This is a genomic window from Hymenobacter sp. (genome assembly GCF_036388155.1).
GTDB lineage: Bacteria > Bacteroidota > Bacteroidia > Cytophagales > Hymenobacteraceae > Hymenobacter.
Genome location: NZ_DASVSI010000114.1, coordinates 1 through 57671, shown reverse-complemented (window position 1 = coordinate 57671; position 57671 = coordinate 1). Strand labels below are relative to the sequence as shown.

Genomic DNA, 57671 nt, shown 5'->3' with positions numbered 1-57671 from the left:
CCTTGGCCGAGCAGAGCCGCATTGTACGTCTGCCCCTGAACCGCGTCGGTTCGCTGAACAAAATCAGCAAATCCTTCTCGGAACTGGAGCAGAAGTTCGAGCGTGAGCCTTCGCCAGAAGAAATTGCCGAGGTGCTTGAGTTGACCACTTCCGAAGTGGTAGACACCTTGAAAATCTCGGGCCGCCACGTATCAGTGGATGCTCCTTTCGTACAGGGCGAGGAAAACCGTTTGCTCGACGTACTCGAAAACGAGGACGAAGAGTCGCCGGACATGGCCCTGATGAACGACTCGCTCCGCAAGGAGGTGCAGCGCGCCCTGAGCACGCTCACCAAGCGCGAGGCCGACGTTATCACGCTGTACTTCGGCCTGAATGGTGAAGCGGCGCTGACGCTGGAAGAAATTGGCGAAAAGTTTAACCTGACCCGCGAGCGCGTGCGCCAGATTAAGGAGAAGGCCATTCGTCGTCTGCGGCACACGTCGCGTTCGAAAGCGCTGAAGCCTTATCTCGGCTAATCGATTAGTTTTGCAGAACGAAAAACCCCGACCATTAGGTTGGGGTTTTTTGTACGGTTTTGCGCTTGTTGGCGTCTACCGGGTTGCTCCATCTTGTGAGCAGGCGTTGACGTTGCCAATCGCCGCGCCGGCCATCTTAATTTATCGATGCGTGAAATGACGTTTCGCGCCACTTATTGAACATGTCTGAACACATCAAATGCCTGATTATAGGCTCCGGCCCCGCCGGTTACACTGCCGCCATTTACGCTGCCCGGGCTAACATGGCGCCGGTGATGTACATGGGTTTGCAGCCCGGTGGGCAGTTGACCATTACCAACGACGTGGAGAATTTCCCTGGTTACGCCGATGGCGTGAACGGTCCTCAGATGATGGAAGACCTCAAAAAGCAGGCTTCCCGCTTCGGCACGGACATTCGCTATGGCATCGCGACTTCAGTGGACTTTTCGGTGACGCCGCGTAAGGTGACCATCGACGAGACTATTGAACTGACTGCCGATGCTGTGATTATTGCTACGGGTGCTTCGGCCAAGTGGCTGGGGCTGCCTTCGGAGGCCAAATTGAACGGCTCGGGTGTATCGGCTTGCGCGGTGTGCGACGGGTTCTTCTACCGTGGGCAGGAAGTGGCCATTGTGGGTGCCGGTGACACGGCCGCCGAGGAAGCCACGTACTTGGCCAACCTGGCGAGCAAGGTGACCATGATTGTGCGCAAGAGCGAGATGAAAGCCTCGAAAATCATGCAAAAGCGCGTGCTCGATAACCCCAAGATTGAAGTGCTCTTCGACACGGTGACCGATGAAATCTTGGGTGAGCACAGCGTGGAAGGCGTGCGCGTGAAAAACCTGCTCACGCACGAGACTCGCGAAATTGCGCTGACAGGCTTCTTTGTGGCCATCGGGCACGAACCAAACTCCAAAATTTTCCAGCCCTACCTGCATCACGACGAGCAGGGCTACCTGAAAACCATCCCCGGCAGCAGCAAGACCAACATCGACGGCGTATTTGCCTGCGGCGATGTGCAAGACTACACCTACCGGCAAGCCGTGACGGCTGCGGGCTCCGGCTGCATGGCCGCCCTGGACGCCGAGCGCTACCTGGCTGCGCTGGGCATACACTAAATTTTACTTTATCGAGTTAGTGATGACGTGTTAGAAAAGACGAGCTTTGTGGTTCGTTTTTTCTAACACGCTTTGTTTAGACCAAACGGCACGTCGGCGCAGGGAATACCGCTGCGCCGATTGCCTTTTTCTATTTGCTTTTGACTTTCCTAAGAATAACTTTTTGGCGGCCGGCTCTGCTATTGCTGTCGCTACTGCTGCTATTGGCGGGGCTAAATCCGGCGTTGGCTCAGCGCCGCAAAGCGCCCCGTACCAAAGCCAAGGCGGGCTCCACCACCGGTAAATCGGACTTCTTTCGGGTGAAAACGCCCAAGATGCGCTACGTCCGGCCCGACACCACCACCGTAATCGAAACCCAGGAGCTGCCGGACGACAACTCCGACGCCGCGAAGTCCATCTTTTTCAATCCGGCCAAAAAGCTCAGCATTGTGAGCGAAGACACCTCCCGCCTGAACGAGGGCGGACAGGAGATTGTGGAGATGTCGGAGGAAGTGCTCATTGACTCGTCGTGGGTGAAAGTGGCGGGCTATTATTCCATCTGGGACACGCACAGCGTGAACCCGTACCGAGTGGACGGCCGCACTTACCGCGACTCGCTCAAGCTGAAGCTGGTGGACCCGCCGCGGCAGCGCTACGCCAAAATGCCGTTGGTGTCTACCCCCGTCACGTCAGGATTTGCTTTCCGCGGCTACCGCTGGCACTACGGCATGGACCTGGACTTGGAAACGGGCGACTCCGTGAAGTCGGCCTACGATGGCGTGGTGCGCATCAGCGCCTGGGACGGCGGCGGCTACGGCAACTACGTGCTCGTGCGCCACTACAATGGCCTGGAAACCATTTATGGCCACATGAGCAAGACCCTCGTAACCGTGGGGACCTTCGTGAAAGCTGGCCAAATTTTGGGCTACGGGGGCAGCACGGGCCGTAGCTCCGGCTCGCACCTGCACTTTGAAGTGCGCTACCAAGGCAACCCCATAAACCCGGCCCTGATGTACGACTTTCCGGGCTATAAGCTGCGGAAAGATAACTTCACCATCACTTCTCAACTGTTCAACTACTACAGTCGCGCCCTGAGCCGTAGCCGCAGCAGCGGGAGCCGAAGTAGCAGCCGAAGCAGCAGTAGCAAGAGCGCACCGTCGCGGGCCCGGCAAGTGGTGACGCACAAGGTGCGCTCGGGCGATACCCTGTCGGAAGTGGCCGAGAAGTACGGCGTTGGCTTGAGTACACTGAAAAAGCTTAACCCTGGCGTGAGAACCTTGCAACCCGGCAAGCGGCTGCGGATTAAGTAGTCGTTCTTGCCTATATCCCCATCATTCTGCTGAGAGGGGCGAAGGCCTCACACCTGCTGCATTTGTCATCCTGGGCTCGCGAAGCATCTTATCAAACCACCCCATTTTGTTCAGCGGCGATGAGATGCTTCGCGAGCTGAGTGTGACCGGATGCCAGGCAGCGATGCTGCGGCTGCGCTCGGCAGGACGTTTTTTCTGTTCCATATCATTACACCCGCCCCGCTATGAAACTTGATGTTCTCGCCCTTGGCGCCCACCCCGACGACGTAGAAATGTCCTGCACCGGCACGCTACTGGCCAGCATGGCGGCCGGCAAGAAGGTTGGCATTATCGACTTCACGCGGGGCGAGCTGGGCACCCGCGGCACGCCGGCCATTCGGGCCGCCGAAGCCGCGGCTTCCTGCAAGATTTTGGGCATTGATGTCCGCGAGAACCTGGGCTTGCCCGATGGCTTTTTCCGCAACGACCGGGAACGCCAATTGCCGCTCATTGCTGCGATTCGTCGCTACCAGCCCGACGTGGTACTGGCCAACGCCGTTTCGGACCGGCACCCCGACCACGGGCGAGCTGCTCAGTTGGCCATCGATGCCTGCTTTTTGGCGGGCCTGCGCATGATTGAAACCCTGGGACCCGACGGCAAGCTCCAGGCTGCCTGGCGCCCCAAAAACGTGTACCATTACATCCAGGACCGGCAGCTGCCGCCCGCCTTTGTGGTCGACATTACCCCGCATTGGGCCAAGAAGTGGGAGGCCATTCAGGCTTTCAAAACCCAGTTCTTCAATCCCGACCTCGACGCCCCGCAGACCTATCTGTCCAGCCAGGAGTTTGGCCGGTTTATGGAGGCTCGGGCCCGGGAGTTCGGTCACATTATCGGCGTTGAGTTCGGCGAGGGCTTCACGGTGGCGCGTCCGGTAGGCGTGCGTGAGGTAGGGGACTTGCTGTAGACGAGCCGTTAGGACTAACTGTAGACGAACCGTTAGGACTAACGTTGGCTTGGCCAGGGTTTTTTGGGCTTCCTCGCCTAGCGCCCTATTGAAGGCTGGCGTTCCCAGCGCGAAAAGAACCTGAAGCCAACCGCCAGCCGGAGGTAACTTACGGCTGAGGAGCCTGCTGCTCGTCTACCAGCCGCAGGGTGTAGCTGTAGCTGTACTGCTTGTCGAGCAGGCGGTACGGGTCGTGCGGGAGGGCGCCCCAGCTATTGTCGCCGCCCACGCCGCGCTGCTTCAGGTCGACGTTGAGGAACACCCGCTCGTGGCGCTTCACGTTGGTGGTGTGCTGCTGTTTTTTCGTGAGGCCGGGGTCTAGCTCCTCGGTGCGCACGTCGAGCGCGCTGAAGCTGAGGGGTTGCAGTCCTTCCACGCGCAGGCCCTGGCCGGTGGCGTTGGTCAGGGTGAGCCAGCGCACGTCGGTGTGGTAGCCGCTTTCCTGCGGCCTGATGTAGGTGTTGGCAAACTGGTTGCGCACCGTGTCACGGTACACGCCGAGGAAGGCCGCGGAGTTGCGGTCGGCGTAATTTTCCCAGGGCCCGCGGCCGTAGTAGCCGAGGAGTTGGTAGCGGCCGGACAGCTCCAGGCGCATGCCAAAGCGCGGCATTTCGGGCAGGGACTTGCCGGTCATGTCAATGGCGGCGGTCACTTGCACGGCTCCGTCGGGGGCAATGAGGTAGTCCACGGTGTAGGGCACGTCGATGTCGGTAAGCAGGTACTTGACCTTGATGGGCAGGCCGGCGGCCGATTCTTCGCCCACCGTGACTTGCTGCACCTTGCGGGACGCGTGCGCCGTGCGCCACACCCCCATTGTCTGGGGCATGTTGCTGCCGAAGTCGTTGTCGGTGGGGGCGCGCCAGAAGTAGGGCTCGGGGTATTGGTTGAACAGCCACTTGTCACGCATCTGGTAGCTGGTCAGCCGGCCTTGGGCGGTGTTGAATTCTCCCCGGACTTCGCCGGCCGAAAAGGTCAGCTTGTCGCCTTCGCGCTTCACTTGCAAGCGGCTGGTGGCCACGGCCGGCTTGCCAAAGTAGCTGCTGGCTGGGGTGAGCAGGAATTGCTCGCGGGCGACTTCGTGCTTGGCAGGCACCAGCGGCGCGGCGGTGTTGGTTTGGGCAAATACGTTGAGCACGTACTCGTTGCCCGGCGCCGGTGGCATGGTCGGTAGGGGAAGCTTTACCTCTTGCTGCTGGCGCGGCTTCAGCTTGCTGAGGGCAAAGGTGCCGGTTTTCACCGTTTGACCGTTTTTCTGGAGCTCCCAGTGGAAGGTGTAGCCGGCCAGGGTGTTGAACGTGAATCCGTTGTGCACCGTGATGCGGCCCGTGGCGGGTTGCGCTGCGCTGAAGCGGATGTCTTGGTAGCCTTTTTTCACTTCCCACAACCCCGGATGCGGGCGCCGGTCCGACGACACCAGGCCATCGGCGCAGCCGTTTTCGTCGTTCCAGCGGTTGTAGCCGCCCAGGTCGCCGCCGTAGGCAAAGTAGGGCAGGCCGTTGTCGGTAGCCGCTAAGCCTTGGTCGACCCAGTCCCAGATGAAGCCGCCCTGCATGTGCGGCTTGCTCCGAATCAGGTCCCAATACTCCGGGAAGTTGCCCTGGCCGTTGCCCATGGAGTGCGCGTATTCGCACATGATGTACGGCCGCTTCACGTTCTTGGCGTTGGCGTAGGCGCGCATCGAGCCCATGCCGGGGTACATGGGGCTCACGATGTCGGTGTTTTCCTGTTCGCCGGCCTGCTCAAACAGCACCGGGCGGCTGGGGTCGCGCTGCTTGAGCCACTTGTACGCTTGGTGGAACACGGGCCCATTGCCGCACTCGTTGCCCATGCTCCACAGGATGACGGAAGGGTGGTTTTTGTCGCGCTCCATCATCCGCTCGATGCGGTCTTGGTGCGCGGGCGCCCAGGCCGGCAGGTAGGCCACGTGGCGCAAGGTGTCGAAGCGGCCCTGCCACATGGCGCCCATGTGGTGGCTTTCGATGTTGGCCTCGTCGACCAGGTACATGCCGTACTCGTTGCAGAGCTGGTACCACCGCTCGTCGTTGGGGTAGTGGCTGGTGCGCACGGCGTTGATGTTGAACTTCTTCATCAGGGCCAGGTCCTGGCGCATGCCGGCCTCGGTTACCACCCGGCCGGTGGTGGGCTCCCACTCGTGGCGGTTCACCCCATGCACTTCGATGGGCTGGCCGTTTACCAGCAGCTGAGCGTTCTTGATTTCAACCTTGCGGAAGCCGATTTGGCAGCCCGTGATGGCCAACGGCTTGCCCTGCGGGTCGGCCAAGGTGAGGCGGCAGCGGTAAAGCACGGGAATTTCGGCGCTCCAGGCTTGCACGTTTTTCACCGTGCCGTGCAGGCTCACCACCTGGGTGCCGCTGGCCGGCAGCGCGCCCACGGGCTGCTGCTGGCGGAGCACGGTTTTGCCGCTGGGGTCCAGGACTTCCACGGTCAGGCGGCCGGGCTGGCCGGCAGCGGCCGCGAAGTTGCGCAGCGTGACGTCGGCGCTAAATTGGCCGTTTTTGTAGCTCGGGTCGAGGTCGGCGTGGGTGAAAAAGTCCCACACGGTTTGCTTGGGCAGGCTGTAGAGGTACACGTCGCGGTCGAGGCCCGACACCCGCCAGAAGTCCTGGTCTTCGAGGTAGCTGCCGTCGTGCCAGCGCATTACCTGCACGGCCAGCGTGTTTTCGCCCGGCTTGAGGTATTGGGTGATGTCGAACTCGGCGGGCGACTTGGCCACCTTGCTCATGCCCACGCGCTGGCCGTTGACGAACACAAACGCGCAGCCCGAGATGGAGCCAAAGTTGAGCAGCACCTCGCGCCCCGCCCAGCCGGCGGGCACGGTAAAGGTGCGCCGGTAGCTGCCCACCGGGTTGTCGCGCCCGTCGATGAAGGGCGGATTCTTGGGGAATGGGTAAACGATGTTGGTGTAAATCGGCGTGCCAAAGCCTTTTAGCTCCCAGTTGGAAGGAACGGCAATGGTTTGCCAGGCTTTGTCGTCGAAGCCCGGCTGCTGGAAATCCACCGGGCGCTGGGCAGGCCGAGCCACGTAGTTGAATTTCCAGGGGCCGTTGAGCGACTGGAAGTAAGGCGACTGCTGATAATTGTTGGCTAGGGCGTCGGCGGCGCGTTCGTACACCATGAAGCTGGCGTGCGGCTTCTCCTTGCGCTGCTCAAATACTTCCGGGTTTTCCCATTCGGAAGGGGTGGGCTGGGCCAGCAACGGGCCCGCTCCGAGGAGCGCGGCCAAAAAGCAGAAGGAACGTAATCGGAACATTGACACGGGCAGAAAAACGAGAAACGAAATCGAAAAAACTTTAGAAACCACCCAATTTAACCGTTCTGCCGAGCCCCGCTGAGGCCCCTCGCTAGCTCCGTTGAATCGAAGGTTAGCCAGCCAACGCATGGATTACCGCCACGTGCAAGATGCCTCGGCGGCGCTTGGCAGAACGCACTTTTTGTTGGGGCCCGGGTGTAACGCTTACCGCACGAAGCCCTTGTCGGCTAGTGCCCACCCGCCGCGCCGCCCGCAGCACCCGCAGCGCGCGACGTGCTTTTGGAAGGCGCGCTTTTGGAAGTTGTTTTGCCGGTGGGGGCGGCCTCCTGTTTTTTGCGCGCGTAGTACGCCTGCAAGGTGCCGAATGCTAACTTCTTGATGCCCCGCTCCGAAACGAGCCCCTTGCGGTTGTAAAAATCCTGCACGCCCGGCAAGGGCCGGCGGGCCGAGTGGAAATCCATCAGAATCCAGGGCGAGGCCCCGCGCAGAAACGGAATCTTGTCCATCATCGCCAGGTTGTTTTTGAACACCGCGTCCTGGTATTCCTCGGTCCAGCGCTCGTCGGCGGGGCCGTGGCGGCCTTGCAGGGCATCGCCGCCAAACTCGCTCAGTATCATGGGCTTGTTGTACACGGTTTTCCAGCGCACGTCGCCGCAGGATTCCGGCGCGCCGTAGTACCAGCCGCAGTAGTTGTTTACGCCCAGCACGTCCAGCTCCTGGCCCAGGGGGTCGTCCACGGTGCGCTCGCCGGCGGCCGAGGTGTGGATTTCCAGCGCGCCCGTAATCAGGCGGCTGGGGTCGAGGGCGCGGGCCGTGCGCACCAACGAAGTCAGGAAAGCCTGACGCGGGCCGCCGGGCGGCGTTTCGTTGGCCACCGACCAGAGCAGGATGGACGCCCGGTTGCGGTCGCGGGTAATCATTTCGGTGAGCTGCTGCTGGGCGTTGGCCAGCACGGCGGGGTTTTCCCACTCAATGGTCCAGTACACCGGAATTTCCGACCACACCAGGATGCCCAGGCGCTCGGCCTCGCGCACCATGTCCTCGTTGTGCGGGTAGTGGGCCAGGCGCACGAAGTTGCAGTTCAGCTCCTTGGCCCAGCGCAGCAAGGTGCGGCTCTCTTCCAGGGTGGTGATGCGGCCGCCCGTTTGGGGGGCCACTTCGTGGAGGCAGATGCCGCGCAGGTACACCGACTGGCCGTTGAGGAGGATGTCCGGGCCGCGGGTTTCGATGGTGCGGAAGCCAATGGAGTCCTGGTACACGTCGCGGCCGCTGCTCACGCGCACCAAGTAGCGGCGCGGGTGCTCGGGGGCCCAGCGCTCCAGCCGCTTCACCCGGCCGGTCACTTTGGCGTAGCCCTCGGCGTTGGGCGTCACGGTGGTCGAGAACCGGGCTTCCGGGATGGCCACCGTCACGGGCTGCCCGCGCTGGGGCCCGTCGAGCTGCACCCAGCCGTCGAGCTCGTCGGCGCTGCCTTTCTTGAGCTGCACCACGGCTTCGCGCACGAAGGTTTCGGGGGTTTCGACGAGCTTCACCGAGCGGGTGAGGCCGCCGAAGTTCCACCAGTCGCTGTTGTTGGTCGGGATGTCGGTGCGGTGGCGGGTGTTGTCCACCTTCACAATCACGAAGTTGTCGCCGTCCTTCACCTCGTCGGTCACGTCGAAGTTGAAGGGCGTGAACCCGCCCACGTGCCCGCCCAGCAGCTGGCCGTTGAGGTACACCTTGGCGTCGTAGTTGGCGGCGCCGAAGTACAGAAACTGCCGTTTCCTGGGCGTTTTCCGGGCAGTAAAATTCTTCTTGTACCAAATCGTGCCCTCGTAGAAAAACAGTTTTTCCTGCTGGGTGTTCCAGTCGCCGGGCACGCGCAGCTGCTCGGCCGTGTCGAAGTTGTACTCCACCAGCTCGCTCTTGTTCTGGGGCTGCTGGTTGCGGAAGTAGCCGTTGGGCGAGGGCACGTAGCGGTAGCTGTAGTACCCGTTTTCCATGGGGTCGATGATGCAGCGCCACGTCCCGTCCAGGCTTTGGGCCGCGCGGTTGGGCACGTTGGTGAGCAGCGGGTCGGGCGGGCGCACCGTCGGGTCGAAGCGCGAGCGGGCGTCCTGGGCGGCGGGCGGCGGGCTGGTCGGGGGCGTGGCCGACTGGGCCGCCGCGCAGAGGCTGGCCAGCCACAGGGCCGGCGCGGCGAGTCGAAGCAAGGTCATGGGTGGGAAGATAAATGGGACAGCACAGAAGCTGGTGGCTTGTTTGGCTCCGGCGGGAGCCACCCCGTGGGCACGGCGCCGCCGGAACATAGTCGTTTTTGCTTGTTTGTTTTCTACCGGCGGGGCGTTCGGCAGGAACCAAAGTACCGCGTAAAGCCCCGCAGCAACCCCGGTCCTTTCCAAACGCCGGTTGCAGGCAGGGTTGCCGCAAGGCATGGTCGCCTATCAGCGGCAAGAAGCAATTAATGCAAATGCCGTTTGACAGGCCGCTCCAACAATTGCTACTGAAAGGGCACCAGCCGCTTAAGAACGAGTCAATCCAGTGTCACTTGGCTGGGGCCTGGGCCCGCAACTCACAAACGCACAGCACCAGCCGGCCACCTGCCCGACATGTTCCCACCAGTACCGGACAAGAAAAACGCTTGTTATCAAAGCCCGGGCCGGCGCACTCACAACGCCGGGGAGCATAAAGCCACGTTTTCATTGGTTCGGCTGGCGCCGCACGTTCGTTATTTCATTGAGTTACCTAGTAGAGTAAGAGTGGATGGGCTCTTGGTTGCCGGAAACGGTTGCGGAAAGGCTCGCTTGGTTGTGAAAAAATTGAGTGTTAGCCCAAGCGAGCGTTTCGTTGCAGAATCGACGCAACCGAAAGCTGCTGTCTAATTGGGAATTTTTGATGAAGCAGCAGGCCAAAAGTACTGGGTGGGCAACCGCCCTCAGCAGGGCATTTTAAGCAAAAACAGGTGGCAAATTCTGAGTAAGCGCGGCTTTTACTGCCAAATCACCAATGGATGGGGCATGGAAATTTCCCTCAACCTGTTATTTTCGACGCTTCCCGCGGCGGCGGCCCAGCGCCTTGCTGCCAATTCGATTGTCCGGCGGAAGCCCCGCCGCTCCACCCAAGCCTCTGCTTTCCCACCCGTGCACTTGCTCCCTTCCCTGAAACGTATAATTACTCCCGCCGGGCTCCTGGGCCTGCTGCTGGCGCTGGCCGTGCCCCTGCGGGGCCCCGGCCAGGTGCTGGCGCCCCGGGATTTTCGGTTCGACCACCTGACCGTGGACCAGGGCCTCTCGCACAGCGACGCCATTGCGGTGGCCCAAGACCGGGCGGGTTTCATTTGGGTGGGCACCCACCGCGGCCTCGACCGCTACGACGGCTACGGCCTCAAACAGTACACCCTGCCCATCAACGCGCGCAACGGCATTTCCGGCAACCGCATCAAGACCTTGGCGGCCCTGCCCGACGGCCGCGTGTGGGTGGGCACCGAGCACACCGGGCTGGGCCTCTACGACCCCGCGGGGGACCGGCTGCTGACCTACGACGAAAGCCAGGTGGCGCCCCCTTTCCGCCCGCTGATGCGGCGCTTGGCGCTGTGCGAAATCTCGGCCCTTGCGTCCGACCGGACGGGCCGCCTTTGGGTGGGCACCGCGGAGGAGGGCCTCTTTGTGCTGGGCTTCGACGGCCAGGGCCGGCTGAGCAGCCTGCGCCAGGTGCCGCCGCCCGCCGAAGCCCCTGCCCAACACTACCGGGTCACGGCCCTGGCCGCCGACGCGGAAGGCAAAATATGGGTGGGCACCACCAACGCCGGCTTGCGCGTGATTCGGCCCGAAAGCCGGGACCTGACGGCCGAGGCCACCCCGCTCACGGCGCGCATCGCGCGGGTCCACGTGGACTGGCGCGGCGACTTGTGGATAGCCGCCGACCACCAGGTGCTGTGGGTGAGCGGCGCCAACCGCCGCACCGTGCGCGAGCTCGGCGCCCACCCGCTGCCGTACGTATTTCCGCAGCTGCAGGCGCTGCTGCTCGACTCTTTTGGCCGCTTGTGGGTGGGCAGCATGTTCGGGCTTTACGTGTGGGATGCCGGCACGTTGGCGGGCAATGCGGCCCCGCTGCGGGCGGCCCCGCCGGCGCTGCTCCTGCCGCAGGAGGGCGAGCAGCACAGCGTGAACTCCGAGCGCATTCACCAGCTGCTGGAAGACCGCAACCACATCGTGTGGGTGGGCACCACGGCCGGCGGGCTCAACAAAGTCGACCTGTACCAGAAGCCCTTTGGGCAGCTGCGCCGCCAGCTTTCGGCCGGGGCCACCCTGCCCAACAACTACGTCAACTCCGTGTACCGGGAAGAAGGCACCAACCTGCTGTGGATGGGCACGCGCAACGGCATCGCCGCGTACGACCTGGTCCGCAAAACGTACCGCAACTATTTCAGCCAGAACGGCGCCGGCAACACCGAGGCCGTGGACGTGGCCCCCATCCTCAAGGCCAGCAACGGGACGCTGTGGTTCGGCGCCCGCGGGCCCGGCCTGATAAGCCTGACCCGGCGCGGGGGGCGCGACGTCCTCGTGACCCACGACACGCTGGCGGGCGGCGTGTCCCTGGCCCACACCAACATCGAAAGCCTGGCCGAAGACCGGTTTGGCAGCCTCTGGGTGGGCACCATGTACTCCGGCCGCGGGCTGGTTCGCCTCAGCCCGGACGGCAAGCTGCTGCGCAACTACCGCACCACCAACAGCAACCTGCCCACCAACAACTTCACGTTTCTGCTGTACGACAAGCGGCAGGACGTGCTCTGGGCCAGCACCATGGACCAGGGCCTGCTGAAGCTACGCGTCACGGCCGACTCGCTGGTGCTGCTCAAGCAGTTCCGGCACACCGCCGGGCGGCAGGGCCTGCGCGTGAACTACGTGTGGCCCTTGCTGCTCGACCGCCAGGGCACCCTCTGGATTGGCACCATCGGGGGCGGCCTGCACCAGCTCACCACCGATGCCCGCGGCCAGGAAGTGGTGCGCAGCTACGCCCAGTACCTGCCCGAGAGCGACGTGGAGAGCATTTTGGGCGACGACGAGGGCAACCTGTGGATAGGCGGGTCGGGGCTGTACCGCTTCACGCCCGCCAGCCGCCACTACCTGCGCTACGACGTGGCCGACGGGCTGCAAAGCAACTCGTTTAAGATTGCCTCGGCGGCCCGCGCGCAGGACGGCACGCTGTATTTCGGGGGCATCAACGGCGTTAGCTACTTCCAGCCGCACGCCATTCAGCCCAACCGGTTTGCGCCGGTGGTGCAGATTACCGGCCTGCGCATTGCCAACCAGCCCGTGGCCGTGGGCAAGCCCTTCAACGGCCGCATCTTGCTGCCCAAGCCCTTGTCGGAACCCCAAACCGTGACCATTGAGGCTTCGCAGAACGATTTTTCGGTGGAGTTCGTGGCGCTGAACTACGCTAACTCCCAGAAAAACCGCTACGCTTACCGGTTGGAGGGCTACAACAACGACTGGGTGTACCCGCCGGCGGGCCAGCGCACGGCCAACTTTGCCAACCTGGCGCCCGGCCGCTACGCCTTTTTGGTGAAAGCGAGCAACGGCGAAGGAAAATGGTCGGAAGAGGTGCGCTCGCTGCAGTTCGACGTGCGGGCGCCCTGGTGGAAAACCGGCTGGGCCTACCTGCTCTACGGGGCCATTGCCCTGGCCGGCGTGGCCGTGTACCGGCGCGTGGAAATGTCGCAGCAGGAGCTGCGGAACAAGCTGCATTTGGAGCAGTACCAGACCGAAAAAGAAAAGGAGCTGACCAACCTCAAGCTGGGCTTCTTCACCAACGTTTCGCACGAGTTGCGCACGCCGCTCACGCTGATACTCGGGCCGATGGAGGAAATCATGAGCAGCCCGGGGCCCGTGGCCAACCTGCGCGACAAGGTGCAGCTCATGCACAAGCAAACGCGCAAGCTGCTCGACTTGGTAAACGAGCTGCTGGACTTCCGCAAGGTGGAAACGGGCAACGTGCCCCTGCGCGCCGCCCGCGCCGACGTGGTGGAATTCCTGCGCGACACGCACGCCATGTTCCGGCACAAGGCCGAGGAGCGGCAGGTGGAGTACCAACTCGACTTGCCCGCCGAGCCGGTGCGGCTGTACTTCGACCGCAGCAAGCTGGAAATCATTCTCACCAACCTGCTGGCCAACGCTTTCAAATACACCCGCCACAAAGGGCGGGTGGCCTTCACGGCCACCGTGGTGGGCAACCCCGGCGGCGAGGCCGAGTACGGCGAGGACAACAAGCTGGTGGGCAACTACCTGAAAGTGTACATCAGTGACACGGGCGTGGGCATCAAACCCCAGGAGCTGGACCACATTTTCGACCCGTATTACCAGGCTTCGCACACCAATACCTTGCGCATGACGGGCACGGGCATTGGCCTCTCGCTGGCCAAGCAGTTCGCCGAGCGGCACGGGGGGCGCCTGACCGTGGCCTCGGCCGAAGGGCGCGGCACCACCTTTGAGCTGCGCCTGCCCTTTGGCCGCCAGCACCTGCGCCCCGGCGACCTGTACGAGCCCGAACCCGACGAGCAATCGGCCCCGCCGGAGCCGGAAACGGCGTTGGAGGAAAGCGCGTTGCTGCCGCTGGCCGGCGCCGCGGCGGCCGCGGCCCGGGCGCCGCGCTTGCTGCTGGTGGAAGACAACGACGAGGTGCGCCAGTACCTGGAGCAGCTCTTCGCGGCCGACTACGAGGTGGTCACGGCCGAGGACGGCCTGGCGGGCTGGGACGCGGCCCTGCGCCAGTTGCCGGACCTGATACTGAGCGACGTGATGATGCCGCGCAGCGACGGCCTGGAGCTGTGCCAGCGCCTGAAGCAGCACCCCAACACGGCGCACATCCCCGTGCTGCTGCTCACGGCCCGCACCGCCGAAACCCACGAGCTGGAAGGGCTGGGCATGGGCGCCGACGAGTACGTGAGCAAGCCCTTCAACCCCATTTTGCTGCAAGCCAAGGTGGCTGCGCTGCTGCGCAACCGGCGCAAGCTGCACGAGTTTTACCAGCGCCAGATTCTGCTCGAACCCACCGACATCGTCGTGGCCGACGCCGACCGCGAATTCCTGGCCCGCGCCATGGCCGTGGTGGAGCAGCACCTCGACCACCCGGATTTCAACGTGCAGGTGCTGGTGAAGGAAATGGCCATGAGCCAAGCGGGTTTCTATCGGCGCATCAAAAGCATTAGCGGCCAGACGGCCGTCGAGTTCATCCGCGACGTGCGCATGAAACGCGCCGCCCAGCTGCTGGCCCAAACCCAGATGCGCGTCTCGGAAGTGGCCATGGAAGTGGGCATCAAAGACGATAATTACTTCCGCAAAGCCTTCCACAAAATTTACAACGTCTCGCCGTCGGAATACGCCAAGCAGCACCGCCATACCCGGGAAACCGCGGCGTCGGCCGCAACAGCGGAGTAGCTTGGCGGTGGTGGTGGGGCGGCGTGCGGGGGTGCGGCCCGTCAGCCTAGCGCCTACGGCTCGGGGCTTTCTCCAGCGGAGGCAGGAGCCCCAGCACAAGCAAGAGCCCTTATAAACAGAAAGCCCCACTGCGACCAGCAGTGGGGCTTTCTGTTTCGGTTGATTTCAGCGCAGTCTTTTTTGCCTGAGTGAGGCGCCTTGCTCGGCAGGGGTGAAGGTGGCCGCGCCGAACCTTATTCCTGCAAAAACGCTGTCTTAACGCGCCTTGTCAGCGGTGAGCTTGAGCGTGGCCGGCTTGAGGCCGGGCGCGGTGGCCGTGAGCGTGAGCGTGCCCGAAGCGCCGGTGGTTTGCACCAGCACCTGGGCCAGGCCGTTGAACGCCTTGCGGTGCCAGGCCGCGGCGGGGGTCACGATTTGCAGCAGGCCGGGGTCGGTGTTGAAGCTTTCCCAGCTGTGCTTTTTCACAAAGGGCGTGGCCATCACCATCAGCTCGTTGCGGCCCACTTTGAGAACCTTCTTGTCGAGCACAAAAGAGTCGGCCTTGTTGCTGACTGCCAAGTTCCTGGCCAGCGGCTGGCCGTTGAGGTACAGCGCCTGCTCGGGGCCGAGGCTGCGGTAGAAAAACGTGACGGTCGCGGCCGGGTCGAGCGCGGGCACTTCAAAGCTGCCGCGGTATACGTAGGCCTTGGGCTGCGGCGCGGTGGGCATCACGTCGGGCGGGCGGGTGCTGTAGGCGGGCGCCCAGGTTCCCACCGAAGCCGTCAGGTTTTCGGGGGCCAGGTTCTCGGCCGGCCGCTCTTCCAGCTTGCTGATGCGCACCGTCTGAATGGTTTCCAGAAACTTATCGGCTTCCAGGGAAGTAGGGTCGCCGTTGCCCACGCCAATGATTTTACCGGGCCCGCTGAGGGCAAAGCTGACGTCGTTGCCCGCGGTGGGCATCAACAGCTGGTTTTTGTCCTGCAGGCGCACGGTCACCACGCTCACGTCCTGGCGGTTGGCGCTCAGCGTGGTGCGGTCGGCCGCCAGGGCCAGCGCAGTGGCGGGGCCGGTGGTGCGCACCACGTCGGTCAGGGTTTTCTGGCCCGCGCGGTAGCCCACGGCTTCCAGCGTGCCGGGAGTGTACGGCACCTGCCAGCTCAGGTGGCCGTTGCGGGGCATGGGCTGGCGGCCCAGGCTTTTCTTGTTTAGGTAGAGCTCTACTTCGTCGCAATTGCCGTAGGCCACCACTTCCACGGGCTGGCCTTCGCGGCCGGGCCAGTTCCAGTGGGGCAGCAGGTGCAGAATGGGCTCGGTGCCCCACCAGGCGCGCAGGTAGTAGGCGTTGTCTTTGGGGAAGCCGCACAGGTCCAGCATGCCGAACGACGACACGTTGGCCGGCCATTGGAAGGGCGACGGCTCGCCCCGGTAGTCGAAGCCCGTCCAGATGAACATGCCCGCCAGGTAGGGCCGCGCCGCGTAGTGCTGCCAGCCTTCTTGCAGGGTGCTGCCCAGGCCCTTGCGGTCGTAGGCCACGGCGTAGCTCTGCCCGGGTGCCACCTGGTAGATGCCGCGGGTGGCGTGGGTGGCGCCTTCTTCGGTGCCCATGCCGGCCTGGTTGGGGAACTTGGCGTGCTGGGCGTCGGTGCTGCCGTGCACGATGTAATTGTAGCCCATCACGTCGACCACCGTCGAGATGCCATTGCCCCAGCCGCCGCTGATGGCCACCGTGACGGCGCGCGTCGAGTCCAGGGTTTTGGCGTGGCGCTGGGCGGCGGCGGCCAGGCGGGCGCCGGTTTCGTTGCCTTCCACGCTCCACTCCTCGTTGCCCATCGACCAGGCGATGACGCTGGGGTGGTTGCGGTCGCGCTCCATCAGGCGGCGGGCATCGGCCAGGTGCAGGGCCGAGGACCCCAGCAGGCGCACTTCGTCCAGCACCAGCATGCCCAGCCGGTCGCAGGCTTCCAGCAGCTCGGGCGTGGGCGGGTTGTGCGAGCAGCGGTAGGCATTCACGCCCATGGCTTTGAGGGTGCGAATGCGGAAGTCCTGCAGGGCATCGGGGAGGGCGGCGCCCACGCCGGCGTGGTCCTGGTGGTTGTTGGTGCCGTGCAGCGCAACGCGCTGGCCGTTCAGGAAAAAGCCCTGGTTGGCATCGAAGCGCACGGTGCGCACGCCGAACATGGTGTCGTAGCGGTCGGCTACTTGCCCGCCCTGTTTCACCCGGGTGCGCAGCTGGTAGCGGTAGGGGTCGTCCAGCGACCACAGCCGCGCCTGCGGCAGGGCCACGGTGGTGCTCAACTCCTGGCGGGCCAGGGCGCGCAGGCTCACGCGCTGCGCGGGGCTGCTGGCCACGGTCTTGCCGCTGGCGTCCACTATTTCCTGGGTTACCTCCACGGTTTGGGCCGTGGAGCCGTCGTTGACAAGGGTGGTGCGGGCGGTTACGGCGGCCCCGGCCCCGGCGGGCGCGGTGCTCACGAAGGTACCGTTGTAGGCCACGTGCACGGGCGCGGTTTTGCTCAGCCACACGTGCCGGTAGATGCCAGCGCCTTCATAAAACCACCCTTCTTCCATGGTGGCGTCCACGCGCACGGCCACCACGTTGTCGCCGCCGTAGTTGAGGTAGTCCGAGATGTCGTACTGAAATCCGTTGTAGCCGCTGGGCTCAGTGCCCAGGTGGTGGCCGTTTATCCAGACCTGGGAGTTGCGAAACACGCCATCGAATTCCAGCGCCAGGCGCCGGCCCAGGTCAGTGGCCGGCACCTTGAAGGACTTGCGGTACCAGCCCACGCTGCTCTCGGGGAAGGGCCGGCCAATGGCCTTGAAGCCGTGGCTCAGGCTGGCTTTGGGGCTGAAGCCCACCTCCACGGCCCAGTCGTGGGGCAGGTCGAGCTGCCGCCAGCTGCGGTCGTCGAAGCCGGGCGCGGCGGCGCCGTCGCCGTAGCCGGTTTTGGCATAGTAGGAGAAAGAGCCCGTGCCGTGGTTGAAGTCCAGCTGGGGGTCGAAGGCGTGGCCGTAAGCGAAGCGCCAGTCAAAGTCCATCAGCAGGCGCTCGCGGCCGGGGGCCTGCGCCGCCGCGCCACGGCCCAGCAACAGGCACACGGCCAGCAGGTAAAATAGTTTTTTCATAGGGAAATGGAGAGTTAAGCAAGTCAGCCGCGTTGTTCTGCAGAAAGCGGCCAGGCCTTCAATAAGACGGCTGACTTCTCTCGCCGCGTGGCCTCTGACGAAGCCACGTGGGTACTGGAAGTCAGCCGTAGTACTGCTCTGTTTCAGAGCGGAATCACTGGCGGCAGGGAGCCGCGTGGTCGCGCCCGGAGGGCTTCGCCATCCTCACTCCGAACTGCTTCAGTTGATGATTTTTACCACCCGGATGTTGTCGATGGCAATGTCGAGCTTGGCAAGCGGGGTGTTCGTGTCGTTCACGTACATGAACTTAATCACCTCGTTGATGCCTCCCAGCAAGTCATTGACCGTGGCGGCGCCGGCGCCGGTGCCATCGGCCCCGTTGGCTTTTAGCCTGAACTGGTTGAAGGGCACAGTAACGGTGGTCCACCCCGTGGTCTTGAAATTGGGCGTGGTTTTCCAAGGCTCGTAGCGGTACATGTAATTCCAGGTGCCGCCGGGAGGCGGGCCAATGAAGATGACCCCGGTGCTCAGCGGCTCTTTCGTGAAAATCTCGAACTTCATCGCGTAGTTGGCCGCCGGCTCGCTCATGGCGCTGGCGGGCAGCCAGTCGAAGGCTCCCGAGAAGATGGACCTTTTGCCATCCGAGTACCCCCAGTTATTGCCCGAGATGTTGTCGCCGGTCAGGCGGGCGTAGTTGCCCCGGGCGCCGGGGTAGGCCACGGCGTCGTTGCTGATGGTAGAGCCCGTGGCCGTGCCGCCCACGCCGTCGAAGTTGAGCAAGGTGCCGGCCGCATCGTTCAGGCGGAAGACGGACGCGGTGGTGCCGAACTGGGTTTGCACCGTGACGGGGCCGGGCTGCGCGCCCTGCGGCACTTTAATCCGCAGCTCGGTGCCGGCGTCGTTGCCCGTGAAGTCGGTGACTTCCACGTTGTTGCTCCCGACCGTTACCTTCTTAATCAGGTAAAGGAAGTTACCCGCGACGGTGATGTCCTGGCCGGGACTGGGGTACTCGTACGAGGCACTGGTGAGCGCCGGCGCGGGCGCCAGCACCGGGAAGTCGTACACCAGCTCGCCGCCGGCCGTTATCACCTGAATTTTGTTGAAGAGTTCGGGTTTCACTTTGGCGAACGGGAGGTCGGCTGGGATGTTGACGACGATGCTCTCGTCGGAAAACAACGCGCTGTTGAACGTGCCGGGCACGCCGTCGAACAGCACCGCTTTGGTGCTGCGCAGCTTGCTGCCCTGGATGACGATGGCCGTGCCCGGCCGCACTCGGGTCAGGACGGAATCGTTGGGCGCCGCCAGGTAGGCCCGAATGCCGCTGATGGTGGGAGGGCCGTCGGGATTAAACTCGGCGTCTTCCTTCTCGCAGGAGGTCTGCGTGAAGGCCAGGCCGGTGAAGAGCATCAGAAGGGTAGCCTTCGGAAAAATGCCAAATGTCTTTTTCATGATAATTAAAAGCGTTGAGGGGAAAGCTTAAGACTGGTTCTTAAGGCTATTTGTAGTAGGGAACCGGCTCCTCGCTCAACTTCGGGTTGGTCTGGCGCTCCACCAAGGGGTAGGGCAGCTTGAAGCTGTTGGCCGTGGGCGTTACCGTGACGATGTTGGCGGGCTCCGTTACTTTCACCGCCGCGGCCGGCGTGTAGTTGAAGGTGTTGCGGTGCTGCTTGCTGACGTAGGCAATGGCGGCGCTGGGGTTGTAGTCGTTGAGGCGAAGCAAATCGAACCAGAACTGCCCTTCCATGCCAAACTCGGAGCGGCGCTCCCGCAACATGGACATCTGGTCGATGGACGTAGCCGCTGTCAGGCCAGCGCGCGTCCGCACCTTGTTGAACGAGGCCAGGGCCGCGGCGTCGGTGGTCGAGGCGTTGTTGCCCAGAATGGCCTCCGCGTGCGTCAGGTACACGTCGGACAAGCGCAGGATGTAGGTGTTGATGTCCGTGTTCAGGGAACCTACCTGGCCGTCGTTGCCGGGGGCGGTGGGGCCGCCAATCACGTACTTCTTAAACGCCGGCTGCGTGGCCGTCATGGTGTAGCCGTTGGGCAGCGCGGGGGTGGTGAGCTCGGGGTAGACGTCCGCGTTCAGGAACATGGTGGCCTTGCGGCGCACGTTGTCGCCGTTGGCCTCGAAGTTCTGGTATAGGTCGTAGGTAGGCGAGATGTTGTTCCAGCCGTCGCCCAGGCCCGTCACGCGGGAGTCGGGGGCCAGGTACGACTGCATGTTGTTCTGCGAGCCCCAGCCGCCGTTGTACACCCACTGCAGGGCAAACAGGCTCTCCGGGTTGTTCTCGTTTTTGCGCAGAAACAAGTCGTAATAGTTGGGCATCAGCGTCAGCTTGCTGTTGTTCACCACGTCGGCGGCCATGTCGCGGGCCTTGTCCAGGTCGGCTTGCAGGCGGGTTCCGTTTTGGGCGATGCCCGCGCGGGTGAGGTAGACTTTGGACAGCATGCCCTTGGCGCCCCAGCTGGTCACGCGGCCCGGCGTGTCGGTGGCGGGCAGGTTCTCGGCGGCGTAGGTCAGGTCCTCAATGATGAACCGGTAAACGTCGGTCACGGTGTTGCGTGGCACCATGGGATTCTCCAGCAGCGCGCTGTTGTCGGTGATGATGGGCACGGCGCCCCAGATGCGCACCAGGTAGAAGTACGCCGTGGCGCGCATGAACCGGGCTTCGGCCACGGCGCCGTTCTTGATGGCGGCCGGCACCGTAGCGGGCGTGAAGCGCGCCACGTTGTTGACCACCGTGTTGGAGTGCGCCACGACGTTGAACAGGCCGCTCCAGCCGTACTGGATGCCGCCCTCGCCTTCGGGCACCGTCAGGTTCACGTAGCCGAAGCGCGGGTTGAAGCTGGCGAAGGCATTGCCGCTCATGGTTTCGCCCACGTCCACGATGAAAGGGTAGTTGAATTCAAACCAGGGCCGGCAGTACAAGCCGGCCGTGACGATGCGCAGTTCCGCCGGAGTCTTGTAGAACTCCTCGATGACGATTTGCCCCTGGGGCGGACGGTCCAGAAAGTCCTTGGAGCAGCTGCTGGCCAGCAAGGTTGCCGCCAAAAGCGAGGCTGTGGTGAGCGTGTTAAATTTCATGGTTGGTGGGTTTTAGAAGTGGTTAAAAACCGATGTTGATGCCGGCGGTGTAAATGCGCTGCATGGGGTAGCGCGCCCAGTCGAAGCCAAAGAGCAGGGGCTCACCCGGGCGGATGGAAGCGCCCACTTCCGGGTCGTAGCCCGTGTAGTTGGTGATGGTGAACAGGTTCTGAACGTTGGTGTACACCCGCAGCGTGCCCACGTGCAGCCGGGTGGCCACGTCGGCGGGCAGGGTGTAGCCGAGCACCACGTTCTTCATGCGCAGGTAGGAGCCGTCCTCCACGAAGCGGGTCGACACCCGGTTGTTGAGGTTGGGGTTGGCGGCGGGGTTGATGCGCGGGATGGTGGTGCCTTCGTTGATGACGTACACGTTGTTGATGTCCGTGGCCGGCTTGGTGGGGTCAATCAGGCCAATGCGCGCAAAGTCGTTGGTGGTGGCCAGCAGGTTGGTGAAGTTGGCGTTCGGGTCTTCGTGCTTCACGCGGGTGTAGTTGAAGATTTTATTCCCGTAGTTGCCGTTCACGAACACCGTCAGGTCGAAACCCTTGTAAGTAACGGTGTTGGTGAAGCCGTACTGAAACTTGGGGATGGGCGAGCCCAGCGTCGTCATGTCCCGCTCTGTGATGACCCCGTCGCCGTCGACGTCCTTGTACTTCAGGTCGCCTACCCAGACGCCGGAGCGCGGGTCCACCGTGAGCCCGGCGGGCAGGGCCGCGCCCTCAAAATCGGAGGCCTTGTTGAACATGCCTTCCACGATGTACCCGTAGAATTCCCCAATGGGCCGCCCCACGCGGGTGTTGGAAATGAGGGTAGAACCGTTGTCTACTTTTGACTGCAGGGAAGCCGTCTCCGAATAAAGGGACAACAGCTTGTTGCGGTTCAGCGAGAACGTGAGGCCCGAGGTCCAGGTAAAGCCCTTTGCCTCAAGGTTGCGGGTGTTCAGGCCGAACTCAAACCCTTGGTTCTGAATCGAGCCAATGTTGAAAAACGGCGACGAGAGGCTGCCGTTGCCCGTGGTGCCGGCAAACGCCGGCAGCGGCAAGCGGATGAGCAGGTTGTTGGTCTTGCGGCGGTACACGTCCGCCGTCAACTGAATGCGGTTGTTGAACAAGCCCACGTCCAGGCCGGCGTTGTAGCTGGTCGTCGTTTCCCACTGCGCCTTCCGGTTGGGGATGTTGGCCACCAGGCCGCCCTGGCCGATGCCCGTTGATGACAGGTTGATAGCGGCCCCGTACACGTAGCTGCCCACGTTCTGGTTGGCCAACAGGCCGTAGCCCAAACGGACTTTCAGGTCACTGATTTGGCTGATGTTCTTAAAGAATTCCTCGTTGCCCAGCTTCCAGGCCAGGGCGTAAGAGTGGGTCGTGACCCAGCGGTTCTCGGGCGCGAAATTGGCGGAGCCGTCGCGACGAAAGTTGCTGGTGAGTATGTATTTGTCAAAAAACCCCAGCGTGACGCGCCCGAAGTACGACTCCAGGGCCCAGTCGCCCCGGCCGCCGCTGTTGGTGTCGGTGGTTTCGTCGCCGGCGCTTATCGTGGTTATCGTGTTGGACGGGAACGCCCGGCGGCCCGCCGCCAGGCTCTGGAACCGACCCGAGCTGGCCTCGTGGCCGAACATGGCATTAACGTTGTGATATTTTTTAAACTTCCTGTTGTATGTCAAGTAGTTACGCACCGTCCAGCTCAGATTCCTGGTCGCGCTTTCGTACGCCGAATTGGGTTGGCTGGGGATGCCGTTCAACTCGTAGCTGGGAAAGAACTGCTGATAGTTAGCCATGTCGAAGTTGAGCGAGGCTTCGTTGCGCAGGGTGAAATCTTTGAGGAAATAAATCTCCCCGTAGACGTTGCCGAACACCTGGTTCCGGTCCGACTTGTTGGTGTTTAGCGTGGCCGCGAACACCGGGTTCGGGTTGTAGGTATTGCCCACGGCAAGGCCCGTGGGGCCGCCAAAGCTGCCGTCCGGGTTGCGCACCGCGATGTCGGGCGTTTGCGTGATGGCCGACTTTACCAGGTCGTAGTTGGTGGAGTTGAGGTTCTCGTTGGTGTTGGACAGCTGCAGGCTGGTGCCGATTTTCAGGAACTTGGTCGTCTTGTTGTCCAGGTTGAGGCGGGCCGAAGCCCGCCGGAAATCGGAACCCAGCGCAATGCCCTCCTGCTTGAAATACGAGCCCGACAGCAGGTACTGCGTGCGGTCGTCCCCGCCGCTGATGCGGGCGGTCGCGCTGTACATGGGCGCGGTGCGGAACAGCTCCTCCTGCCAGTCGGTGCCCTTGCCCAGGTACGCGGAGTTCAGCAGTTCCGGCTTGGTGGTGCCGCCCGTCGCGGCCTGCTTGGCCAGGGTGTAGTCCGTGAACTGCCGCAGGTCCATCAGGTCCAGCTTGCTGGGAATTTGCTGCAAGCCGTAGTAGGTTTCCACGGCCAGCTTGGGCGCCCCCGCCTTGCCCCGCTTGGTGGTAATAACCACCACGCCGTTGGAGGCCTGCGAGCCGTAGATGGACGTGGACGAAGCGTCTTTCAAAATGTCGATGCTCTCGATTTCGTTGGGGTTGAGGCTGGACAGCGGGTTGCTGCCCGTGCCCACTTCGCCCCGGCCCGCGTAGGTCTGCGAGCGCGAATCCCGCATGACCGGTGGAATCAGCACCCCGTCGATGACGTAGAGCGGCTCCTGGTCGCCATTGAGGGTGCCCAGGCCGCGAATCTGCACCGACACGCCGCCGCCGGGCTGGGCCGTGTTCTGGTTGACCACCACGCCGGGCACGCGGCCCTGCAACGCCTGGTCGACGGTGGTGGCCACGGTTTGCGAGATTTCCTTGGCCGACACCGACGAGATGGCGCCCGTCACGTCTTCGCGGCGCTGGGTGCCGTAGCCCACCACCACCACGTCGTTGAGTTGCTTCACGTCCACGCGCAGCACCACGTTGAGGGTGGTCGTTTGCTCCGAAACGGCAATTTCCTGCCCCATGAACCCCACGGAAGAAATCACCAGGGTGCCCGAGTTGCTGGGCAGGTTGAGGGAAAAAGCGCCCGACTCGGAGGTGGAAACGCCGATGGTGGAGCCTTTCAGCACCACCGTGACGCCGGGAATGCCGGCGCCTTTTTCGTCGGCAACGCGCCCCGACACGGTGATGCCGGGCGCAGCTTGCGTGGGCGCCGCAACGGCCGAATGAGCCGCGGCGGGCGACGCGCCGCACAACAAGGCCGCCGGCAGCAGGGCACTGGCTGCGGCTACGCGCAGGTGCCGAAGCGGTCCGGGAATGATTATACTTTTTTTCATAGGAACGTAAAGGGTGGGGTTGATGAGAAGAAATGATGTGTCTGGCTGACTGGCTTCGGCGGTGGGCCGTGACTCCGGTGTGCTGCGTACATTTTTTTAAAGATAACGATTTAACTGTGACATGCTTTACAATTGGAGCACCTGCTGAAACTGGACGTGGCTGGCCGAGGAGCCCACCATCAGGTTGAGCGCGTCTTTTTCCAGCTCGAAGCGCTGCAGGCCTTCGTGCCAGTAGCGCAGGTCGGCGGCCCGCAGCGGGAGGCGCACCGTGCGCTTTTCGCGGGGCTGCAGGGTGAGGCGTTGGAAGCCCTTGAGCTCTTTGCGGGGCCGGGCCACCACCGAGCGCAAGTGGCTGACGTAGAGCTGCACCACCTCGTCGCCGGGGCGGGCGCCGGTGTTTTGCACGTCCACGCTCACCGTGAGCTCGCCGGCCTTGTTGAACTGGCGGCTGCTGAGTCGGAAGTTGGAGTATTGGAACGTGGGGTAGCTCAGGCCAAACCCGAAGGGGTAGAGCGGTTCGCCCTGGAAATATTGGTAGGTGCGGCCGTTGCGGATGTTGTAGTCCAGCATGGGCGGCAGCTGGTCCAGGGAGCGGGGCCAGGTTTGCGTAAGGCGGCCGCCGGGGTTGTAGTCGCCAAACAGCACGTCGGCCAGGGCGTTGCCCAGTTCTTCGCTGTTCTGGGCCAGGTGCACGATGGCCGGCACGTTCTGCTGCGTCCAGGTGATGGCGTAGGGAAAGCTCGACACCAGCGCCACCACGGTGTTGGGGTTGGCGCGGCGCACCTGCTTGATGAGCAGCTCGTCGGTGAGGGTGAGGCTTTTACGGTCCACGGACTCCTTGCCTTCCGAGGCGTCGGGGCAGGTGGCCCAGCCGGCGTTGCAGGTGGGGTGGTTGCCCACCACCACGATGACCACGTCGGCGGCCCGGGCGGCGTTCACGGCGCGGTTGTCCTGGTTGGTTTCCTCGTAGATGATTTTCACGCCTTCGCCCACCTTGGCCCGGATGCCGGCCAGCGGGCTCACCGTGTAGGGCGGCGTGCCGCTGTACCAGTCCAGCAGCACCTGGTCGGCGCGCGGGCCGATGACGGCCAGCGTTTTGAGCTTGCCTTTGTCCAGGGGCAGCAGGTTGCCCTCGTTTTTCAGCAGCACGATGGATTTCTGGGTGACTTTGCGGGCAATGGCCTTGTGCGCCTCCGAGAGCCAGGGCTCCGGCCCGTCCTTGATGGCGGCGTACTTGTTGGCCCCGGCCGGGTCGAGCAGGCCCAGCTTCAGCATCACCCGGAAATCGCCCCGAATGACCCGGTCGATGTCCTTTTCCGTGAGCAGCTTCTCCTTCAGCGCGCCGCGAATCGGGCCGGTGTAGTCGTCCAGAAACTGGTTGATGCCCATCTTGACGGCCGTGGCGGCGGCCCACACGCTGTCGGGTAAGTACTTGTGTTCTTTGTAGAGCAGCTTCAGCGCGCCGCCGTCGGTGCAGATGATGCCGTTCTGGCCCCACTGGTTCACGGTGACGTCGCGCAGCACCGGGCTCACCATCATCGGAATGCCGTTCCAGGCGTTGTAGGAGGCCATGTAGGCGCGGGAGCCGGCTTCCACGCCCATGCGAAACGGCAGGGCGTAGTACTCGTGAAACAGGCGCTCGTCGAAGTTGGAGCTGGTGCGCTCGCGGCCCACCTCGTTGCTGTTGGCCAGGAAGTGCTTCATCAGGGCGGCGGTCTGCCAGTAGGTGGGGTCGTCGCCCTGCAGGCCCTTTATCATGCCCGCCGCCATGGTGCCGTTGAAGAAGGGGTCTTCGCCGTAGCACTCTTCGGTACGGCCCCAGCGCGGGTCGCGGCCCAGGTCGGCGTTGGGCGCCCGGATGACGAGGTTGCCGGTGGCGTACTTGGGGTTTTGCAGCACGTAGCGGGCCTCGTAGCCCTCCACAGCGCCCACTTGCCGCATCATCTCGGGGTCCCAGGTTTCGCCCAGGCCGTAGCCCTGCGGAAACTGGGTGGTGGGCACGTTTTTGCGGCGGTTCCAGTTGGCTGGGCCACCCAGCGCCAGCCCGTGCAGGCCTTCGGAGTGCCCGGTGCCCACGATGCCCAGGCGCGGAATGCTGGGGTTGGTGCCCAGGCAAATGATTTTTTCGTCCAGCGTCAGTAGCGACAGGATGTTGTCGATGCGCTGCTCGGCGGGCAGCCGGGGGTTCTGGAACGGGTACTGAAACTGAGCGGCCGCGCGCAGCAAGCCCAGCGTGAGCAACAGCGCGCTGGTCGTGAACAGGTGGCGGAGCGTTTTCATCAGGTCAGTGGGGTGGGGTAATGGAGTTAAAAGTTGAGAGTTAAAAGTGAAAACCGGACGACTGCCTTCTAACTTTTAACCAGCGCAAGGCCGGTGCCCCCGGCCGCGCGTCGAACATTGTGTTTCTCGCACCACCACCGAGCCGGCGGCGCGGCGGTACTGGTGTTCGCATGGAAGGACTAGGCGATTTGGGTATTCGGTTTGGGTATTGGTTATGGGGTTGTTACTCCGTTGGAAGGCGCTGCTCCACTGCCGCCGAAGTCAAACCACAGGCTGCCGCTGACGGGCGTGTAGTTCAGCATGAAGTTTTTCTGGCTTTGCGGCCCCAGCGAGGCCGGCGCCTGGAACTTGGTGCCGATGGGGGCAATGGCGTTCAGGAAGCTGAGGTTGCCCTCGGGGAAAGCGGAGGAGGTGTTCTCATTTTTGGCCCCCTCCGGGCGGGTGGGCTTGAGCATTTGCAGGTACACGTTCCGGTCGTCGGCGTACACCGTGAAGGGCGACTCCTTGTTCTCCACCACCACCCAGTACAGGTCGGCGTGGTAGCCGCTGAACTCCGGGTACTGCCATTTCTCGCCGGTGATGGCTTGGTTGTAGTCCTTGTGCCACACGCCGAACTGCTGGCCCTTGAGGCGGTTTTTCCAGACCCGGTAGGGGCCGCGGCCCAGCCACTTCATGCCCGTAATCTTGTCCTCGGGGTAGTTGAAGCTGATGCCCATGAAGTCGGCCTCGCCCTTCTGCGAGTACTGGTACTCCAGCCGGGCCGGCTTGCCGGGCGCAAACGTCCACTTCACGTTGAAGTATCCGTTGCCGTCGTAGTTGGCCTCCACCACGTGCGTGGTCCCCGCCTGTGAGTGGCGGAAGTTCTTCAGGGTTTGCTTCACCCCGGCCAGCACCGGCCCGCCGGCCAGCGAAATGTCGCCCTTGCCGTTGTTCACCTTCTGCAGGTAGCCGGTAGCCTTGTCGAAGCTGTAGCGGATGCCGTCGGCGCTAATCTGCAGGCCGTTGCCTTCCTCGGTGGCTTGCACTGCGCCGGCTGCGGAGGTCACTGGCCGTTTTTTGGCGCTGCTCTGGGGCGCGGCAACGGGCAGGGTCCAGGTGTAGACCTCGCGCTTGTCCGGGCCGTAGGCCGTGAGGTAGAGCGCGTCGCTGCGGCGCCAGGTGGCGGGCAGGGCCAGCGGGAGCACGCCCTTGCTGCCGGGACCCAGGGCCGGGGCTGCCGCCGTGCCCGTTGCGTCGGTTTTGGAGGCCACTGTTGGCTCGCCCGGACCGGGGAACGACACCAGCTTCCAGGTGAAGCGGCACTGGCTGAGGTTGGTGAAGTCGTAACGGTTCTCAACTTCGAGGCGGCCATCAAAGCCGGGGGCCAGGAACTTCTGGTTCACCACCACCGGCGACCACAGCTCCTTGATGGTGTAGAAGCTGGCCTCCTTCTCGCGGTGCGGGCCCAGAATGCCGTCGGGCCCGGAGTTGCCGGCGGCGTCGAGCTTGCCGTTCTGGTCGGTGCGCACCGCGGCCTCGTCGTGAAAGGCCCACAAGAAGCCCCCTCCGAAGTAGGGATGCTGGCGCATGGCAGTCCAGAAATCCTCTAGGCCGGCGCCGTGCCCGCCGTCGTAGAGGCCGTGCATAAACTCGGTGGGGAAGAATACCTCTTTGCCATACAGCACTGAATTCGTGATGTAGTTGAAGTCCGGGTAGTGCTTGGTGTCGGTGCCGTTGAACCGCTCCCAGGGGTGAATCACGGGGCGTTTCTGGGGGTCGTACTGCGGGTAGTCGCCGTCGAGGCCGCGGTTGAAGCCGCCCTCGTTCCCGTTGGCCCAGAAGATGATGCTCGGGTGGTTCACGTCGCGCACCACCAGCTCGCGGGTCAGCTTGTGGCCCACAATGGTGTCGTACTGGGCCTGCCAACCGGTCAGCTCGTCGATGACGTAGAGGCCCAGCGAGTCGCACACGTCCAGGAAGTGCGCGTCGGGCGGGTAGTGCGACATGCGCACGGCGTTCATGTTCATCTCCTTCATCAGCCCCACGTCCAGCAGGCTGAGTTGCTTGCTCAGCGTGCGGCCCGACTCCGGCCACTGGCTGTGCCGGTTCACGCCCTTCAGAATGGTGCGCTTGCCGTTCACGTAAATGCCGTCCTGGGCCCGCAGCTCCATGGTGCGGAAGCCGAAGCGCTGCTTCACGCGGTGCACCGCGCCTTGACCATCGGCCAGGGTCACTACCAGGTTGTAGAGCTTGGGCACTTCCGCGTTCCAGGCCTGGACGCCGCTGAGCTGGGTGCGCAGGGTGGTTTTCTCCTGCTCAGCGCCGGCTTTCACGGCGAAGGGCTTGCCCACTGGCTTGCCGTTGAGCTCCTGCACCTGCGCCGTGACGGTGTGGCTGGCGGTCGCGTTCACGGGGAAGGCGTCGAGCCGCAGGGCGCCGTTGGCGCGGGCGTCCAGCGCAATGCGGTCGAGGTAGGTAGGGGGCACAATTTCCAGGTACACCGGCCGGAAAATGCCGCCGAACAGCCAGAAATCAGCCTTGCGCTCGGCTTGGTTCACGGAGGCATTGGCCGAGCGTTTGCTCACCTTCACTTCCAGCAGGTTGTCCTGGCCGGCGGGCTTGAGCTTGTCGGTGATGTCGTACTTAAAGCGGTAGAAGCCGCCCTGGTGCACGGGCCCGGCCAGCTGGCCGTTCACCTTCACTTCGGTGTCGGTCATCGACGCTTCAAACACGATAAACACGTGCTTGCCCTTGCCCGCCGCCGGCACCCGAAACGAGTGCCGGTAGAGGCCCTGCTCGTCGGGGTTCACCTGGTCCTGGTAGTAGTTGTAGGTGCCAAAGCCCTGCTGCTCCCAGTTGGAAGGCACGGCTATTTTGGCCCATTTGCCGCTTCGCTGGCCTGTGGTGCACATAAAATCCCACTGCACCGTGTGGTCCTTGTCGGTACCGGAGAGGTACTGCACCACGGTGGGTTGGGCAACGGCCAGCGCGGGCGCCAAGCCAAGCAACACCAGGAAGAAGCGAAGGAAACTGTTTTTGGGGAGCACCATGTAAGTGGGCTAAAACCGAAAGCCGGCAATGCTGAAATAGCTGCGCAAACCGTGTAAACTGCGCATGTGTGAGGGAAGCCCGAACGGCTGTGCTGCTTAGGGCAGCACAGCCGTTCTCAATGAGTTCAGTCAGGCATGCGGGGTGGGCGTTCCACTCGCCCGGGTACCCGAAGCCTGCTTGCTTACCAGTTGCTGTCCTGCGTGATGTTGGGGTTGTTGTTAATCTCGCTTTGCGGGATGGGGAAGTAGGCGTGCTTGGCCAGGTTGAAGAACTCCTTGCCCTCCTTGTCGCTGTTCTTGATTTCCTGCTCCAGAATGCCCCAACGGCGCAAATCATAGAAGCGCTGCCCTTCGCGGAAGAACTCAATCATGCGCTGGTGCTGAATCTCTGCCATCATCTGCGCGGCACTGAAACCTGGAGCCAACGGCGCTAGCCTCGCCCGGGTCCGAATGCGGTCGACCAGCGGGTAGGCTTCAGCCGGGCGGCCCAGCTTGGTCAGGGTTTCGGCGTAGAGGAGCAGCACGTCGGCGTAACGCAGGGCCTTCTCGTTGATGTCGGAAATCATGGCGCTGACCAGGCCAGTGCTAATCTCGTTTACCTGGGTGTAGTTCTGGTACTTCTTCACTCGGGACGACTTGCCAAATGGGTTGGGGAAGTTGGCCGCAGTGTAGGGCTTGCGGTAGAACATGGCGCCCGGGTACTCCCACACCAGCGTGGCGTACATGCGGGGGTCGAGCTCGTTGGTCGTGGTTTTCTCTTTCTGAAACTCGTTAAACACCTTTTGGGTGGGGTAGCCCTGGTACCAGCCGCCGGCCTCGGACGGTGCCATGGCCTGGGCTGTGGTCGAGCCCTGGGTTTCGTTGGGTGTGCCGTTTTCGTTGCCGCCCAGGTCATTGCCGCCCACGTTCTGCATCTGAATCTCAAACAACGATTCCGGAATTCGACCGTCGGATTGGCCGTTGGCAATGGTTTCCTGAAAGTTGTCATTTTCCTTCAGAAAATTATCCTCGTAATTGGGTAATAATCGGTATTTAAAAGGGGCTTGCACCTGGCCAGAGGGTTGCGACAGCAGCTTGAATTCGGCTTCCGCTGCGGCCCATTTCTCCTGGTAGACGTACGCCTTTGCCAGAAAGCCAATGGCGGCTCCCCTCGTGGCGCGGCCCACCCAGTTGAGTGGCCACTCAAGGGGCAGGTTTGCTTTGGCGTCCTTGAAATCGGCCTCAATCTGCGCCCACACGTCGGCGGCCGGCGCCTTGGGGTTGGCGTACTGCGCCCGGTCCAGGGGCACGGTCAGGATGAGGGGCACCTCCCGGAAGTTGATGATGAGGTAGTAGTAGTTGAGGGCGCGCAGAAACTTGGCTTCTGCGGTGTAGCGGGCCCTCATTTCCTCGGCCATGGGCACGGCCGCAACCCTCTCCAGCACTTGGTTGGCCCGGAAGATGCCGCGGTAGCAGCCGCTCCACAGCGCGTCGGCCTGCCCGGTGGTGGCCGTGTTGGTGAACGTGGTGGACTGGTACATGTCGCGCGAGTCGTTCCGGATGAAGAAGTCGTCGCCGCGGCCGTTCACCAGCTGCACGCCCTTGTAGCCAAAGTAGCCGTTGAAGGGCGATTTGAGGGTCTTGTAGGTGCCCGCCAGGCCGCCCACAATGTCGGCCTCCGTCTTCCAGTAGGTTTCGGCGGTCAGCTTGTTCGGGTCGAGCTGGGTCAGCTTGTCGGAGCAGGAAAACGTCAGGCTGCCGAGGAGCACAAAGCAAACGATGCGTTTCATGATGGGGTATTGTTAAGTTAAATCAGAAAGAAAGCTGGACGCCGGCCACCGCGGTGCGCGACAGCGGGTAGATGCCGTAGCCGCGGTCCACGCCCCGGTTCAGGATTTCCAGGTTGTCGTTGGACTGCCGGCCCAAGTCCGGGTCGTAGCCGCTGTAATCGGTGAGGGTGAACAGGTTATCGGCGCTTACGTACACCCGCAGCGAGCTTACCTTCAGCGCGCTCACCGCCGCGCTCGGGATGGTGTAGCCCAGCTGCAGGGTGCGGAGGCGCAGGTAGGAGCCGCTCTCCAGAAAGCGGCTCGACGTCTGGGCGTTGCCGTTCGGGTCGTTGATGACCGCGCGGGGCACGTCGGTGTTGCGGTTCTCCGGCGTCCAGGCGTTGAGCGTGGCGGCGCCGTAGTTCTGCTCCAGGTTCATGCCTTCCAGGTCCTGGCGCACGCCGTTGTAGATTTTGTTGCCGTAGGTGCCCTGGAAGTAGAAGCTCAGGTCGAGGCCCTTCCAGGCCAGGTTGCTGCCGAAGCCGTAGGAGAACTTCGGCGTGGGGTCGCCGAGCAGCTGCCGGTCGGCCGCGCTGATTTGTCCGTCCCCGTTGTAGTCCACAAAGCGGATGTCGCCGGGCTTGGCATTGGGCTGGATTTTGACGCCGTTTTTGTTGTGGGCGTCCACCTCTTCCTGCGACTGAAAGATGCCGTTGGCTTTAATCAGGTAAAACGCGCCCAGCGGCAGGCCCGCCTGGCCCACCGTGGCCGGTGCGCTCTGGAAGGTGGGCGAGCTGGCGGTGAGCTGCTGGGAACCCGAAGACAGCTTGTCGACCTTGCTGCGGATGGCGGTGGCGGTGCCCAGCAAGGTGTAGGTGAAGTCGCCGTGGGTGTTGGTGTAGTTCAGCGCGGCCTCAAACCCGTGGTTGGAGATGGTGCCCGCGTTGACCGGAGGGTTGTTGATGGAGCCGAGCGAGCCAGGAAGCGGCACTGGGATGATGGCGTCCTTGCTGCTGCGCACAAAGTAGTCGGTGCTGAGCGTGAGCTTGTTGTTAAAAAAGCCCCAGTCGATGCCCACGTTGGACGTGCGGGTTTCTTCCCACTTGATGTCCGGGTTGACCAGGCTGTTTTGGATGGCGCCGCCCCACAACGTTTGCCCGGTGCCGATTACGTAGTTGGTGTTGGGCACGATGGTGGCGTAGTAGAGGTAATTTTGAAAGTTCTGATTGCCCAGCACGCCGTAGCTGCCCCGCACTTTCAGGTTGGACACCACTTCCTGCAGGGGTTGGAAAAACGGCTCGTTGATGGCGTTCCAGGCCAGGGCCACCGACGGGAAATTGCCCTGCCGGTAGTCGCGCCCGAACTTGGAAGAACCGTCGCGCCGGAAGGTGCCGGTGAACACGTACCGGTCGTTGAAAGAGTACACCAAGCGGCCCAGGTAGGAAATGGTAGCGCTTTCGTTGGCGTTACCGGTGGCCACGGGGTTGAGGCTGCCGACGTCGAGCACCGCCAGTCCCGCCGGGAGGTTGCTTTTCGACGCCCCCAGTCCGCGGTACTTATTGTTTTGAAAGGTGTAGCCCGCCAGCACGTTGAAGTTGTGCTTGCCGAAGGTTTTGGCGTAAGTGAGCGTGTTCTCGTGCAGCCAGTTATTCGACTGGCTCCGGCTTTCGTTGAGGTCTGCGTCGAGGTTGTTGAACAGCGAGCCCACCGAGTAGGGCGAGGTGTACTGGTAGTAAGCCCCAAAGCCGGGGGTGTAGCCCATGTTGTATTTGTACTTCAGGCCTTCAATCAAGCTTACTTCGGCGTAGGCGTTGATGATGGCGTTGTAGCTGCGATTTTCCGGCACTTCGAGGTAGAGCATGGCCACAGGGTTGGCCACGTTCACCACCGGGCCGGTGGCTCCGCCGTAGCCGCCCACCGCGTCCGGGTTGTAGATGGGAAACGCCGGAATCATCTTTAGGGCCGAGCCGCTGGGGTTGCCGCCCTGGCCGCCCCAGCCGCCAGCCGTGTAGCGCCAGTATTCCTGGCTCATGATGATGCTCTCGCCCACCTTGAGCCGGCCCTTGGTGAAGTCCGACTTGATGCGCAGGTTCAGGCGGTTGTAGTTGGTTTCCTTCACGATGCCCTGCTGGCCGAAGTAGCCGCCCGAGATGCTGAAGTTGTAATTGTCGCCGCCGCCGCTGGCTCCCAGGGTGTAGTTCTGCACGGGTGCCACCCGGTAGATTTCCTTCTGCCAGTCCACGCCGGCGCCCAGTGCGGCCGGGTCTTTGGCAATGGCTAAGGGGGTTACGTTGGCGTTCACGTGGGCTGCGTTGCTTACCCGGGCCCACTCCTCGGCGTTGAGTACGTCGAGCATCTTCGTGATTTTCTGCGCGCCGTAGTAGCCGCTGGCGTCCAGCTTGATGGGGCCTTTTTTGCCCGACTTTGTGGTGATGAGCACCACGCCGTTGGCACCCTGCGCCCCGTAGATGGAAGCGGCCGAAGCATCCTTCAGCACATCGATGCTGGCAATGTCGGAGGGTTGCAGGTAGTTGATGTCGCCCACCCACACGCCGTCCACCACATACAGGGGGCTGGTGCCGTTGAACGAACCCGCCCCGCGCACCAGCACCCGCAGACCCGCGCCGGGCGCGCCGGTGTTGCTCTCAATCTGCACGCCGGCCACGCGGCCCTGCAGCGAGCGGGTGAGCGTGTTGGTGCCCTCCGTGCGAATGTCCTGGGCTTTCACCGACGAGATGGCCCCGGTCACGTCCTCGCGGCGCAGCGTGCCGTAGCCCACCACCACCACTTCGTCCAGCGCTTTGGCGTCGGTGGCTAGCGCTACCGCAATCGTTTGTGCGTTGTTGACGGAAATTTCCTGCGTGGCGTAGCCAATGAAGGAAATGACCAGCGTGGCGTTGCCGTCGGGCGCCTCCACGCTAAAGTTGCCGTCCACGTCGGTGCTGCTGCCCACGTTGGTCCCTTTCACCAGCACGGTCACGCCGGGCAGGCCCTGGCCAGTGCTTTTGTCCGTCACGCGTCCCTTTACCGGGAAGCCGGCGGGGGCTACCAAGCTGCTGGCGGCTTCGTAGGCAGCGTTGAGCGGGGCGAGCCGGAGTTCAGCCTCGGCTGGGTGGGCCGCCGCGATTTGGGCGCACAGCGAAAATGCCGGCACCTGCAGCAGCAAGAGCTTCATGGAACCCTGAAAAAGCGGGGATTTGTGTAGTCTGTTTTTCATCATCTGGGCAAAAGATTGGAAGGTTAACAATGACTCAGGCCTTGGAGTGGGTTTGTGTTATTTTTTCATAGGCAATGAGCACTAAATCGTCAGCGGGGAATTCTTTTGAGAGCAGTTACTGGCCCTTGCGGCCAATGCGGTGAAAAACGATTTGAGAATTGGCGCCAGGCAGCAGGAGGGGTGGCCGGCGCACCGGCGCGCTATCCTACTCCATCTTCACCGTGATGGCGGTGCCTGAGTAAGCCACCGTTTTGGCGGGGGCCGCGTCGGGGTCGAAGGCGGTGGGCCGGTCCTTGCTCACCCACACCACGCGGAAATTCCGTTGGGCGGGCATGCCCGGAAAGGTGCCTTTGCGCTCCCCGATGGTGAGGGTTTTGGTGCGCTCGTCGTAGGAGGTCGGGATGGTGGCGAAGGCGCCTTTTTCGTAGTTGTAGTTCACGCCCTCGTCTTCGTAGAGCGAGAACTGTGCGTCGCGGCCCGTGTACACGTACAGCGTAATCGGGTCGGTGGCCTTCTCGCCGGTGTATTGGATTTCGGGGCCGAAGGGGAGGATGGACCCTTCGCGCACAAACAGCGGCATGCGCTCCAGCGGGGCCGCCACGGCCAGCTTCTTGCCGCCGGCCTGGTACTGGCCGGTGTAGAAATCGAACCAGCCGGTGGCGGCGGGCAGGTACACTTCGCGGCTGCGGGCCTTGTAGTCGGTCACGGGCGCCACCAGCAGGCTGGGGCCGAACAGGAACTCATCGCCGATGTTGCGCACCGCGGCGTCGGCACCAAAATCCATCATCAGCCCGCGCATGATGGTGGCGTTCTGGTGGTGGGCCTGGCCGGCCAGCGAGTAGATGTAGGGCATTAGCCGGTAGCGCAGCTTGTTGTAGTAGAGCATGCTCTGGTAAGCCGGGCTGCCCTCGGGAGCGATGTTGTATATCTCCCGGAACGGAAACTGCCCGTGCACCCGGAACAGGGGGCAAAACGCGCCGTACTGGTACCAGCGGGTGTTCAGCTCGCGCCACTCGTCCTGGTCTTTGGGCTCCATCTTGGCCCGCTCGTAGCGCTTCTCCACGGCAAAGCCGCCGATGTCGGTGGTCCAATACGGGATGCCCGACATGGAGAAGTTCAGGCCGGCCGGAATCTGGTTTTTGAAGTCTTCCCAGCGCGAGGCAATGTCGCCGCTCCAGATGGCCGCCGCGTAGCGCTGCGAGCCCGCGTAGCCCGAGCGGGTGAGCAGAAACACGCGCTTATCGGGGGCCGTGGAGCGCTGGCCCTCGTAAATGCCCTTGGCGTTTTGCAGCGGGAAAGCGTTGAAATACTGCGTGCTCGAACCCAGGAACGTGGGGTTCATCAGCTCCTTGCGGGTCTGCACGTTGGTGTTGGAGTGGATGTCGGGCTCCGAAGCGTCCATCCACCAGGCGTCCACGCCTTTGGTGAAAAGCTTGGTGTTCATCAGGTTCCAGAAAGCGGTGCGGGCCTGCGGGTTGAAGGCGTCGTAGAACGTGGACGTGTAGCCCGGCGCAATCCAGTCCTTGGTGCGGTTGGCAATGTTGCGGGGGTAGAGGTAGCCTTTGGCCTTGAAGTCGTTATAGACCGGGATGCCCTCGTAAATCTTGGCCCACACCGAAATCATGAAGTGCAGGTTGTCGCGCTCGTGCAGGGTCTTAATCAGGCCGTTGGGGTCGGGGAAGCGGCTGGGGTCGAACTCCTGGCTGCCCCACTCGGCGGGCTTCCAGTAAGACCAGTCGAGCACGATGTTGTCGATGGGAATGCGGCGCTTGCGGAACTCGGCGCCCACTTCCAGCATCTCCTGCTGGGTTTTGTACCGCTCGCGGCTCTGCCAGAACCCCAGCGCCCACTTGGGCATGATGGGTGCCGGGCCCGTGAGCTGCCGGTAGCCGCTGATGACTTCGTCGGCGGTGTTGCCGTGCACGAAGTAGTAGTTCAAGTCGGGCCCGGCCTCCGAGCGGAAGCCGTACTCCTGCGTGGCCTGACCCACTTGCGGCCCCAGCCAGCGCAGGCCCAGGTAGGACTCGCCGCCGTCCGGGTCCCACTCCAGGCGGATGGGATACTTGCGGCCCTTTTCCATCGGCACGGCCACCACCGAAGTGCCGGGGTTCCAGGCCTGCCGCCACTTGTCCACCACCAGCTTGCCGTCGATGTAGAGCTTGGCGTAGCCGGCGTTTTTCAGCAGGAAGTGGTGCAGCCCCGGCGTGGCCGACTCCACCGCGCCCTCCCAGGTAGCCACCGTCTCGCCGAGCTTGACCGTGGCCGGGAAGTTCTTCATGTCCTCCAGGTACTCGTAGTTGAGCGCCGACTCGGGGCGCCGCGCCACCAGTACTTCGGGGTTGGATTTTGAAGCGTAAGACGCCGTGAGCCAGCCCGGCGTGCCCTCCTTGGAGTAGAGCTTCAGGGTGCTCAGCGGCTGGTAGTCGCGGGTGTCGCCCACCTTCGTGATGGAGTAGTTGTCCCACAGGATGCCGTAGTTCTTGCTGGAAAGCAGGAAGGGCACGGCCACGTCGGTGTTGTTCTGGGCCAGCTCCACTTGCTGGCCTCGGTAGTTCATGGTGCCGTTCTGGTGCTGGCCCAGGCCGTAGATTCCCTCATTGGCGGGCGAGGCGAAGGCCTGCTCCACCTGGTAGAGCGGCTGGCCGTCTACGGATGCGGGCGTGAAGGTTTTGCCGCCGTTTTTCCGCTCCTGCAGAATGGTCCGGCCCTTGGCATCGGCGAAGGTGATTTCGCCCGTCGTGAGCGAAACCAACGCCTGCAGAGCGCCGGTGCTCAGCACGCCTTGGTCTCGCTTGGTTTTGAAGTCCCACTTTACCGGCGCGGTTGGTTGCGGCACCACCATCAGGCTGGCCAAGCTCGACACCGTGTCGAGCGGGCTGGCCTGCACGTGGATTATTTTGTCGGAAACTACCTGCAGGCGCAACGTGCGCGTGGCCATGGAGTTGGCCTGGGGCAAGTGGATGGTGACGCCATTCGCCTGCTTCTCCACGGAAGCTTTCTGGGCCTGGGCCTCAAAAGCAACCGTGGAAATACAAGCAAAGCCGAGCAGGAAAAAGCGGCTGTGGCGGGGTGAGTATAACATTGAGGACTGATGTAGCGCGGACTTTCAGTCCGCGCCTTAGTGAGTAATGCATGGGGCAAGTGCCGGGACACGCGGACTAAAAGTCCCTCCGGGTGCGACCACGCTACAGCGTCACGTTGCCGGTGAGGCGGATGTCGCGGGAGGAGCTGCCCACCAGCACATCAAACTTGCCGGGCTCCAGCACCCACTGCTTTTTGGCTTCGCTGTAGAATTGGAAGGCGTTGGTATTCAAGGCCACGGTCACGGTTTTGGATTCGCCGGGCTGAAGGAAGACTTTCTCGAAGCCTTTGAGCTCCTTCTCCGGGCGCTTCACCGAGGCTTGCTGGTCGTGCACGTATACCTGCACCACCTCGGCCCCGGCGGTCTTGCCGGTGTTGGTCACCTTTAGCTTCACGGTGGCGCTTTTGCTGCCCGGCGTCACATTTAGCTGGTCGTACTTGAAAGTGGTGTAGCTCAGGCCGTGGCCGAAGGCGAACTGCGGGGCCACCTTGTAGGTGTCGAAGTAGCGGTAGCCCACGTAGATGTCGTCCTTGTAGGTCTGTTTCAGCGGGTTGCCGGGGGTGCTGGGGTATTCGCCCAGCTTGTGCGCGGGCGAGTCTTCCAGCTTCACCGGGAAAGTCACGGGCAGCTTGCCCGAGGGGTTCACGTCGCCGAACAGGATGTTGGCCAGCGCGTGGCCGCCTTCCATGCCGGGGTACCAGGCTTCCAAAATCCCCCTGGCTTGTCCGGCCCAGGCCGACACGTCGATGGGGCCGCCGCCCATCAGCACCACCACGGTGTTGGGGTTGGCGGCCAGCACGGCCTGCACCAGCTCGTCCTGGCCGAAGGGCAGTTGAAGGTCGGGTTTGTCAACTCCTTCGGCGTCGTAGGCGTTGTCGCCCCAGCTGCGGTAGTCGTAGCCGTGGAAGGAGCCGCCCACGTACACCACCACGTCGGCCGCTTTGGCCGCGGCTACGGCTTCGGCAATCAGCTGCGGGTCGGCCTTTTGGTCGCGGGCAATTTTGTAGCCCGGCGCGAAGGTGACCGTGGCCGAAGTGCCCAGCTCGTCCTTGATGCCCTGCAGCGCCGTGATTTCGTACTTGGGCTTCACCTGGGCGCTGCCGCCGCCGCCGCCGGTTTCGCGGGTGGCATTGGCCCCGATGACGGCCACGGTTTTTACGGTCTTTTTCAGGGGCAGCAGGCCGTCGTTCTTCAGCAGCACGATGCCCTCTTCGGCTACTTTGCGGGCGGTGGCCTGGTGCTCGGGCGTGTTGTAGGCGCCGGGCTTGCGCTTGGCGCCGTCCATCATGTTGGTGGCGTACATCACGCGCAGCACGCGGCGCACTTTGTCGTCAATGAGCGGCACCAGCTTGGGGTCTTTGCGGGCCGCGTCGAGGGCCGCGTCGGCCAGGTAAAACCGGTCGTACACGTTCTTGACGGTGGCCAGCGGCACGGTGCTCGCGCTGGCCGACTGGTCCACGGTGCCGCGGCTCAGCACCAGGTCGGTGCCCATTTCCAGGTCGGTGCCGTTGCGCAGGGCGTCCATGGTGTTGTGCACCGAACCCCAGTCGCTCATCACCAAACCTTTAAACCCCCATTCGCCCTTGAGGACGTCGTTCATCAGGTAGGCGTTTTCGGTGGCGTACTGCCCGCGGAACTTGTTGTAGGAACCCATGAGCGTGTGCACGCCGCCCTGCTGCACGGCCGCCTGGAAACCCGGCAGGTAGATTTCGCGCAGCGCCCGCTCGCTCATGTTCACGTCGATGTCGCCGCGGTGCACTTCCTGGTTATTGGCTGCGAAGTGCTTCACGCAAGCCGACACGCCCTGGTCCTGCACGCCCTTGATGTAGCCCACCACCAGCTGCGAAATCAGAAACGGGTCTTCGCTCAGGTACTCGAAGTTGCGCCCGTTGAGCGGCGCGCGGATGATATTGATGCCGGGGCCGAGGATGATGTCCTTGCCGCGAGCGTTGGCCTCGCGGCCCAATACGGCGCCGTACTCGTAGCCCAGGGCGCGGTTCCAGGTCGAGGCCAGGGTGTTGTTGGTCGGCAGGTAGGTGCCGGCGTCGTTGGCGTCTTTCACGCCCTTCCAGTCGCGGCCCTGCTCGGGGCGCACGCCGTGGGGGCCGTCGGAAGTCCCAATTTCGGGGATGCCCAGGCGGGGAATGCCGCCGGCGGCAAAGGCGGAGTTGGCGTGAATCATCTTCACTTTCTCCTCCAGCGTCATTTTCTTCAGGAGGGCCTCAATCTTAGAGTCGTTGACCGTCAGGGCGGCCTGCTTGTTGGCGGGCGTGGGGGCGCCTTTGGGGAGAGAGGAGGCCACTTTGGTCTGGGCTAGGCTGTAGCCGGCCACGGCACAGCATAAGGTGGTGCCAAGTAAGGTTGCTAAACGGGGGAACTGCTTAGGCATGTTTGTTATTCAGGAGCGAAAAAAGAAGCGGCGATGCCGGGTGGTAACTTATTGTTTGATAAGACGAACGGTGGCTTCCTCGCCGCCGCCGCTGGCCCGCACGATGTACAGGCCGGCCGGCAGGCGGCTGAGGTCCAGGGTATGGTTGGCTTGCGGGGCCGGCTCGGTGCGCACCACGGCTCCCACGGCGTTAACCAGCGAGAGCGTGCCGCCCACCAGGGCCGCGGGCAGCTTTAGTGCCACGCGCCCGGTGGCTGGGTTGGGGTAGGCCACCAAGGCACTCGCGGCGCGCTTTGCCGCCGAGCCAACGGCCAAGGGCGTGGCGCTGGGCGTGCCGTAGACCACGCCGCGGCCGGCCGTGCTCATGTACACGCGGCCGTACACGTTCATGTCGCCCACCACAAACTGGCCGTTGGCGGGGCCGCCGTACTCGTGGGCGTCGTCGTTCACGCGCACCCAGGTGGCGCCCTCGTCGGTGGAGCGGTGCACCCCCAGCACCCCGCCCACGGTGCCGTAGATGTAAATGGTTTCGTAGGCCGCGCCGGGCGCCGCCTTGCCGTAGCCCACCGCGCCGCAGTAGGTCACGTTGGTCAGTCGGGTGAACGCGGCGCCCGAGTTCACCGAGCGGGTGAGGCCGCTGCCGTAGCGGGCCACCCACAGGTGCCCTTCGCGGCCAGGAATGGCCCGGATGATTTTGGAGCCGCCGCCCCCGCCCACGTTGCCGGCCACCGCAAACGAGGCGCCCCCGTCGGTACTCACCAGCATGTCGCCGTTGGTCGTGTTGTGGATGTAAAACTTGTTGGCGTTCACCGCATCAGCCACCGGCCGGTGACTGGTGAAGGTGGTCGGGATGCCGGTGGCGGCGGTCCAGGTGGCGCCGTTGTCCGTCGAGCGGTAAGTGTACGCGTTATTGGCCGGCGCCGGGAAACTGGTGGAAGTACCGTTGGAAGGACTGTGCAGCAGCACCGCGCCATCGGCCGAGAGCGCCACTTGGCCGCCCGAGCCGTTCATGGTGGCCGTGCGGGTCCAGGTCAGGCCCGTGTCGGTGGAGTACAGCAGCACCGACGTCGCGGTGGCGTTGTTGCGGTTGCCGACCCGCACGAACTTGCTGGGGTTGAGCTTGGCATAGTCTAGGCCGGTGGTGCTGCCGATGCGGGGCTGGTGAATGGGCGCGTACTGCGCCGGGTCGGTGTGCCGGAAGCCGTCGTAGTCGCTGATGACGCTGACGAGCGGGCCGCCCGGAAGGCTCACGATGCTTTGCGGCACCACTTCCTCCAGCCCTTTCACGAAGAACCGCCACACCCCCGCCGGGGCCGTGATGTCGTCGTTAACGAAGATGCCGTTGCCCGAGGTCACCAGCACGCGGTTGGGTACGAAGGGGTCGAACTCGATGCAGCCGGCCCAGTGAATGGAGGAGTTGAGCACCCAGGTCACGCCGTCGGCGTCGGTGCTGAAGCCGCGCTGCACCACGTCGGTCCAGGTGGTGCCGCCGTCGGTGCTGTAGAGAAACCGGTCGCCGTAGGGGCTGCTGGAAGTAGGGCCCTGCTGTTGGTAGCTGTTGGTGGTGGAAAGGATGAGGCGGTTGGGGTTGTTGCGGTCCACGCTGAGGCCGCCATAGGCCCGGTTCACGCCCGTGGTCGGGGTGATGTTGGTCCAGGTGCCGGCCGCGATGTTGTATTTCCACACCTGGCCCGCGTCGTAAGGCTCAGATGAAGCTGGCAGGGTACCCGTGGCGGCGTAGGTATTGCCGTGGGGCCCGGCGCCGTTGCCGTAATTGATGTAGAGGTCGCCGCCGGCCTGCACGGCGCGCTGCGGCATCATGCTGGCCCCCAGGCCCGGGTTGCTCACGGCCGTGAAGGTGGCCCCGGCGTCGTCGCTGCGGTAAAAGTTGGCCCCCACGCCGCTGCTGCGCGAAATGCCGGCAAACACGCGCTGCGTGGCGCCACCTGCGACGCTGCTATTATCCAGCAGCACGAAGCTCACGCCGTTGCCGTTGGGCGTGGCGGTTACCGGCAAGCCCGTCAGATTGGTCCAGGTAGTGCCGGAGTTGGTGCTCTTCCACAGGCCGTTGTTGCGGCTGCCGCAGTAGAGCACGGTGCTGTTGCTGGGGTCTACCTGCAGCTTCTCGCCGTTGCCGCGGCCCATGCCGTTGCCGTGGGCTTTGAACTGCGCAGTCACGTCAATGGTCGTAAACGAGGCCCCGTAGTTAGTAGAACGCAGGATGAACGAGCGGCCGCTGTTGAAGTAGCTGATGCCGCAGTAGGCGTACACCGTGGCCGGGTTCTGCGGGTCCAGGGCCATCGACTCCACGCCGAACATGCCCTGCTCCTGGTCCGAGGCGAAGTCCATGAGCGGAATCCACTTATTGGCGGCCACGTCCCAACGGTAGGCACCGCCCACGTCGGTGCGGGCGTACATCAGGCCCGCCTGCGTTTTGCTGGTGATGATGCCCGACACGAACCCGCCCCCACCAATGGCCATGCTGTTCCAGGTATAGGGCTCCGAGGTCTGCGCCAAGCAGGGCGTGGCTGAGCCGGCCAAGAACAGCCCGAGGCCGACGGAGGCTAGGACGCGCTTGTAGAGCTGCCGCCGATTTCCTGGATTAATTGTAATTGTTGCGGCCATAATTGGTGGCGGTAGGTGAGGTAAAAACAAACGATTGTGGAGGCTTGCGCGAAAGGAAGAAATGAAACGTTGTAAACCATGAGTGTTGAACCACTCACCGGCGGCTAGTCAGGCTGTGGCCGAAAAAGCCAGCCGGTGATTGTCGAAACCGGGCCGTAGGAGTGAAGCGTGAAACTGGCCTCGGCGAGCAGTCGAAACCGATTGCGTAGCTCAGAACCGTAAAGCCCCGCAGGACTCATGCTGACACCGCTCGATGAACCAAAATTACCTTATTGGGGAGGCCGTAGCCCATGCCATTCTAATCAAAAACCACGGGTGAATTCCTAGATTTTGTGCATGATTAATCTGTCCAGACTGCTAGATTTTCTGCCCCATCAAGCCCCGCCTCAATAATAACATAGATTTAATACGCTCATTACCAATGCTAATGATTGTGACGCTACGAAGCGGTCGCTCCTTGTTAAAACGCCGTCTGGCCGCAGACTCACCCAAAGCTGGCGCAGCCCCCATCGGTGCGTCTCACACGGCTCGGCGCAGAGCTGGCCTTTCTTGTAGGTATCGCTTCGTGCTCTGGGAAAGGCCGTGCTTTCCCGGTCCAACGAGCAGTTTGAAGCCTTAGCGAGTAGGAGCGGCAGCTGCGCTCAAGAGAGCCAGCTGCCGCCCAGCCTAGAGGACGGCCATTGCCATGGCCCCGGCCGCGGGCAGAGCTGAGCCTTGTCGGTTACGACCGCCTCATTGGACACACCGGCCCCTGCCAGTCCCGTGGTTCATTTGCCAGAGCTTGGCTTTTGATTAGTAAAAATGTTCTATTTCACACCTCCGCCCTGATTACTTCTTTGGGGCGGCGCTGGCCGGTGGGAGCGAGGGTTGGAGTGCTTCCAGTGCCACCGCCAAGTAGACCAGCGGCGCGTTCCAGTTGATGGCTATTTCATTGGACGCGTAGGAGCATACCTGGTCGACGTAGCTTTTGTCGGGCTGCAGGTAGGGGTAGTTGCACTTGTCCTGCCGGCCAGGGTTGGGCCCGCCCGCCAGGAAGCCGGGCAAGGGCGCGGCCACGGCGTCGCCCTCCGAGAGGCGGTGGTGGGGGTGCAGGGGCGTTTTGCTGCCGTGGCCCGTCACGAAAGAATAGCCCGTGGCGTTGCGCCCGAGCAGGTAGTCGAGGTTGGCGAGGGCGTCGTGCAGGTACTGCCGGTTGCCACTCAGCCGAAACGCTTGCACCAGGGCAATGCCCTGGTTCGCGGCGTTGGCGTTGCTGCCCCAGCTGAAATCGCGCTGCCGCCGGCCCATTACCGTCTGGTAAACTTGCGGCCGGGAGCCCGCCCGCAGGGTATCGGCCATGGCCATCAGGCGCTGGGAAACGAGGGCCGCGTCGGCCTGCGCCGGAGCCGGCAGCTCCGCGCGAAACCGGGCCAGGGTGTAGAGCGCCAGCGTCTGCACCTGCCCCCAGGAGGGCAGGGTTGCGGCCCGTTGCAGGGCCGGGCGCACGGCTTCGTAATACGCCGGCTCGCGGGTGGTGACGAACAGCTCGGCCGCCGCCCAGACCTTTTCGTCGCCCACGTTCTGGTCGCCGTAGCCGCCCGTGACAATGGGCGGGCTGAACTGTTTGTTCATGTCGTCTTGCCGGTAGTGCTGCTGCGGGTTGGCCTGGGCCCACTGCCAAGCCCGGGTCGAAGCCCGCAGGCAAGAGTCGGCCAGCCCGGGGAGTTGGCGCTCAAAGCGCCGCGCAATTCGGCTGGCCTGGGCCATCACGGCGGCGAAGTCGAGGGCCGCGGCCGTGCTTTTTTGCACCACGTAGCGCGGGGTGCTCACCTTTTCGGGCATCACCATGCCGTCGAAATTGGCATTGGTGAGCTTGTGGTACACGCCGCCGTCGCCGGGGTCTTGCATGGTCAGCATCCAGCGCAGGTTCCAGAGGGCCTCGTCCAGTACGTCGGGCACGTCGTTGGCACTTTCCGGAATGTCGGCGCGCAGCGCCGTGCAGTACGCCGGAAAGTCCTCGTACAGAGACAGCATCGTGCCCATGGTGATGCCCGAGTTCACGATGTACTTGTTGTAGTCGCCCGCATCGTACCAGCCGCGGGACGAGGAGATGACCGTACCCGTTGGCCGCTGCGCCGTGGCGGCCGAAGCGTGCACCAGCACCCGCGTGTCGGGGTGCCCGGCGGGCCGGCTCCAGGGGCCGGCGTACCGCGCCGGCAGCTCCGTGGAAGCCCGTTGGTAGTAGTAGCTTTTCAGCGCCGCCTTAGCCAGCGCCAGGTGCGCGTCGGGCCCTATCCGAAACGGGTAAGACTTGCCCACGCCCGGCACGCTCACCACATACAGGCCGGGTTTGGTGCAGGCCGAAAAATCGGCCACGCGTACCCGGCTTCCGAGCACGGCGCCCGGGGCCGGCCGTAGCGTGCCCTTGAAAACGGTGGTGCTCAGGTCCGGGCTGCTGATGCGAAAGGCCAGGGCTTTGTCCCCGGCACCCGTCACCACGGCCAGCTTGGGAGCAGCCGGGTAAAACCCCACCTGGTTGAGGCGAATGTTGTCGGTAAGGGCTTGGGCATTAACCAAGCTGATTGTGCCAGCAAACGCGCAAAACAAACAGAGCACAAAACGAAAAAGTAAGCGTCGCGCAACCGATGGGGCCATGATACTGGTTTTCAATAGCAATGCTATTAACTAGGAGTGTGTTTTTCATGCGTATGCTGTCCAGAGCATTGCGCGCATTGAGCGGCGACGAAGGACCTTACCAAATCACAACAGAGTTGTTCAGTCGTAAATAACGTCCTTCGTCGCCGCTCGATGCACTGGACGACAGCAAATTAATTTGCCAGACGGCTTTTGCAGCGTACAATATGCGCTATTGCCCGCTGGAGACCCGGCTTTCTTTTTTGGAGTAAGCAGATTCGCCAGTGCCCAAGACCAAGAGGATGACATCGTGCGCTGGCACGGTGCCCGCAAAGGCTTTCTTGGTGGTGCCCACGTCTTTTCGGGTCCACACGTTGCGCACTTTGTAGGTGGTCTTCGCTGCGTTGAGCTCCGTTTTGGACAGCTCGTCCACGATGGGTTTCGCTTTCCAATCGAAGGCCACGGGCTGCGGGCGCTTGCTGCGGTTGAGGAAGGTGACGGCCCATTTGCCGTCGGCCAAGGGCTTGAGCCAGGTTTCCACGCTATCCTTGACGGCGTGGCGGAAGCCCTGCACCCCGAGGCGGTCCTGGTTCACGGCAATGGCTTCCGGGTTGGTCAGGATGTCCTTGGTTTGCGGGCTCATTTTCCGCACGTCGTTGCCCAGAATCAGGGGCGCGGCAATCATGGCCCACATGGTGAAATGGGCGCGGTCCTCGTTGGCGGGCATGCCGTTGCCGACTTCGAGCATGTCGGGGTCGTTCCAGTGGCCGGGGCCGGCGTACTGGCGTAAGCCTTCCTGTTTGTCCAGGATGGCCATCACCCCGAACGACTTCCAGGAGCCGTGGTCCTTCACGCAGTCGAAGCAGTTGTAAATGTCGCCCGTGGTGCGCCACAAGTGGCCCACGCTCTGGCCCCAGGTCCAGGGCTTGTCGTTGCCCCACTCGCAGATGCTGAGCACCACCGGCCGGCCCGCCCGGCGCAGGGCGGCGGTGATGGTTTTGTAGGCGCCCTCGGCCTTGAGGCCTTCGGTGTTGCACCAGTCGTACTTGAGGTAGTCCACGCCCCAACTGGCGTAGGTCAGCGCGTCCTGGAACTCGTAGCCCCGGCTGCCGGGCCGGCCCCCGCAGGTTTGGGAGCCGGCGTCGGAGTACACCCCGAACTTGAGGCCTTTGGCGTGCACGTAGTCGGCCAGGGCCTTCATGCCCGAGGGGAAGCGCTTGGCGTCGGGCTGGATGAAGCCCTGCGCGTCGCGCTCGCCGTGCCAGCAGTCGTCGATGTTGATGTACGTGTAGCCGGCGTCCTTCATCCCCGAGCTCACCAGCGCGTCGGCCACCTGCTTGATGAGGTTCTCGTCCACGTTGCAGGCGAACTTGTTCCAGCTGTTCCACCCCATGGGCGGCGTCAGGGCCAGGCCTTCGTACTTCTGGTAGTTCTGCTTGTAGTTGTTGCCCTGGCTGAAGGCCGAGCCAGATGCCATCAGGCTGGCCAGTAGGAGAATTAATTTTTTCATTTGGAAGGAGAATAATGAAAGAGAGTGAGTTGAAGGAGAAGCGGGCGGGCGACGCAGGCCTACTTCACCGGATAAATTCGGGCCGCCCAGCCGCCGCCGTTGCTCAGGCTAATCTTCAGCTTGTCAGTGGCCGCTACGGGCACCACTTCGCGCTTGTAGTCGGTAGCGTCGCGGTCGGCATTGACGCCGTCGCGGAAAATAACGGCTTCGTAGCGACCGGGCCCCAGGAAGGCAAAATCTAGGGTCAGCTCGCGGGGCGACCAGTTGCTAATCGCCCCCACGTACCAGGTATCGGCCTTGCGGCGGGCCAGCGCGGCGTACTCGCCCACTTTGCCGTCCAGGGCAACCGTTTGGTCGAACACCGTGGGCACGGCGGCAATAAAGTCGGTGCTTTCCTGCTCTTTGCGGTAGGCCGTGGGGTTGTCGCAGAGCATGTTCAGGGGGGCTTCAAACACCACGTACAGCGCCAATTGGTGGCTGCGGGTGCCCTGGCTCATGGGGTTGGAGTTGCTGGGCCGGAACTCGGCCTGCGTGGCGTTGCGCATGGCGCCGGGCGTGTAGTCCATCGGCCCGGCCAGCATGCGGATAAACGGCAGCGTGGCGTCGTAGCCAGGCATGTCGTCGCGGGGCGTCCACTTGTTGTTTTCCAGCCCTTTCACGCCTTCAAAGTTGAGCACGTTGGGGTAGGTGCGCTGCAGGCCGTCGGGTTTGTGCATGCCGTGCAGGTCCAGCACCAGGCGGTACTCGGCGGCTTTGCGGGCCAGCTCATAAGTCGAGTTTACCATCTTCTGGTCGTCGCGGTCCAGGAAGTCGACCTTGAAGCCCTTGATGCCCATCTTGGCGTATTGGGCGTAAGCGGCGTCGAGTTTCTCGTTTATCGCCCGCCAGTTGGCCCACAGGATGAGGTCTACGTTTTTGCTTTTGCCGTAGGCCACCAGCTCCGCTACATCCACCTGCGGCGACACCTTCAGGATGTCCTTCGAATCCGACCAGCCTTCGTCGAGCACAATGTACTCCAGCTTGTTGGCGGCTGCGAAGTCGATGTAGTGCTTATAGGTAGGCGTATTGACGCCGGCCCGGAAGTCCACTTTCGAGATGTTCCAGTTGTTCCACCAGTCCCAGGCCACCTTGCCCGACCGTATCCAGGAAACGTCTTTGAGCCGGGAGGGCTCGGCCAGCTTGTACACCATGTCGTTGTTGGCGAGCTCCTTGTCGGTGGTGCTCACCACAATGGCGCGCCAGGGGAACTGACGCTTGCCGGTGGTTTTGGCCAGGTAGTTGGCCCGGCGCGACACCATCAGCTGCATGTCGTGAAAGCCGCCGTTGCGCTCCTCGGCGGGGTAAGGGGCAAAATCGCCGCGCAGTGCCGCGCCCGGGCTGCCCTTCAGCAGCATGCCGGGGTAGTCCTGCACGTCCGATTCCACCACCACGGCCTTCTTGCCGTCGGGCAGTACGACCAGCGCGGGCAAAAAAGCGAGGGTATCGCGCTTGAGCGGGGCCACGTCCGCCAGCTTAATGGGCGTGTACAGCGCCTCAAACGAGGAAATGTAGAAGTCCTTGGGGTCGCGCAGGTCGCGCACGAAGGGCAGCAGGGCCGGGGCGTCCGGCGCGAAGTTGAAGGCAGCGGTTTCGCCCTGCACGGTCAGCGGGCCCTTGCGGGTGGTGAAAAAGCGGTAAGCCGCCCCGTCGTTGTAGGCCCGGAAGATGATGCCGTAGCCGCCCTTCATCGTCAGCGTGAGCTGGTTGTAGTGGTCGAGCACTTGGCTCTTTTTGTACACCGGCGTCGCAAAGCTCGTGTTCACCGCCGCCGTTTTGCGGCTGCTCAGCACTGCATTCTTGCCCAGCACTTCGCCCGAGGCCAGCGTCATGGCCAGCGCGGAAGGTTGCAGGACCGGCGTGGCTTCGTGCTGCACGGCCCACGTCAGGTCTGGTCCGGTTTGGACCGTCACGGCCAGCCGCCCATCGGGCGACTTCAACTGCAACGGGTCGGCGGGCCGGGCGTAGCTGGTGGATGCAAGAAGCAGCGGCAGGGCGGCCAGCACGGAAAAGCGAAAACTCATGGGTGGGAAGGGAAAAGGAAGGACTTCACGACGGCCCCAACGAGGTTTGCTGGGCCTCTACACAGGTGCCGGAACACCCGAAGGAAGGAGTTGGCGGCGTCTGCGAGTTTGCCGGCGGGACAGCTCCCCGCAACTGGTGCGGAAAAGCAAGCTGCTGGCCGGTTGTTGATTGGGTTGAAAAAGTTAAACCTGTGGATTAACCCAAGTACTCGCTGAGTTATGCGGCTCGGAATGTACGTGCGCAAAACGAGCCGTTGGGCTGGGTGGCCTCCGGTGAGGGCCGCCGTTCCGTGCCGAGCACAACAGAAAATTACTCATGCGGAATGCGGCTTTTTACCTGGACTCATAGAGACAAAAGTACCGGGTCAGCTAGTTGAGAAAAGGGGCAAATTCGCAAAATAAGCGGGGCATATTCACAAAAAGACGCGGTGCAAAATACGCGCACAAAGTGGTTGTTGCCAGATAATGAATGAGTTGGTTTGGTCGGGCCAAACGGCATCGAACCCGTGGGTTGTGAATTGGTTTGAAAATAGCTGGCCCTGTAAGTCGATGGCATCGTGCCAATGTTTTCTTAGCTTCTTTCATTTAGCTCAAGCATGCTCAAATAGGTAAGGCTACAAGCGGCCAAAGTGTCCAAGGAACTGGTTGAGTTAGCCTGCACGAGGTAGAGACGCAACATCTTGCGTCTTGTCGTTGAACGGTACCGCTTGAACGAAGTCCGAACGGCGCACACGACGAGACGCAAGATGTTGCGTCTCTACCGCAAAAACCGCAGTTGTTGCTAATGCAAACGGCTCATAAGTGGTCCAGCAAGGCAAGCAAAAGCCCTGCGTAAGCAACCCAACGCACCGCAGTCAGAAACCAAAAGGAAATATTTCCCGTTACTACGGAAATATTTCCCATCTTTGGGAAAACATTACCGAAATACCATGACTGCTGCCGCCCACCAATCCGCCGTGTACTCGCCCGCCTTGCTTGGCCTGCAGGCCACCGTGGCCGATTCTTTCGCTCTGGTGATGGAGGCCCGCACCGGCGTGCTCGCCAAAACCGCCTTCGACGTGGCCGCGCTGCTCCAGTTCAGCACCGACGAGCTGGCCGACCTGCTGCACACCACCACCAAAACCCTGCGCACCTACCGCCAGGCCAAGAAACGCCTGGCGCCTGCGGCCAGCGAGCAGGTGCTCAAGCTGCTGGCGTTGGCCCGCCAGGGCGAAGAGGTGTTCGGCTCCCCGTCGGATTTTCGCCGCTGGCTCGACAAGCCCGCCTACGGCCTCGACAACCAAGCCCCGCTGGCCCTGCTCGAAACCAGCGGCGGCATCGACCTCGTAGCCGACGAAGTAGACCGCATCGCCCACGGCGACTTCGCTTAAATGGGTTTTAGTTGTCAGTTGCTCGTTGTCAGACGCACAGCACCGCAGCAACAACCTGACAACTGACAACGAGCAACTGACAACTAGATAACGTGGAAGTTTACCGCATCTGCCTGGCCAAGTACGCCGGCGAGCTGGTCGCCTCTGGCAACCCCGGCCGTTGGAATTTGCGCGGCCAGCTCGTCATTTATGCCGCCGGCAGTCGCGCCCTGGCCTGCCTCGAAAACGTGGTGCATCGCAGCGGCGAGGGGCTCAACAGCCTCTTCAACGTGGTGCGCATTGAAATCCCCGACGGCTTAGCCGTCGAAGAGCTGACGCTAAACCAAATGCCGCCGGAGTGGCAACTGCCGCGCCACTACGCCCGCTGCCAGCCCCTGGGCTCCGCTTGGTACCAGCGCCAGGAGGCCGCCGTGCTGCGGGTGCCCTCGTCCATCATCGCCCACGAGCACAACTACGTGCTCAACACCCGCCACCCCGATTTTGCGCAGATTCGCATCAGTGGCCGGGAAGAGTTTGCGTTCGACCCGCGCATTAAGCGGGACGATGTGTGAGCCGTTTGAAGGCGGTTTTCAACCTAGCTTAGCCTACTTGCTTAGTCCAATTAAGCCTAGCACTGGCCGCCTGAGACAAAGTGCGGCGGTGTAGAAATAAGCTAATTTGACTTCAATGGGCATTTTCTGTTCAACTTAGATGGATGAAATTACGCAGTACTGGGTAAATTGGCGTATTTGTCTATAAAGCGTGTTTGTAAGATGTTTGGATATTCGAGCATCTGAATGCGTTCTTTGAAAAATCAAAAAACATTTTGTTAGATTGAAATCGTAATCTTAGACGGATGCAATAAATTTGTTTTGTCAAACAGATGAGCTAGAGTGGCGGAGTCGGGGAGTTGACTTAGCGAATTGCCAGCTTGAAATTCCTGCTCACCCTGCTCTTGGGCCTGTTGTGGCTGAAGAGTGCCGCCCAAACGGGCATCGTAGTGCCAGAGCTTGCCCACTGCGACGAATCCATGCAGCAGTTCATGCGGAAATGGAACGTGCTCGGGGCTTCCGTCGCCATCACCAAGGACGGGCAGCTGGCTTACGAGCGGGCATTTGGCTATGCGACTGCCGAACGCAACGTGCCGATGCAGCCCTACCACTTGTTGCGAGTGGCCAGTATTTCCAAAACGGTCACGGCCCTGGCCGTAATGAAGCTCGTGGAAGAAGGGCAGCTCAGCCTTTCCCACAAAGTATTTGGGGCCGAAGGCTACCTGCAGGGCGCCAGCTACCTCAGGGAAATGCGCGACCCGCGCCTCCGCGACATCACCGTGCAGCACCTGCTGGAACACAGCGCCGGCTGGGACCGCAACGCCGGCTGCGACGGCTACGAGGGCTGCGACCCCATTGACTTCCCCACCCACGTGGCCCAGGTAATGCGCGTGCCCAACCCCGTGGGCGACTCCACCATCATCCGGTACATGCTGCGGCAGGGGCTGAGCTTTGCACCCGGCACCCGCTTCGCCTATTCCAACGTGGGCTACCTGGTGCTGGGCAAGGTGCTGGAAGCCGTGACCCACCAGCCCTACGAAGCCTGGGTGCAGGCGCACATTCTGCACCCCAGCGGCGTGTTCGAAGCCCACTTGGGCCGGAACCTGCCCGCCGCGCGGCTGGAGCGCGAAAGCGGCTACCTGAGCCGTTACCGCATGCTTTCGTGCTACAACCCCGGCAAGCAGGCGCCGGCCGCCTACGGAGGCTTCCACATGGAAGCCATGGGTGCGCACGGCGGCTGGCTGTTCTCGGCCCGCGACTTGGTGCGGCTGACGCTGGCGGCCGATGGCTTTGACTCGCGCCCCGACCTGATTTCCGCCGAAACCCTGAGCAGCATGACGCAGCCGTCGGCCAAAGCCGCGGGCTATGCCAAGGGCTGGATGGTGAACGGCGGCACCTGGTGGCACACCGGCCAACTCGACGGCACCGCCTGCCTGGTGGCGCGCACGGCAGGAGGGCACACCTGGGCCATCCTGCTAAATACGAGCAACGGCTCGCCAGAATTCTGGCAGGAGCTGAAAGCCTTGGGCTGGGGCTGGGTGAAAAAAGCCGCCACCTGGCCCACGCACGACTTGTTTCCCCCCGCGCAGAACGCCACCCACCTCTGGGCCTCCGCCACCGATGCTGCGCAAATACGCCTCGCCTGGGCCAACGGCAGCGGCAGCCGCCGGCTGGTTCTGCTCAAAGCCGATGGCCCCAGCAAGGCCTTTCCGCTCGATGGCCAGGACTACCCAACCGGCAGCAAGCTGGCCGATGGCAGCATCGTGGCCTACAACGGCACCGACAGCACGGTCGAACTATCGCACCTCAGCCCCCGGCACACCTACCACGCCCGCGTGGTGGAATACCGCCAGGAAGAAGCCACCGCCCAGCGGCCCGTGTACGCCCTGGACGGCAACCCCGTAGAAATACTGCCGCCGCTGGTGCTGCCCCAACACCCGCAGTTTGCTTTCCATCGCAACCACGGGTCCGGGCCCGAAGACGCCTCGGGGGCTGACCAAGCCAGCGCCGCGCCCCCATCGGCCTCGCGCGCCTACTTCCTGCGCATCCGACGGGCGTGGCGCAGGAGCCTTTCGCACTTCGTGAAGCTGTAAAAAAACTGGTGGTGCACGCCAAAACGAGTACCCCGAAATTTCATTTCGGCCCGATTGAACGACTTAAATGCCGTTGTTCTCGCGGGCCGAAATGAAATTTCGGGGTACTCGTTTCGGCGTGCTTCGTTAAGCCAAACCGCTTAAACGTAGAAGGGGATTCACCAATACATCGACTAAATAAGGGGGCTCTTGGGCCAGCTACCGCACGCCCAACCGGTTCCGGCGCCACCCCGAAACTTCGGTCGCGCCTGCCTCGCCTGACGCTGGTGCCGCTTTGGGTTTCTTGGTTTCCAGCAGCATGGCGCCTAGCGCCGCGGCTACCTGAGCGGTGGCTGCATCAGGCGGAGTGGGGGCCAGGGTGGTGGGAGTGAAGTGGTCGCGGATGAAGTTCGTGTCGAAGTTTCCGCTCACGAAGGCGGGGTGCGTGAGCACGTAGGTGCCGAAGGGCAGCGTGGTTTCGATGCCCGTGATTTTATACTCTTCAATAGCCCGTAGCATCCGGGCAATGGCCTCGGCCCGGTCGGCCCCGAAGGTGACCAGCTTGGCAATCATGGGGTCGTAGTAAATCGGAATGTCCATGCCCTGCTCGAAGCCGTCGTCCACGCGCACGCCGGGGCCCTGGGGGCGCACGTAGGTGCTGAGATTGCCGATGTCGGGCAGGAAGTTATTCTGCGGGTCTTCGGCGTACACGCGCAGCTCCAGGGCGTGGCCGGTGATGCTGAGGTCGGCTTGCGAAAAGGAGAGGGGCAGGCCCTGCGCCACCTTGATTTGCTCTTTCACCAGGTCGAGCCCCGTGATTTGCTCCGTTACCGGGTGCTCCACCTGCAGGCGGGTGTTCATCTCCATGAAATAGAAGTTGTGCTGGTCGTCGAGCAAAAACTCCACGGTGCCGGCGCCGGTGTAGTCGCAGGCCCGGGCCACGTCGACGGCGCACTGGCCCATGCGGGCGCGCAGCTCGGGCGTGAGCACCGACGACGGCGCTTCTTCAATCACCTTCTGGTGGCGGCGCTGAATGCTGCACTCGCGCTCAAACAGGTGCACGATGTGGCCGTGTTCGTCGCCCAGCACCTGGATTTCGATGTGGCGCGGGCCAGTAACAAATTTCTCGATAAACACCGCCCCGTCGCCAAAGGCCGAAACGGCCTCGTTGATGGCCAGCTGCATCTGCTCCTCAAACTCATCGGCCCCGTTCACGATGCGCATGCCCTTGCCGCCGCCGCCGGCCGACGCCTTGATGAGAATGGGAAAGCCTACTTCCTGGGCAATTGCTTTGGCCGCGGGCACGTCGGAAATGGCTTCGTCGGTGCCGGGCACCAGCGGGATGTGGTAGGCCTTCACCGCCTGTTTGGCCGAGAGCTTGTCGCCCATGATTTCCATGGCCTCGGGCGAGGGGCCCACGAAAACCAAGCCCGCCTCGCGCACCGCGCGGGCAAACCCCGCGTTTTCCGACAGAAAGCCGTAGCCGGGGTGAATGGCATCGACGCCCAACGCTTTGCAAACTTCAATGATTTTGTCGCCGCGCAGGTAGCTGTCTTTCGAGGCCGGCGGGCCCACGCACACGGCCTCGTCGGCGTAGCGCACGTGGAGGGCGTTGCGGTCGGCTTCGGAATATATGGCCACGGTGGCAATGCCCATTTCCTTGGCGGAGCGCAGGATGCGCAAGGCAATTTCGCCGCGGTTGGCCACGAGCAGCTTGGTGATTTTCTTCATCGGTAAAGGTGGGCGGGATGGGTTTGGGCCACAAAGAAACAGGGAAAGCACACGGCCAAGCCAAACATCGGCTGCCCCTAGCCGTTATTAAGCCCAAATTATGTACATCGGTGGCCCAGGGCTACCTTTGTAGTTAGGCCTTTTGTTCGCATTGCTTTTCTTGCAACAACTGGCTGCATGCCCCCCTTTACCTTCACCTAATACCCCGTTTTTTCAGTGGATATTTTCGACCGGGTTTCGGCCAACCGCGGCCCTTTGGGTTCGCAATCGCATTACGCCCACGGCTACTTCGCTTTCCCAAAGCTGGAAGGCCAAATCCATCCCCGCATGATGTTCCGGGGCAAAGAAGTGCTGACGTGGAGCCTCAATAACTACCTGGGCCTGGCCAACCACCCCGAAGTGCGGCAAGCCGACATCGACGGCGCTTCCGAATACGGCATGGCTTACCCCATGGGCGCGCGCATCATGAGCGGCAACTCCACCCTGCACGAGCAACTCGAAAACGAACTGGCTGACTTTGTGCACAAGCCCGGGGCGCTGCTGCTCAACTTCGGCTATCAAGGCGTGGTGAGCATCATCGACGCGCTGGTGAACCGCCACGACGCCATTGTGTACGACGCGGAATCGCACGCCTGCATCATCGACGGCGTACGCCTGCACCAGGGCAAGCGGTTTGTGTTTACCCACAACGACATGGCCAGCCTCGAAAAACAGCTCGAGCGCGCCAAGCGCCTGACCGACGAAACCGGCGGCGGCATCCTGGTGATTACGGAGGGCATGTTCGGCATGTCGGGCAACCTGGGCAAGCTGCCCGAAATCGTGAAACTGAAGGAAAAATACGATTTCCGCATCTTCGTCGACGATGCTCATGGTTTTGGCACGCTGGGCGCCACCGGGGCCGGAACAGCCGAACATTTGGGCTGCGTAGAGGGCGTAGACCTAATTTTTTACACCTTCGCCAAGAGCATGGCCAGCATCGGTGCATTCGTGGCCGGCGAAGAAAGCGTGATTGAATATTTGCGATACAACATGCGTAGCCAGATTTTCGCCAAATCGCTGCCCATGCCGCTGGTGATAGGCGCGCTCAAGCGCCTGGAGCTGATTCGCAACCACCCCGAATACCGCGAAAACCTCTGGACCATTGTGCGGGCCCTGCAGGGCGGTCTGAAGGAAAAAGGCTTCAACATCGGCACCACCGAATCGCCGGTGACGCCCGTGTTCCTGAACGGCGAACTCTCCGACGCCACGGCCCTAACCTTCGATTTGCGCGAGAATCACGGCATTTTCTGCTCCATCGTGGTGTATCCGGTGGTGCCCAAGGGCGTGATTATGCTGCGCCTCATTCCCACGGCCATGCACACGCTCGACGACGTACAGGAAACGATTGTGGCGTTTGAAGCCATGGCTGCTAAGCTCGACAAAGGGCTATACAGCAAGGCACCCTCGGCGGCCCAAACGGCCTAGAAACGCCCCGCATCAAGGTTTGCGCCGGTTCCCAACTGTGGGGGCCGGCGCTTTTGTTTTTGCACAATTCTAAGCTAAGGTCTTTAGTGCTACTTGCTGGAAATCGACTTTTTTTTGTCGAAATCGCCCTCTGAAAGCAGGGAAAGGGGTTTTAGAAAAAAAGTCAAAAACTTGCTTGCATTTGAAATCCCTGTATATTAGGGCCGGCTAAACACCGTAATCAACTCATTTTTCACCCCAAACCACAAGCCCCAATGAACAATTTTGGCAAACTGAAGGACCTCGTGATGTCGCTCGAAGATGACTTCTCGAAATTCTACGACAAGCAGAACGCCGCCGCCGGCACCCGCGTGCGCAAAGGCATGCAGGAGCTGAAGACGATGGCCCAGGCGTTCCGCACCGAGGTGCAGAACACCAAGAACGCCGGTGCTGCTGCTCCCAAGGCTGCCGCTGGTGCTAAGAAAGCCGCTCCTGCTGCTAAGAAAGCTGCTCCGGCGGCCGCTGCTAAAAAAGCCGCTCCTGCTAAGAAGAAGTAATCTGAACCGCAGATTCGCGCAGATTTAACAGATTTCGCGGATTCTGGAAATGAAAAAGGCCCCACCGTTCGGTGGGGCCTTTTTTGTTGCTCGCAAACTCGCCATACGGGCTTGGAAGCTGGTTGGATTAGCTGGGGGGAAGTAGAGACGCAACATCTTGCGTCTCCGGGACCGCGCCGCAAGAGTTCAGACGGCATCGTTCAACGACGAGACGCAAGATGTTGCGTCTCTACCACGTGCTGCTGGGTTTTTAGCTCAAACAGCTTCTCACTACGCGTTGCCTTCTGTCAGCTCCACCAAGAAGTAATTGCGGCCTTTTTTCACCACCAGGTACTTGCCGTGCAGCAAAGGAAAGCCGGACGCTGGGGCATCGGCTGCGGTTACCTTTTCCCGGTTGAGGCTGACGCCGCCGTTCTGAATCATCTTGCGGGCCTCGCCCTTGGAAGGCAAAATCTGCTTGCTCGTGGCGTCGCTGAGCAAGGCAGCAACATCAAGCGACGGCCATTCGGCGCGGGGCACGCGCAGGTGGGGCACCCCAGCAAACACGTCGAGCAGCGTCGCTTCATCCAGGGAGGTTAAGTCGCCAGCCCCGAAAAGGACCTGCGAGGCCGCAATGGCGGCTTCGGTGGCTTCGCCGGAGTGCACGCGGGTGGTTACGTCGGCTGCTAAGGCCTTTTGCAAGATGCGCAGGTGTGGGGCCGCGTTGTGCTCGGCCTCAATGGCTTCGATTTCCTGCTGGCTCAGCAGCGTGAACACGCGGATGAGGCGCGGGGCGTCTTCGTCCTTGCTGTTGAGGAAGAACTGGTAGAACTGGTAAGGTGAGGTCAGGGCCGGGTCGAGCCAGACGGTGCCGGTTTCGGACTTGCCGTACTTGGTGCCGTCGGCTTTGGTGATGAGCTGGCCGGTGAGGGCGTAGGCCTTGGCTTCGGTGCCTTCGGCGTTGCCCACGCGGCGAATGAGCTCGGTGCCGGTCGTGATGTTGCCCCACTGGTCGCTGGCGCCCATTTGCAGGGTGACGCCCAGGGTTTTGTGGAGGTGCACGAAGTCGTAACCCTGCAGCAGCTGGTAGCTGAATTCGGTGTAGCTCAGGCCATCGGCGCCGCTGTCCTCGTTGCCGCTAATGCGCCGCTTCACCGAATCTTTGGCCATCATGTAGTTCACGGTGAGGTGTTTGCCGACCTCGCGCAGAAACTGCAGGAAGCCAAATTCCTTGAACCAGTCGTAATTGTTGACCACCAGCGCGCCGGTGGGACCTTCCGTGAAATCCAAGAACCGCTCCAGCTGCGCCCGAATGCCGTCCTGGTTGCGCCGCAGGGTGGTTTCGTCGAGCAGGTTGCGCTCGGCTGACTTGCCGCTGGGGTCG

General features: G+C 62.6%; 27 protein-coding genes and 1 pseudogene (1 of these 28 running past the window's edge). 10 read left to right on the top strand and 18 right to left on the bottom strand.

Annotated elements, in window-relative coordinates; all coding sequences use genetic code 11:
- The 4 genes from VF629_RS15515 to bshB1 form a co-directional block, all read left to right on the top strand.
- Positions 1-515: the 3' portion of a sigma-70 family RNA polymerase sigma factor gene (locus VF629_RS15515; protein WP_035566352.1), read on the top strand. Its footprint begins 349 nt before the window's first position; the window shows 515 of its 864 coding nt (coding positions 350-864); its start codon lies beyond the left edge, outside the window; it ends in the stop codon at positions 513-515.
- Positions 516-697: 182 nt separating this feature from the next.
- A complete protein-coding gene (trxB, locus tag VF629_RS15510) occupies positions 698-1633 on the top strand; it encodes a thioredoxin-disulfide reductase (protein WP_331059404.1) in 936 nt (311 codons plus the stop codon).
- Between the two features lie 140 nt (positions 1634-1773).
- Entirely contained in the window at positions 1774-2922 is a 1149-nt protein-coding gene (locus tag VF629_RS15505; protein ID WP_331059403.1) for a M23 family metallopeptidase, read from the top strand.
- A 224-nt stretch (positions 2923-3146) separates the two neighbouring features.
- Positions 3147-3866 carry a bacillithiol biosynthesis deacetylase BshB1 gene (gene bshB1 / locus VF629_RS15500; protein ID WP_331059402.1) on the top strand — a complete coding sequence of 240 codons (720 nt, stop codon included), beginning with the start codon at positions 3147-3149 and terminating at the stop codon, positions 3864-3866.
- Between the two features lie 148 nt (positions 3867-4014).
- Here the strand turns inward: bshB1 and VF629_RS15495 are convergent, their stop codons facing one another.
- Both VF629_RS15495 and VF629_RS15490 read right to left on the bottom strand, forming a co-directional pair.
- On the bottom strand, positions 4015-7149 hold the full coding sequence (locus VF629_RS15495) for a glycoside hydrolase family 2 TIM barrel-domain containing protein (protein ID WP_331059401.1): 3135 nt from the start codon (positions 7147-7149) through the stop codon (positions 4015-4017).
- 254 nt (positions 7150-7403) lie between these two features.
- Positions 7404-9374 (bottom strand): glycoside hydrolase family 2 protein, encoded by a 1971-nt coding sequence (locus tag VF629_RS15490; RefSeq protein WP_331059400.1) that lies wholly within the window; start codon positions 9372-9374, stop codon positions 7404-7406.
- 798 nt (positions 9375-10172) lie between these two features.
- Between VF629_RS15490 and VF629_RS15485 the strand changes: the two genes are divergently transcribed.
- Positions 10173-14591, top strand: a complete 4419-nt coding sequence (locus VF629_RS15485; RefSeq protein ID WP_331059399.1) for a two-component regulator propeller domain-containing protein — start codon at positions 10173-10175, stop codon at positions 14589-14591.
- Between the two features lie 255 nt (positions 14592-14846).
- On the opposite strand, the gene galA is transcribed toward VF629_RS15485, so the two are convergent.
- The 14 genes from galA to VF629_RS15415 all read right to left on the bottom strand — a co-directional run bounded on the left by galA (position 14847) and on the right by VF629_RS15415 (position 48605).
- Positions 14847-17693: a beta-galactosidase GalA gene (gene galA / locus VF629_RS15480; RefSeq protein WP_331059398.1), complete on the bottom strand. Its 2847-nt coding sequence runs from the start codon at positions 17691-17693 to the stop codon at positions 14847-14849.
- A 219-nt stretch (positions 17694-17912) separates the two neighbouring features.
- The gene (locus VF629_RS15475; RefSeq protein ID WP_331059397.1) at positions 17913-19142 is read right to left on the bottom strand and encodes a glycan-binding surface protein; all 1230 of its coding nucleotides are present in this window, start codon (positions 19140-19142) and stop codon (positions 17913-17915) included.
- 46 nt (positions 19143-19188) lie between these two features.
- Positions 19189-20778 (bottom strand): RagB/SusD family nutrient uptake outer membrane protein, encoded by a 1590-nt coding sequence (locus tag VF629_RS15470; RefSeq protein WP_331059396.1) that lies wholly within the window; start codon positions 20776-20778, stop codon positions 19189-19191.
- Between the two features lie 22 nt (positions 20779-20800).
- Entirely contained in the window at positions 20801-24052 is a 3252-nt protein-coding gene (locus tag VF629_RS15465) for a TonB-dependent receptor (RefSeq protein ID WP_331059395.1), read from the bottom strand.
- Positions 24053-24178: 126 nt separating this feature from the next.
- On the bottom strand, positions 24179-26332 hold the full coding sequence (locus VF629_RS15460; RefSeq protein ID WP_331059394.1) for a glycoside hydrolase family 3 C-terminal domain-containing protein: 2154 nt from the start codon (positions 26330-26332) through the stop codon (positions 24179-24181).
- A gap of 212 nt (positions 26333-26544) precedes the next feature.
- The gene (locus VF629_RS15455; protein ID WP_331059393.1) at positions 26545-29361 is read right to left on the bottom strand and encodes a glycoside hydrolase family 2 TIM barrel-domain containing protein; all 2817 of its coding nucleotides are present in this window, start codon (positions 29359-29361) and stop codon (positions 26545-26547) included.
- Between the two features lie 182 nt (positions 29362-29543).
- Positions 29544-31130 (bottom strand): RagB/SusD family nutrient uptake outer membrane protein, encoded by a 1587-nt coding sequence (locus tag VF629_RS15450; RefSeq protein WP_331059392.1) that lies wholly within the window; start codon positions 31128-31130, stop codon positions 29544-29546.
- Between the two features lie 22 nt (positions 31131-31152).
- On the bottom strand, positions 31153-34284 hold the full coding sequence (locus VF629_RS15445; RefSeq protein WP_331059391.1) for a TonB-dependent receptor: 3132 nt from the start codon (positions 34282-34284) through the stop codon (positions 31153-31155).
- Positions 34285-34531: 247 nt separating this feature from the next.
- Positions 34532-37408, bottom strand: a complete 2877-nt coding sequence (locus VF629_RS15440; RefSeq protein WP_331059390.1) for a TIM-barrel domain-containing protein — start codon at positions 37406-37408, stop codon at positions 34532-34534.
- A 103-nt stretch (positions 37409-37511) separates the two neighbouring features.
- On the bottom strand, positions 37512-39740 hold the full coding sequence (locus VF629_RS15435) for a glycoside hydrolase family 3 C-terminal domain-containing protein (protein ID WP_331059389.1): 2229 nt from the start codon (positions 39738-39740) through the stop codon (positions 37512-37514).
- Between the two features lie 105 nt (positions 39741-39845).
- Positions 39846-42422, bottom strand: a complete 2577-nt coding sequence (locus VF629_RS15430; protein WP_331059388.1) for a T9SS type A sorting domain-containing protein — start codon at positions 42420-42422, stop codon at positions 39846-39848.
- Positions 42423-43250: 828 nt separating this feature from the next.
- Positions 43251-45017 (bottom strand): glycoside hydrolase family 9 protein, encoded by a 1767-nt coding sequence (locus tag VF629_RS15425; protein ID WP_331059387.1) that lies wholly within the window; start codon positions 45015-45017, stop codon positions 43251-43253.
- Positions 45018-45267: 250 nt separating this feature from the next.
- Positions 45268-46545 carry a glycoside hydrolase family 27 protein gene (locus tag VF629_RS15420; RefSeq protein ID WP_331059386.1) on the bottom strand — a complete coding sequence of 426 codons (1278 nt, stop codon included), beginning with the start codon at positions 46543-46545 and terminating at the stop codon, positions 45268-45270.
- Between the two features lie 59 nt (positions 46546-46604).
- Entirely contained in the window at positions 46605-48605 is a 2001-nt protein-coding gene (locus VF629_RS15415) for a glycoside hydrolase family 97 protein (RefSeq protein ID WP_331059385.1), read from the bottom strand.
- Between the two features lie 929 nt (positions 48606-49534).
- Between VF629_RS15415 and parS the strand changes: the two genes are divergently transcribed.
- The 3 genes from parS (at position 49535) to VF629_RS15400 (ending at position 52598) form a co-directional block, all read left to right on the top strand.
- Positions 49535-49975, top strand: coding sequence for a type II toxin-antitoxin system Xre/ParS family antitoxin (gene parS / locus VF629_RS15410; protein ID WP_331059384.1), 441 nt, complete (start codon positions 49535-49537; stop codon positions 49973-49975).
- 92 nt (positions 49976-50067) lie between these two features.
- Positions 50068-50526, top strand: coding sequence for an RES family NAD+ phosphorylase (locus VF629_RS15405; protein ID WP_331059383.1), 459 nt, complete (start codon positions 50068-50070; stop codon positions 50524-50526).
- 359 nt (positions 50527-50885) lie between these two features.
- A complete protein-coding gene (locus VF629_RS15400; protein ID WP_331059382.1) occupies positions 50886-52598 on the top strand; it encodes a serine hydrolase domain-containing protein in 1713 nt (570 codons plus the stop codon).
- A 198-nt stretch (positions 52599-52796) separates the two neighbouring features.
- Here VF629_RS15400 and accC read toward each other — a convergent pair whose 3' ends face one another.
- The gene (accC, locus tag VF629_RS15395) at positions 52797-54308 is read right to left on the bottom strand and encodes an acetyl-CoA carboxylase biotin carboxylase subunit (RefSeq protein WP_331059381.1); all 1512 of its coding nucleotides are present in this window, start codon (positions 54306-54308) and stop codon (positions 52797-52799) included.
- A gap of 216 nt (positions 54309-54524) precedes the next feature.
- Here accC and VF629_RS15390 point away from each other — a divergent pair, with 216 nt between their 5' ends.
- Positions 54525-55772: an aminotransferase class I/II-fold pyridoxal phosphate-dependent enzyme gene (locus VF629_RS15390; RefSeq protein WP_331059380.1), complete on the top strand. Its 1248-nt coding sequence runs from the start codon at positions 54525-54527 to the stop codon at positions 55770-55772.
- A gap of 254 nt (positions 55773-56026) precedes the next feature.
- A pseudogene (locus VF629_RS15385) lies at positions 56027-56197 on the top strand (histone H1); the annotation flags it as partial.
- Between the two features lie 381 nt (positions 56198-56578).
- On the opposite strand, the gene tyrS reads toward VF629_RS15385, so the two are convergent.
- On the bottom strand, positions 56579-57671 hold a 1093-nt coding region (gene tyrS, locus VF629_RS15380; protein WP_331059379.1), incomplete at its 5' end, for a tyrosine--tRNA ligase.

Bases quoted from the DNA above. Each gene is read 5' to 3' on its own strand.
- trxB (WP_331059404.1), top strand. From the start codon at position 698: ATGTCTGAACACATCAAATGCCTGATTATAGGCTCCGGCCCCGCCGGT.
- bshB1 (WP_331059402.1), top strand. From the start codon at position 3,147: ATGAAACTTGATGTTCTCGCCCTTGGCGCCCACCCCGACGACGTAGAA.
- VF629_RS15490 (WP_331059400.1), bottom strand. From the start codon at position 9,374: ATGACCTTGCTTCGACTCGCCGCGCCGGCCCTGTGGCTGGCCAGCCTC.
- VF629_RS15485 (WP_331059399.1), top strand. From the start codon at position 10,173: ATGGAAATTTCCCTCAACCTGTTATTTTCGACGCTTCCCGCGGCGGCG.
- galA (WP_331059398.1), bottom strand. From the start codon at position 17,693: ATGAAAAAACTATTTTACCTGCTGGCCGTGTGCCTGTTGCTGGGCCGT.
- VF629_RS15475 (WP_331059397.1), bottom strand. From the start codon at position 19,142: ATGAAAAAGACATTTGGCATTTTTCCGAAGGCTACCCTTCTGATGCTC.
- VF629_RS15470 (WP_331059396.1), bottom strand. From the start codon at position 20,778: ATGAAATTTAACACGCTCACCACAGCCTCGCTTTTGGCGGCAACCTTG.
- VF629_RS15465 (WP_331059395.1), bottom strand. From the start codon at position 24,052: ATGAAAAAAAGTATAATCATTCCCGGACCGCTTCGGCACCTGCGCGTA.
- VF629_RS15460 (WP_331059394.1), bottom strand. From the start codon at position 26,332: ATGAAAACGCTCCGCCACCTGTTCACGACCAGCGCGCTGTTGCTCACG.
- VF629_RS15455 (WP_331059393.1), bottom strand. From the start codon at position 29,361: ATGGTGCTCCCCAAAAACAGTTTCCTTCGCTTCTTCCTGGTGTTGCTT.
- VF629_RS15450 (WP_331059392.1), bottom strand. From the start codon at position 31,130: ATGAAACGCATCGTTTGCTTTGTGCTCCTCGGCAGCCTGACGTTTTCC.
- VF629_RS15445 (WP_331059391.1), bottom strand. From the start codon at position 34,284: ATGAAGCTCTTGCTGCTGCAGGTGCCGGCATTTTCGCTGTGCGCCCAA.
- VF629_RS15440 (WP_331059390.1), bottom strand. From the start codon at position 37,408: ATGTTATACTCACCCCGCCACAGCCGCTTTTTCCTGCTCGGCTTTGCT.
- VF629_RS15430 (WP_331059388.1), bottom strand. From the start codon at position 42,422: ATGGCCGCAACAATTACAATTAATCCAGGAAATCGGCGGCAGCTCTAC.
- VF629_RS15420 (WP_331059386.1), bottom strand. From the start codon at position 46,545: ATGAAAAAATTAATTCTCCTACTGGCCAGCCTGATGGCATCTGGCTCG.
- VF629_RS15415 (WP_331059385.1), bottom strand. From the start codon at position 48,605: ATGAGTTTTCGCTTTTCCGTGCTGGCCGCCCTGCCGCTGCTTCTTGCA.
- parS (WP_331059384.1), top strand. From the start codon at position 49,535: ATGACTGCTGCCGCCCACCAATCCGCCGTGTACTCGCCCGCCTTGCTT.
- accC (WP_331059381.1), bottom strand. From the start codon at position 54,308: ATGAAGAAAATCACCAAGCTGCTCGTGGCCAACCGCGGCGAAATTGCC.